The organism is Streptomyces sp. NPDC002499 (genome assembly GCF_053595415.1).
This window is the reverse complement of sequence record NZ_JBSFXO010000008.1, coordinates 171,417-228,178: the sequence shown is the minus strand read 5'-3', so window position 1 is coordinate 228,178 and position 56,762 is coordinate 171,417. Positions and strand designations below refer to the sequence as shown.

Here is a 56,762-nt window from a genome sequence, read left to right as displayed (position 1 = left end):
TGTGACACAACTGATGTAACACCAATGATGCTAAGAACAGGTTCCATCGAGCACAAGCCCCGAACGAGCAAGCGCTTAGACAATTATCCGCGCACGCTCCACCGATCCGGTACCGCTCCGCCCTCGGGAATCCGGTGCGGTTCAGCGCTCGTCCAGCTCCGATATCAGCCGCTTCGGCGCGATCGTGCGGTAGCTCTCCTCCACCCAGTCGCACAGCAGCTCCGCGGCCGGCGCGCCCTTCTCCGCCAACGGCACGCGCACCCAGCCCGCCTTGCCGAGGCCGTAGCCCGCGGGCTCGGCGCCCGGGGAGGTCAGGGCGTGGGCGTGCGCCTCCTCGTCCTTGAGCTTCACGGTGAGGCCCAGTGGATGGCTGCCGTCGTCGACGCCGAGGAAGACGAACACCTTCTTGTTGACCTTCGCGACGCTCTCGCCCCAGGGGAACTCCTCGACGGCACCCGGCAGCCCCAGGGCGAACTCGCGCACTTTCGCCCATTTCCTCAGGGCGTTCCTGTCCACCGCCACCGGCACACCTCCGGGCTCGTCGTCGGGCTCCGCACCCTTCACGCTAGCCTCGGCCACCGACAACGGCGCGTGCCGCGGACCGAGGGGTGTCATGAGCAGGCTGAACAGGACGGACCGTCCGTACGACATCGTTCTCTTCGGAGCCACCGGCTTCGTCGGAACGCTGACCGCGGAGTACCTCGCCGCGCACGCGCCCGAGGAGCTGCGCTGGGCGATCGCGGGCCGCGACGAGGGAAAACTGGAGCAGTTGCGCGAGCGACTGCCCGGCGGCGGGAAGGTCGGGGTGCTGCGCGCCGATGTCGCGGATCCGGCCTCGCTGCGTGAACTCGCCGAGCACGCGCGCGTGGTGGCGACGACGGTGGGTCCGTACGTGCTGCACGGTCAGGACCTGGTGGCCGCGTGCGCCGAGAGCGGCGCGGACTATCTCGACCTCAGCGGTGAGCCGGAGTTCGTGGACCTCACCTACGTCCGGCACGACGCACGCGCGCGGGAGACCGGTGCCCGGCTGGTGCACGCCTGCGGGTTCGACTCGGTGCCGCACGACCTGGGCGCGTACTTCACGGTCCGGCAGCTGCCGGAGGGGGTGCCGCTGACGGTCGACGGGTACGTGACGGCGGACGCCATGTTCTCGGGCGGCACGTTCGCCTCCGCGCTCAACCAGTTCGCGCGCTGGCGGCCGATGCTCACCGCCGAGCGGGACCGCAAGCGGCACGAGCCAAGGCTGGTGGGGCGCCGGGCGCTGGCACCGATGGGGGCGCCGCGGTTCGCGAAGGAGATCGGCGCGTGGGCGCTGCCGCTGCCGACGATCGACCCGCAGATCGTGCGCCGGTCGGCGCGGGTCCTGGAGCGCTACGGTCCCGACTTCCGCTACCGGCATTTCGCGGCCGCCCGGTATCTGCCCGTCGCGGTGGGCGGGATCGCGCTCACCGGCGGGATCTTCGCGGCCGCCCAACTGCCCGCTGCCCGGCGCTGGTTGTCCGACCGGTTCAAGCCCGGGGACGGGCCGGGTCCTGAGAAGCGGGCCAAGAGCTGGTTCACGGTGCGCTTCGTCGGCGAAGGAGGCGGCCGACGGGTGTTCACGGAGGTCGCGGGCGGCGACCCGGGGTACGGCGAGACGGCGAAGATGTTCGCCGAGTCCGCGCTGTCCCTGGCGTTCGACGACCTTCCGCCGACGGCCGGTCAGGTCACCACGGCGGTCGCGATGGGCGACGCGCTGACCGAGCGACTGCGCGCGGCGGGCCTCACCTTCCGGGTGGTGGCGAGCTGGTGACCGGGCGCAAGGGACGTGCGCCAAGGCGGTCGTTCCGGCCCTAGAGCGTCCAGCCCGCGACCGTGTAGATCATCCCGCCGATCCAGCCGATGCCCGCCAGCACGGCGAGGACCAGTGCGAGGTTCACGACCCGCTCGACGGGACGGTTCGGGTCGGCGAGGGGCTTCGGGTCGCGGCGGCTCGTCATCCGGCGGGTCGTCATGCGGTGCGTCGTCATGGCGCACAGCCTGCCGACAGGACGGGCGCGTCCACATCCGTACAGATACTCAGACCGGGTACTCAGTTCACGCCCGTCCCCTGCCCAACTCCCGCCACCTCAGCCGCCGTCCGTCGCCGCCCGCAGCGCACTTCGGCACAGGGCGTCCGCCCTGCGGGTCGTCTCCGGGAGGCGGAAGGCGGGGGTCAGGGCGAGTACGTGCGCGCAGGCGTCGTCGAGGCCCGTGCGGTGGCCGACGGACACGAAGACCGGCTTGACGGCGTCCCGGGTGCGCAGGGCGCGGCCGACCTCCTCGGTGCCCGCGAGGAGCGGGGACGTGCTCCCGCGCGGGGTGCCGGGTTCGTCGTACGCGAAGGTGAACGGGTTCTTGGCGACGCCGATCGTGGGGAGGCCGGTGAGTACGCCGAGGTGGCTGGCGAGGCCGAAGCGGCGCGGGTGGGCGCGGCCGTAGCCGTCGCAGACGACCAGTCCCGGCGGGCACGGCAGCGCGTCCAGGGCGGCCAGAACGGTGGGGATCTCGCGGAAGGCGAGCAGGCCGGGGACGTACGGGAAGGAGATCCGGCCGACCGCGGTGGCCTCCGCGACGACGTCCAGGGTGGCCGCGTCCAGGACGACGGCGGCCGCCACGACGACGTCCCGTTCGTCGTCGTAGGCCACGTCGACACCGGTCACCCGGCCGGTCCCGGGCGGCGGCCCGGGCTCGTCGAGCACCACCCGGGCGCGCAGTTCGTCCTGGACGGCGCGGGCCTGCTCCTCGGTCGCGGGCCAGCCCGCGGGAATGTGTACGGTCGTCATGGTGGGGACGAGCGTACGGTTCCCGGCGGGCCGACCGACGATCAGGTCAGCTCCTGCCGCCCAGGGCGCGCTGCAACTGGGCCTTGTTCATGTCCGAACGGCCTTTGACGCCCCGGCGTCTGGCCTCCGCGTAGAGCTGGTCGTACGTGGGCCCCTGGGCGCCCTTGTGCGAGCGCTGCCCGCCGCGCCGGCCGGAGGACATGTCCTCGGTCGAGACCCGGCTCGCGGTCTTGGACTCGCCGGAGCGGGCGCGTTCCTTGTTGACGGTGCGCGCGGCGATCTCCTCCGCGCGCCCCGTGCTCTCTCCTCGGTCCTCGGCGCTCTGCTTGATGTGCTCGTACTGGCGTTCCCGCTTGGGGCTCGAACCGCGTGGCATGGTCGTCACTCCTCTCGGCGTCGACGACCGGGTACCCCCGTTTCCCGCGGACGCGTCATCGCTCCAGGCGGGCCACCCTGCCCTGTTCGCCTGCGGCCCAGCAGGCCCGGTCGGCGGTGCAGTCCACGGTGTCGTACGAGCCGGTGTCGACGGTGTGCCAGGTGCGGCCGGCGTCGGTGGTGAGGTCGGTGCCGGTGGGGCCGACCGCGAGGGCGGTGGTGCGGCTGTGCGGGAGCCAGGCGGCGCCGGAGCGGTAGGCGGGCGGCGGCTGCGCGGCGGGGTGCCAGGTGCGGCCTGCGTCGGCGGTGCGGGCGGCGGCCTGCGGTGAGGTCTGGTCGGCGCGGTAGTCGCCGCCGACCGCGAGGCCGTGGGTGCGGTCGCGGAAGGCGAGCGCGAAGACGCCCTTGGCCGGGTCGCCCGCCGGGATCGGCGTGTCGGTGGCCGTCCAGTGCACTCCGCGGTCCGCCGAGTGCAGCACGCGCGCGTGGGCGCCGCCTCCGGTCGCCAGCCAGACGTCGGACGGGCCCGAGGAGACCAGGCACTGCCCGCTGGCGGCGAAGCCGGCCTCACCGGCCAGGGCGGCGGGCATGCCTGCGTTGGGGAGCACCTTCCAGGAGCGGCCGCCGTCGCCGGTCGACAGGATGCGGAACTTCCCGTCCACCGGGTCGCTCATGGCGAGGCCGTGGCGGCTGTCGAAGAAGGTCAGGCAGTCGTAGAAGGCGGCGGCGTCGGTGTTGCGGAAGGACTCCGTCCAGGTCCGCCCCGCGTCCTCGGTGCGGTAGACGCGGGACGCCTCGCCCTCGCCGATGGCCAGCACCACGGCGCGCCGCGCGTCGAACGCCTCGATGTCCCGGAACTGCAACTCGACCGTGCCCGGCGGCGAGACGTTCCGCCACTTCTTCCCACCGTCGGTGGTGCGCAGCACGGTGCCCCCGGTGCCGGCCACCCACGCGGTGTCGCGGTCGACGGCCGCGAGCCCCCGGAAGCGCACGTCAGACGCCCCGGTGTCCTTGAGTTCCCAGTGCGGCGTCCGGTGCTGCGGCTCGTGCGCCTGCGCCGGTACGGCGGTCAGGGCGGCCAGTGCCGCCGCGCTCACCGCCCCCGCGGCCACTGTGCGAACCGTATGTCTCATGCGTCGCGTCTTCCCCATGGGCCTCATGGCGGGCGAAGCTAGCCGACGGGAAGGGTGCCGTCCAGATGGCCGCGGTCGCTGCGGCACATGGTCCGGAGTCCGCCGCAAGGGGCCGTCCCGACCCGAGAGGCCGACTGTTTCACTTCCGTGAATGAAAGCGGTGACGGAGGTCACTAGCCATTTGTGTGCACTGAACGACCGATTCCGACGTCTCTTCCATTGGCCGGCTTCATCCGTCGACCCACCGTCCAGCCGTCACGAGGGAGCAAGGCGTTGATCACCGTCATCGAGCAGCCCGTGGAGGCCCGCCTCGTCGCGGCCGCTCCGCGCATGCCGAGCATCCCGGCCAAGCTGCACTACGACCGCCGCGATCCGTTCGCGATCCGTATGACCTTCCCGGCCCCGGCCACCCTGGAGGGCGTGGAGGTCTGCTGGACCTTCGCGCGCGAACTCCTCGCGGCCGGCCTGCACGGCGCCGAGGGCACCGGCGACGTCCGGGTGCGGCCGTACGGGTACGACCGCACCGTCCTGGAGTTCCACGCCCCCGAGGGCACCGCCGTGGTGCACGTCCACTCGGAGGAGATACGCCGGTTCCTCCAGGCCACCAGCGACCTAGTACCCGTGGGCTTCGAACACCTCCACCTCGACCTCGACCACGACCTGGCCGAGCTCATGCGGGACGCCTGCTAGGCGCTGCCCCGACCTAGCGCACGGCCCCCAGCAGGCGGTTGAGCTCGCCGTAGTCGAGCCCGTCCGTCAGCGTCTCGTACGTCCCCGTGTCCAGCAGCTCCCGCGCGGCACGGCGGACCAGGGCGTGCGCGGCCTGCGCGAGCCCGGAACCGGCGCTCACGCGCGCGACGCCGAGCGCGGCCAGTTCGGCGACCGGTGCCGCGCCGGGATGGACCATCACGTTCAGCGGCCCCTCGATCCCGTCGGCGAGGAGCTTGACCGTCCCCGGCTCGACGGCCCCGGGGACGAAGATCCCGTCGGCGCCCGCGGCGAGGAAGGCGGCGGCCCGCTCCAGGGTGACGTCCACCTCCCCGCCACCGCGCAGGAAGGTGTCGATACGGGCGTTCACGAACAGCGGCACGCCCGCCGAGTCGGCCGCCTCCCGCGCTGCGGCGATGCGCTCGGCCTGTTCCGCCACCGGCCGCAGCGGCCCCGTCCCGGCCTCGTACAGCGCGTCCTCGATGTTCACGCCGACCGCCCCGGCGGCGATCACCGCGCGGATCGTGTCGGCGACCCCGGCCGCGTCGCGCGCGTAGCCGCTCTCGATGTCCGCGCTGACGGGCACGTCCACCGCGGCGACGATGCGCGCGACGGCCGCCAGGGCCCCGTCGCGGTCCAGCCGGTCGCCGTCCGCCGCGCCGAGCGCCCAGGCGAGCCCGGCGCTGGTGGTCGCGACGGCGGCGGCACCGGCGTCCTCGACGATGCGGGCGCTCGCGGTGTCCCAGGCGTTGGGCAGGACGAGCGGGTCGCCCGGGACGTGCAGCGAGCGGAAGGCGAGAGCGCGGTCACGGAGGGGGTTCTCGGTCGTCATGCCGCCCAGCCAACCAGCCGCGGCGGGCCGGGGGCTGGCAGGAATCCGACATGTACGTGGCCCTCGGGAAGCCGGTCGAGGGAGCGCGGGGGCGGTCCCTACTCCCCCGCCGCCGCGGGCACCGGCGTGACCGCCGTACGCACCTCGTCGACCACCTTCCGCAGCCCGGGCACACCCGCCCCGGCGTGCGCGACCAGCTGCTCGACGCGCTCCGGGTCCTTGACCGGGGTGAGGGTGCCCAGCTCGGCCGCGGCGGCCAGGACGGCCGCGGTCGCGTCCCGCTCCGGGACCTCCGTGACGGGGACCGGCCCGTCCAGGACCGCCTGGGTCTCCTCGCGCAGCGCGGCCACGTCGGCGACCCGGTCGAGGCGGTGCTCCACGCCCGGGAAGACGCCGAGGACCCGCTTCCGTTCGGTGCGCAGATAGCCGTCGGCGGTCAGCTGCTCCCGCATCGCGTCCGCCGTCTCGCGCGCGTGGAGCGTGACCCACGCCCGCCAGCCGTGCGGCCGGGACTCACGGACCAGTTCCAGGAGCTCGTCGAGGGGGTCGTCCCCGGTCATGGCGTCCATGTCGACGGGCGTGACGATGTCGTCCTCGTCGACGAGGAGACCGCGCCTGGCCAGTTCGACCAGGGCACCGGCCCGGACCAGCGGGGCGGCGCCGGCGGCCTCGCCCGTCCCGGTGTCCCAGGCGACCAGGTAGAGCAGGGCGGGGAGCGAGAGCGAACCGTCGGACACGGGGGTCTCCTTCAGGGGGCGATCGAGGCTCACGTTAATTCGTTGACAGCGATCGGGCGCGTTCGTACCGTTGACGACGGTCCTGTTGCCGTCGATTGGAGAAGGACGTTGCTCGTCTGAGGTTCTGAGACACCGAGCCACCCACCCGTCTGTGGTGTGTGTGCCGCGTGCGACCTCGGCATTCGAGCCGTCCCGACGGAGCGGGGCTTTTTCATGGCCCCAGGGCTGTGTCCCGCTCCCTCCCTCCCCGTCGCCGCCTCCGGTGTCTCGATACGCGTTTGCCCATCACCGCATCAAGCAATCGCGAGGCGCCCTTATGTCTACGACCATGTCCATCGCCTGTACGTCCCTCTCCTTCGCCTGGCGCGACGGCACCCCCGTCTTCGAGGACCTCGACGTCGCCTTCGGCCCCGGCCGGACCGGGCTCGTCGGCGTCAACGGATCAGGAAAATCGACCCTGTTGAAGCTGATCGCCGGTGAACTCACGCCGGCCGAAGGCCTCGTGCGGGTCGCGGGCGAGGTCGGCCATCTCCCGCAGAACGTCACGCTCGACACCCGGCTGCGCGTCGACGAGGCCCTCGGCATCGCCGCCCGGCGGGCCGCGCTGCACGCGATCGAGGCGGGTGACGTGTCGGAGGAGCACTTCGAGACGGTCGGCGACGACTGGGACGTGGAGGAGCGCGCGCTCGCCACGCTCGGCGAACTCGGGCTCGGCCACATCGAGTTGGACCGCACGGTCGGCGAGCTCTCGGGCGGCGAGTCGGTGCTGCTGCGCCTGGCGGCCCTGCTGCTGCGCCGCCCGGACGTGCTGCTCCTGGACGAGCCGACCAACAACCTCGACCTGTATGCGCGCCGACGGCTGTACGCGGCCGTGTCGTCCTGGTCCGGGGTCATGGTCGTGGTCAGCCACGACCGTGAACTCCTCGACCTGGTCGACCAGATCGCCGATCTGCGGAGCGGCGAGGTCACCTGGTACGGCGGCAACTTCTCCGCGTACGAGGAGGCGTTGGCCACCGAACAGGAGGCGGCCGAGCGCATGGTGCGGGTCGCGGAGTCCGACCTGCGCAAACAGAAACGCGAACTGGCCGACGCCCAGATGAAGTTGGCCCGCCGCAAGCGGTACGGCCAGAAGATGTGGGACCAGAAGCGCGAGCCGAAGATCGTCATGGGGGCGCGCAAGCGGGCGGCACAGGAGTCCGCGGGCAAGCACCGCATCATGCACGAGGAGCGGCTGGCCGAGGCCAAGGAGCGGCTCGACGACGCGGTGGAGGCCGTGCGCGACGACGACGAGATCCGCGTCGACCTGCCGTACACGGCCGTACCGCAGGGCCGTGACGTCCTGACCCTGCTGGACCTGGAACTCGCCTACGGCGCGCGCGTGGCCGGCGGGCTCGATCTGCGCGGTCCCGAGCGGGTCGCGCTGATCGGGCGCAACGGCGCGGGCAAGACGACGTTGCTGCGCACGATCGCCGGGGAGCTGGCGCCGGTGTCGGGCGAAGCGCACGCGCACGTGCCGCTGCGCTTTCTGCCGCAGCGGCTCGATGTCCTGGACGGCGAGCTGTCGGTCGTCGAGAACGTGGCCCGGTTCGCGCCGGGCGCCACCAACAACCGGATCCGGGCCCGCCTGGCCCGCTTCCTGTTCCGGGGCGCCCGGGCCGACCAGAAGGCGGCGACGCTGTCCGGCGGCGAACGCTTCCGGGCGGCGCTGGCCGCGCTGATGCTGGCCGAGCCGGCCCCGCAGCTGCTCATGCTCGACGAGCCGACCAACAACCTCGACATGGCGAGCGTGCGGCAGCTGACGACCGCGCTGGAGTCGTACGAAGGGGCGCTGATCGTGGCCTCCCACGACCTGCCGTTCCTGGAGTCGATCGGCATCACGCGCTGGCTGCTCCTCGACGGCGAGCTGCGCGAGACGGAGCCGGCGGAGGTCGGATGAGCGCGTTGCAGGAGGGGCACAGCATGGCAAGGGGGGTTTTCTACGCACGGGAGGGCCCTGCATGATGGCCGGACCGGGCCCGCACCACGGGCCCGGTCCGCCGTCCGCCGTGAGGAAGTCCTGACGTGCCCAGCAAGAAGGCCCTCGTCCGCCGCCCGAGCCCGCGCCTCGCCGAAGGTCTGGTGACCCACATCGAGCGGGAGAAGATCGACGCCGACCTCGCGCTCGAGCAGTGGGAGACGTACGGGGAGACGCTGCGCGCGCACGGCTGGGACACGTTGGAGGTGGACCCGGCCGACGACTGCCCCGACTCGGTGTTCGTCGAGGACGCCGTCGTCATGTACAAGAACGTCGCGCTGATCGCCCGCTCCGGCGCCGAGTCCCGGCGCGAGGAGACCCTCGGGGTCGAGGAGGCCGTGGCCCGCCTCGGCTGCTCGGTCAACTGGATCTGGGACCCGGGCACGCTGGACGGCGGCGACGTCCTGAAGGTCGGTGACACGATCTACGTCGGCCGGGGCGGGCGGACCAACGCGGTCGGCGTCCAGCAGCTGCGGGCCGCCTTCGAACCGCTCGGGGCGCGGGTCGTCACCGTGCCGGTGAGCAAGGTGCTGCACCTGAAGTCGGCGGTCACGGCGCTGCCCGACGGGACGGTCGTCGGACACATCCCGCTGGTGGACCGCCCGTCCCTGTTCCCGCGCTTCCTGTCGGTCCCCGAGGAGTCGGGCGCGCACGTGGTGCTCCTGGGCGGCGACAAGCTGCTGATGGCGGCGAGCGCGCCGAAGACGGCGGAGCTGTTCGCCGACCTCGGCCACCAGCCGGTACTGGTGGACATCAGTGAGTTCGAGAAGCTCGAAGGCTGTGTGACGTGCCTCTCGGTCCGACTCCGCGAGCTGTACGCCTGATGGGTGATCGCTTCACCCGTACGGCCCTGGGACCTGCGGGTCCTGGACCTTTTTGGCATGCCCCCGAAAGACCGGGGAACACGGCCTGATCAGGGCTCTTTACACCCCACTTAACCTACGGCAACGTAACCTACGGATACGTAGCCTACGATGCCGTAGGTTCCGGCACCGCTCGCCGGACCCACCCGGCTCCGTCCCGCTCAGTTCCACCCGGTCCCGCCCGGTCCCGCTCTGTTCCGTCTTTGTTGCCCGTCCCCCTGGAGTTCCCGTGACGATCACCTCCCCGCACCTCGGCAGCCCTTCCGTCTGGACCGACGCCCGACTGCTGTACGCGCTGGAGGAAGTGGTCGAGAAGGAACTCAACCGGCACCTGAGCGTCACCAAGGACTGGATGCCGCACGAGTACGTGCCGTGGTCGGACGGCCGTAACTTCCCCGGCCTCTTCGAGGACGGCGAGGCCTGGGACAAGGGGCAGTCGAAGGTCACCGAGATCGGCCGCATCGCGCTGGTCGTGAACCTGCTGACCGAGGACAACCTGCCCAGCTACCACCACGAGATCGCCTCGCTCTTCGGCCGCGACGGCGCCTGGGGCACCTGGGTGCACCGCTGGACCGCCGAGGAGGGCCGCCACGGCATCGTGATGCGCGACTACCTGCTCGCCTCGCGCGCGGTGGACCCGGACAAGCTGGAAGCGCTGCGCATGGCCCACATGAGCGAGGGCTTCGAGTCGGACAACCGGCACTCGATGCTGCACTCGGTCGCCTACGTCGCCTTCCAGGAGCTGGCCACCCGCGTCTCGCACCGCAACACCGGCCACCAGTCCGGCGACCCGGTCTGCGACCGCATGCTGGCCCGCATCGCGACCGACGAGAACCTCCATATGGTCTTCTACCGCAACCTCCTGAAGGCGGCCTTCGACCTGGCCCCCGACCTGACCATGCAGGCCGTGCGGGACGTCGTGGTGAACTTCCGGATGCCCGGTCACGGGATGCCCGGCTTCGAGCGGTCCGCCGCGCAGATGGCGATCGGCGAGGTCTACAACCTGCGCATCCACCACGACGACGTGATCCAGCCGGTGCTGCGCTACCTGAAGGTCATGGACATCGACGGCCTGGGCCCCGAGGGGCAGCAGGCGCAGAACGAGCTCGGTCTGTTCATGGGCGGCCTGGACGCGGAGGCCGCGAAGTTCGACGAGAAGCTCGCCACCCGCAAGGCCCGCATGGCGGCGCGCGCCGCGGGCTGACACGGCACGCACGCGTGCACGCGGCCGGTACGGGAACGCCCGTGCCGGCCGCGTCGTCGTCCGCGGCCGGGCAGGGCGTGCGTCAGGTGCGGTCGGGCAGGCGGGCGTCAGGTGCGCTCAGACCGGGCGGGCGTCAGGTGCGGTTCCGCCTGAGTTCCAGTCGCTCCTTCTCCGACAGACCGCCCCAGACACCGAAGCGCTCGTCGTTCGCCAGGGCGTAGTCGAGACAGGCGGTGCGCATCTCGCACATGCCGCAGATGCGCTTCGCCTCACGTACCGAGCTGCCCGGCTCGGGGAAGAAGAACTCCGCCCCGGTCTGCGCGCAGAGCGCCTGGGCCTGCCAGCCGGGGTCGGCCGGGGTCATGGTGTCGATGTGCATGGCGAGATCGTGCCGCAACTCGAAAAACGTTCGATCAACGCGGGATCAACGCCATGCCCCAAGGCCTCCGGCCATCCGATGGTGACCCACGGCACACACCAGCGCACGGCGGCGCGCGGCACGGCGCGGCGTGATGTGAAATCCACGGAGTCGGCGCCGGTACGCCAGGTCCATACGCGTCCTTCACGCCGGTACGGCGGCGATTGTCAGTGGGCGGTGCAAGACTCGGCAGAGCAGAGAACGGGACCCTTCCGAGGAGGGCGCACATGCTCACCACCCGTTTCGTCAACGGCGCACCGAACTGGATCGATGTCGGCACATCCGACATCGACGGCGCCATCTCCTTCTACGGCGGTGTCTTCGGCTGGCGGTTCCAGTCGGCGGGACCCGAGGCCGGCGGCTACGGCTTCTTCCAGCTGGACGGAAAGACCGTGGCCGGCGGCATGCAGACCTCGCCCGAGCAGGGCCCGCCCTCCTGGACCGTCTACTTCCAGAGCGCGGACGCGGAGGCCACCGCGAAGGCCGCCGAGCAGTCTCACGGCGGCGTGCTCATGCCGCCGATGGACGTCATGGGCGAGGGCCACATGGCGATCCTCGCGGACAAGGCGAGCGTGCCGTTCGGCATCTGGCAGCCGGGCCGGCTCAAGGGCGTCGACGTGGCGAACGAGCCGGGCTCGCTGTCCTGGGTCGAGCTCTACACGCCGGACATCGCCGCGGCCGCCTGGTTCTACCACGAGACGCTCGGCCTGGAGACGGCCGCGGTGAACTTCCCGGGCGGCACGTACACGACGGTCAACCCGGCCGGAGCCGACGAGGACTCCATGTTCGGCGGCATCGTCCCGCTGGCCGACGACCCGAATGAGGACACCGCTTACTGGCTGCCGTACATCGAGGTCACGGACGTGGACGCCGTGGTCGCCAAGGCGCGGGAACTGGGCGGCGAGATCCGCGTCCCCGCCACGGACATCGAGGGCGTCGGCCGCGTCGCCAAGCTCGCCGACCCGTACGGGGCACGCTTCGCGGTGATCAGGAACGCGGAGCAGCAGGGCTGAGGAGCACGACCGGCTGAAGGGCGGGAGCCGACCGAGGGGCCGAGCCGAGCCGAGGGGACAGACCTACGCGGAGGCGCGCCGTACCAGTGTCGTCGGCAGGACGATGCCGGACGGCGCGCCCTCCGAGATCTCGACGGTCCCGGTGGTCCCGACCTCCCTGAGGCTGCCGGCCGTGTCGTCGCCCTCGCGGTGGTCGAGGCGGCGCAGCAGCAGACGGGCCATCAACCGGCCCATCTCCTCTATGTCCTGGCGGACCGTCGTGAGCGGCGGGTCGGTCTGCTCGGCCACCGGCCCCACGTCGTCGAAGCCGATCACGGCGACGTCCTGCGGCACTCGCCGCCCGCGTTCGCGCAGCACCCGCATCGCGCCGGCGGCGGTGAGGTCGTTGGCGGCGAACACGGCGTCCAGGTCGGGGCGCCGGTCGAGCAGTTCCCGCATCGCCTGCTCGCCGCCGGCCGGGGTGAAGTCGCTCTCGACGATCAGCCCCGGGTCGACGTCGGTCATGACGTCCCGGAACCCGTCGAGCCGGTCCGCCGCGGACGTCTGGTCCAGGGGCCCGGTGATGTGCGCGATGCGGGTGCGACCAAGACCGACGAGATGGCGTACGGCCGTACGGGCGCCGTCGCGGTTGTCGCAGTCGACGTACTCCGGGCCGCCCTTGCCGTCGCTCCAGCCGGGCCGGCCGCCGAACACGGTCGGCACACCGGCGTGCTGGAGCAGCCCCGGCAGCGGGTCGTCGAGGTGCAGCGAGAAGACGAGGGCGCCGTCGACATGGCCGCCGGCCAAGTACCGGCCCACGCGCGCATGATCGTCACGCCCCTCGATGAGCAACAGCACGAGTTGATTGTCGTGGGCGGTCAACTCCTTGCTGATACCGCGCAGTTGCAGGGCGAAGAAGGGGTCGGCGAAGACCCGGGTCTCCGGCTCGGCGATGACCACGGCGACGGCGTCGTGGCGCCGGGTCACCAGGCTGCGCGCGGCCTGGTTCGGCACGTACCCGAGCTCCTCGACCGCCTTGCGCACCCGCTCGACGAGCGGCTCCCTGACCCCGTCGCCACCGTTCACGACCCGGGACGCGGTGGCCCGCGAGACCCCGGCCCGCGCGGCCACGGCCTCCAGCGTGGGGCGTGGTGCGGTGTCGCTCACTTCGGGGCCTCCTCGGTGGTTGCGGATCAGGATAACGCCCGGTGGGGAACGGAGAGAGAGCGCTCTAGCATCACGAGAGAAGGGCGTTCACGGAGGACACGATTGACGCACCCGGACGGCACCGCCCTCGCCCGCCGCCGCGTGATCCGCCGCGGGCCGCCCCTCACGCCAGCAGATCCACCCGTCGCCCCACCCCGTCCCGCACCGCCCGCTCGTACGCCACCCAGGCCAGTGCCAGGTCCTGCCACGGCAGCCCCACCGGCGCGTACACGGACCGTGTCTCCTCGCTCGTCCGACCGGGACGCTCGCCCCGCAGCACCTCGCCGAGTGTCGCGTCGGCGGCCGTCGCCGGGAGGCCGGCTGCCGCCAACGCGCCCATGTCGGCGGCGAGTTCGCGGTCGTCGACGACGAGCAGGGCGTTGTCGAGCAGGTCGGCGGCGAGTTCCTGTTTGCCGGGTTCGTCCGCGCCGAGGCTGGTGAAGTGCTGGCCGGCGCGGGTGTCCGCGAGCCGTAGCAGTGGCTGTCTCGACCAGGTGGCCAGCAGCAGTGTGTCGGCGCTCGCCGCGGCCTCCGGCGCCGAGCCGACCGTCCGGCCTCCGTGCCGCGCGGCGAAGGCGGTGGCGCGCTCGTCGTCCGTGTCGTGGACGACGAGGTCCGGGTACGGCCGTCCCAGGGCCCGTAGTCCGCGGAGCATCAACTCCGCCTGCGCGCCCGCGCCGATCACCGCCACCGACTCACCCGGGCCAGCGAGGAGGTCGGTGCCCAGGGCAGCCGCCAGGCCCGTCCGCCAGGCGGTGACCGTGGCCGAGTCGAGCAGGGCGAGGAGTTCGCCGTCGGCCCCCGAGTGCAGGCAGATCACTCCGCGCAGCGCGGGCCGGGCGCTCGGGAACTTGGCGTTGACCTTCACCGTGTAGGCGTCGATGCCGGGCAGCAGTCCCGGGATCAGCGCGGTGGCCGTGCCCGGGAACGGCAGGTCCGTCCGCACCCGCTGCCCCACGACCGCGCCCGTCGGCACCCGGAAACCGGTCCGCAGCGCGTCGAGGCAGTCGTCGACCGCCAGGACGGCTTCCAGATCACTTCGCGTCAGTACAAGCGTCACCCGGCCATGATCCGTCAGTGCGCGTGCGCAGCGTGCGGGTCATGGGGGTCGTGCGGCTCGTAGCCGGGAATCGTGCCGTCCGTCTTCTTCACCAGGAACAGCCCCACCATCCCCATGTCGGAGTGGCTCTGGACATGGCAGTGGTACATCCACGCGCCCGCCCCGACGCCCTCCCCCGCGACCACCTGGAAGCCGAAGGAGTCCGCCGGGCCGACGATCTTGTTGTCGACGACCTGGCTGGGGTCGTCCGGGCCGGTCAGCAGACCCGTGCGGTTGTCCGCCCAGCGATGCCCGTGCATGTGGAAGGTGTGGTAGTACTCGCCGTGCGTGATCATCACGAACTCGACCCGGTCACCGACGGTGGCCTCGAAGTCGGGCCCGGAGTGGGCGGGTTGGTTGTTGATGCTCATGTCGTTGAAGACGATCGTGTACGTCCGGTCCGGCAGGACGTCTCCCTTGCGGCGCACGATCACCGGGCCGTAGAGGCCGTTGCGGATGCCGCTGGTGCCGTGCTCGGTGCCGACGACGTGGTCGTGGTAGTGCCAGTAACCGGCGCTGCCCGCCCGCCAGGTGCCGTCCGCGCGGCGGCCCGGCGCGTGGGTGCGCCAGGTGTAGGTGCGGGTGCCGCCGGGCTCGACGTCGCTGCGGTTCAACTTGGTGCCGTCGCTGGAGATTTCGTAGTCCAGGCCGTGCACGTGCAGGCTGGCGGCCACGTCCATGGTGTTCTCGAACTCGATGTGCAGGGTGTCGCCCTCGTTGAGTTCGATGAGCGGCCCGGGGATCGACGCCTTGCCCTTCTCCAGGCCGTAGCCCATCTGCCCGCCGGCAAGGCGCTCGGCGTACAGCTTGATGCGTTTGACCTCTCCCCCGGCCGGGGCGGTCTTCGCCGGAGCTGCGGCGCTCACGGCCTCCGGCGCGAGGGACAACGATGTCGCGACGGCCGCGCCGCCGAGCAGCACCCGTCTGTTGAACCCGCGTCTGTCCATGCGGAACTCCCCACCCTGGTAAGGAATTTGCGGAGGTGCACCTGTGATGAACCTGTGAGACGGTAGCGGCCCTTCCGCCGTTTTTCCACACTCAGGACAAAGTTCGTGGGATCCCGGTCATAGGTATTGGCGAGCCGAGCAAAGCCGTCTAGCTTCCTTGGCGTTGCCGCTGTGACCGAGGAGGTGCCCATGCACTTACGAGGGTTGAGCACAAGAGGCGTCAGAAGACGGGCCTGGGCGGCCACCGTGACCGCCGGGGTCGTCACCGCCGGACTGCTGTCGGGACCCGTCGCGAGCGCGCGGCCGGCCCCGGAACCGTCCCCGACAACGATGTCCGTCAAGTCGCCCCCGGGCGGCCCGAGTGTGCGGGTGCTGGTCTTCTACGGTTCCGCGGCGGCCGGGGACGAGTCCCCCGTCGTGAACGCCGGGATCGGCGCGATCGAGCAGATCGGCCTCACCGGACCCGCCGAGCAACGGTTCGAGACCGAGGCCTCGGACGACGCCTCGGTCTTCACCGACGAGGCCAGACTGGGCAGTTACAACGCGATCGTGTTCCTGACCGGGGGCGGGGATGTCCTCGATCCGGAGCAGGAGGCGGGACTTGAGGCCTACATGGAGGCGGGCGGCGGTTTCGTCGGCGTCCATGACGCGGCCCGCGCGGAGCCGTACTCGGACTGGTTCACCGGTCTGGTCGGCGCCCGTCCGGCCGCCTCCAGCCCAACCGCCGTACAGCGTGCCGTCGTTGAGGTCGGCGACCGGCAGCATCCGGCGACCAAGGATCTGCCGTTGCAGTGGAAGCGGCCGGACCAGTGGCCGAACTGGGTGAAGAACCCGTCGGGCGACGTGCACACCGTGGCCCGGGTGCGCGAGTCGACATACACGCCGGGTGCGAGTGCCAACGGCGCCGACCACCCGGTCAGTTGGTGCCGTGACTACGACGGCGGCCGCTCCTTCTACACCGCGATGGGCGGCACGGTGTCGTCGTACGACGAGACGGACTTCCGCGCCCACCTGCGCGGCGCGCTGCTGTGGACCACCCGGCTGGCGCGGGCCGACTGCAAGGCGACGATCAACGCCAACTACAAGGCCGAGCGGCTGACTCAGGCCAACCAGCCGGGCCAGAACGACCAGATCGGCGAGCCGCACGGCCTGGTCACCGCGCCCGACGGACGCGTGCTCTACATCGGCCGGGGCGGCGCCGACTCCTCCCAGCCCGTGATCACCGACTGGAACAACCCCGATGTCGGCAAGGGCAAGGGCCAGATCCACGTCTACGACCCGAAGACCAAGAAGGTCACGCTCGCGGGCGAGTTGACGGTCTTCGGCAACAAGGGCGGCGGCGACGAGCTGGTCAAGGTCGAGGAAGGCCTGCTCGGCATCGCACTCGACCCGCGCTTCGAGCAGAACGGGTGGGTGTACCTGCACTACACGCCCCATTCGCAGCTCAACCGCGACACACAGATCGCCGAGCGGCGGGTCTCCCGCTTCACGCTCGACCTCGCCACCAACAAGCTGGACCTGGGCAGCGAGAAGACGCTGCTCAAGTGGCCGGTGCAGGTGCACAGTTGCTGCCACGCGGGCGGCGGGATGGCCTGGGACTCCAAGGGCAACCTGTACATCGCGACCGGCGACAACAACTCCAGTGGTTTCAGCGACGGTTACTCCGGCAACAACCCGGTGCCGAGCTACAAGGGCGTGTCCTTCGCCGACGCGCGCCGCACCGCCGGCAACACCAACAACCTCAACGGCAAGATCCTGCGCATCCACCCGGAGTCCGACGGGACGTACACCCTCCCGGCGGGCAACCTCTTCACCGGCAAGGAGACCGACGAGGGCGGCGGCAAGACGCGCGGCGAGATCTACGTGATGGGCGTCCGCAACCCGGCGCGCATCTTCGTCGACCAGCAGACCGACACGCTCTACGCGGGCTGGGTCGGCCCGGACGCGGGCGCGCCGTCGACCACGTGGGGTCCGGCCAAGTACGACACCTTCGCCGTCATCACCAAGGCGAGCAACCGGGGTTGGCCGTACTGCATGGGCAACAAGCAGCCCTACCGGGACCGCAATCTGCCGGATCCGACGAAGCCGCTGGGCTGGTACGACTGCGCCCACCCGAAGAACGAGTCGCCGAACAACGACGGCTTGATCAACCTCCCGCCGGTCACCGGCAACAACATCTGGTACTCGCCCCAGGGCGGCGCACCGGACTACCCGCGCGACGCGAACGGCATTCCCTCCTACAAGCAGGCGGAGGCCAAGTACCTGCTGCCGTGGCTCAAGGGCGGCGGCCAGGCGGCCATGAACGGCCCGGTCTACCGGTACGACGCGGCGAGTGCGAGCGCGACCAAGTGGCCCTCGTACTGGGACGGCAAGTGGTTCGTCGGTGACTTCTACGACGCCGACCAGCCGCGCAACGCCGTGCTCACCGACCCGAAGACGCAGGGCGACGGCGGTCTGCCGGTGCACTCGGAGTCGCTGAAGAAGATCATCCCGATCGGCAACGACGGCATCAAGAACCTCATGGACTGGAAGTTCGGTCCGGACGGGGCGCTGTACGTCCTCGACTACGGGCGCGGCTTCTTCACCTCGGACGCCAAGTCGGCGCTGTGGCGGGTCACTTACACGGGCGGCGGACCGACACCGGCCGCGAACCAACTGGTGGGAGGAGGGCAGTGATGCGGCACCTTCTTCGGCGACGAAGAGTCTGGGCGGCCCTGTTGGCCGGCCTGCTGATGATGCTGGGCCTGCAGACGACGGCGGGCGCCCAACCCGAACGGGCCACGCAGGCGGCCGCGGCGCAGACGCTCACCTGGACCGCGGGCGACGACATCACCAAGTACGTCTCGGCGCCCACGACGGCGGTCGCGGGCACGGCGACGATCGTCTTCGAGAACAGTGTGGCGACCGGCAACACCATGGGAATGCCGCACACGTTGACGTTCGCGACGTCGGACCCGGAGTTCAACTCCGACGTCGAGCTGAACATCCTCGCCAACCCGAACGACGCGCAGGGCGGCCGGCACACCGCGGAGGTCACGCTCACACCGGGCCGCTACTTCTACCACTGCACGATTCCTGGCCATGGTCAGATGCAGGGCATCCTGGTGGTGACCGAGGGCACCGGCGAGGACACCACCGCGCCCGAGACCTCGGTCGACGTCACCGGAACGCGCAACGCGCAGGGCCAGTACGTCGGTTCGGCGAGCGTGGCGATCGCCGCGAGCGATCCGGGCGGTTCCGGTGTGGATCGGGTCGAGTACGCGATCGGCGACGACGGCGCCTGGCTGCCGTACACCACGCCGGTCGTGGTAAATCAGGTCGGCGATCACAAGGTCCGCTACCGGGCCTCGGACAAGGCGGGCAACGTGGCCGCCGAGAAGAGCGTCGCGTTCACGGTCGTCGCGCCGCCGACGGACGACACGACCCCGCCGGAGACCTCGGCGACGGTCAGCGGGGAGAAGAACCCCGAGGGGAACTACCTCGACATGGCCACGGTCACCGTCTCGGCCTCCGACACCGGGTCCGGCGTCAACACCATCGAGTACGCGGTGAACTCGGGTGCCTGGACGGCGTATTCGGGCCCTGTGATGGTGCATCAGCTCGGCACGCACACCGTGCGCTACCGGGCCACCGACAAGGCGGGCAACGCGGCGGCGGACAAGAGCGTCACGTTCACCGTGGTCGCGACACCCCCGAAGGACACGACCCCGCCGGTGACGGGCGTGACCGTCGGCGGGACGCGGAACTCCGACGGGGCGTACGTGGGCAACGCCAAGGTGACCGTGAGCGCGGCCGACGAGGGCGGCTCGGGGGTCGCGGGCATCGAGTACTCGCTCGACGCCGGACCCTATCTGGCGTACGGCGGGCCCGTGGTGGTCGACCGGACCGGCACCCACACGGTGGCGTACCGGGCGACCGACAAGGCGGGCAACACCTCACCGGCACGGAGCGTGAGCTTCACGGTGGTGGCCGGCGGCGGGGTGCCCGCGCCCAACTGCCCCGAGTTCGACGAGCGGTTGACGGTCATCGTCGGCACGGTCGACTCCGGCGTCCCCAACCGGGTCACCAACAACCGGTGCCGGATCAACGAGTTGATCGAGGACGAGAAGGAGTGGACCTCCCACGCGCTGTTCCTCAAGCACGTGAAGGCGGTCCTGGACAAGCTGTTCAGGGAAGGGGTCGTCGACGAGCGCGAGTACGACACGATCACGGAGGCCGCCCAGGAGTCCGGGATCGGCAAGCCCGGACAGACCGAGGGCTACCGGACGATCTTCGACGGCACGGCGGGTTCTCTCGCCAAGTGGGAGCAGGTCGGCGGCGGTTCGTTCGGCCTGAACTCCGACGGGTCGATCACGAGCGGCACCACGTCCGACGGCCTCGGCATGCTCTGGTACCCGCAGCGCAAGTACGGCGACTTCTCGCTGAAGCTCCAGTGGCGTGACGACGCGCCGGGCACGGGCAACGCCAACTCCGGTGTGTTCGTGCGGTTCCCCTGGGTCCACAACCACCCGGAGGAGTCCCGGCCCGAGTGGGCCGCCATCAAGTACGGGCACGAGGTGCAGGTGTTCGACCGGCCCGACGGCGACCTGTACAAGACGGGCTCCATCTACGGCTTCGACCGGGTGGGCCTCGCCGGTGCCGGCGTCACCCAGAAGGGCACCTGGAACGACTACGAGATCCGCGTGGTCGACCAGCACTACTCGGTCTACCGCAACGGTGTCCTGATCAACGAGTTCGACAACATCGGCGGCCAGGACTTCTTCCCGGCGCGCTCGGACGACCCGGGCACGGACGGGCGGCGGTTCGCGTCCGGCTACATCGGGCTCCAGGTACACAGCGTCACGGACGTGGTCTCGTACCGGGACATCCGGATCAAGGAGCTGCCCTAGCAGACATGTCCGTAGCAACCTCGGGAGGCGCCCCGGCCGGGACTACTCGGCCGGCGGCGCCTCTTTCTTCGCCCGGCTCGGCTGCACCCGCTTCGGCTCGCCCGGCATCTTCGGATACTCCGGCGGATAGGGCAGGTCGCCGAGCCCGTGGTCGTGTTCGTCCCGCCGGGCGAGTTCGAGGAGGGCGTCGAGGGAGAAGCGGTGGTCGTCCATGTCCGCGTGCACGTCGCCGAGTTGGGCGAAGCGCGCGGGCATGGTGGCGATGTCGAAGTCCTGCGGGTGCGCGGTGCCGACCTCGTCCCAGGTCAGGGGCGCCGAGACGGGGGCGTGCGGGCGGGGCCGTACCGAATAGGCGGAGGCGATGGTGCGGTCGCGCGCCGTCTGGTTGTAGTCGACGAAGATGCGCTCGCCGCGCTCCTCCTTCCACCACTTGATGGTCACCTGGTCCGGCATCCGGCGCTCCAGCTCCCGGCCGACGGCGATGGCGGCACGCCGGACCTCGGTGAAGGTCCAGTTGGGCTCGATCGGCACGAAGACGTGCAGGCCGCGTCCGCCGGAGGTCTTGGGGAAGCCCTTGAGACCGCCGAACTCGTCGAGCACGGCGCGCAGTTCGTGGGCGGCGCGGACGGCGTCGTCGAAGTCGGTGCCGGGCTGCGGGTCGAGGTCGATGCGGAGTTCGTCGGGGTGATCGACGTCGTCACGGCGGACCGGCCAGGGGTGGAAGGTGAGCGTGCCGTACTGGGCGGCCCACAGGACGGCGGCCTCCTCGGTCGGGCACATCTCGTCGGCGCTGCGACCGCTGGGGAAGGTGATGTGGGCGGTCGGGATCCAGTCGGGCATGTTCTTGGGCGCCCGCTTCTGGAAGAAGTTCTCGCCGGTCACGCCGTCGGGATAGCGCTCAAGGGTGGTGGGGCGGTCGCGCAGGGCGCGCAGGATGCCGGGACCGACGGCGATGTAGTAGTTCGCCAGGTCCAGCTTGGTGAATCCGCGCTCGGGAAAGAAGATCTTGCTCGGGCTGGACAGCCGGACGGCCCGGCCGCCCGCCTCCAGTTCCACCGCTTCGGCCATGCGGCCACGGTAGGCGCACCTCGGGTCCCACGCACACCGGGCGGCAGCCGTCGTATGAGAGCAGAATCGGAGCCATGGACCTGCCGGTGATGCCACCCGTGAAGCCGATGCTCGCCAAGTCGGTGGCGAGGATCCCGCCGGACATGCAGTACGAGGCGAAGTGGGACGGGTTCCGGGCGATCGTGTTCCGGGACGGGGCCGACGTCGAGCTCGGGAGTCGTACCGGCAAGCCGTTGACCAGGTACTTTCCCGAGCTGGTGGCGGCGCTCGCGGAGCGGTTGCCGCGGCGGTGCGTGCTGGACGGGGAGATCGTCATCGCCCGGGACGGGCGGCTCGACTTCGACGCGCTCACCGAGCGGATCCACCCGGCGGACTCCCGGGTGCGGACCCTCGCCGAGCGGACCCCGGCGTCCTTCGTGGCCTTCGACCTGCTGGCACTGGCGGACGACTCGCTGCTGGACGTGCCGCTCGCGGACCGGCGGGCACTGCTCACCATGGCGCTGGCGGGGGTGTCGCCGCCCGTGCACGTGGCGCCGGCGACCACCGACATCGAGGTGGCGCGGCGCTGGTTCGAGCAGTACGAGGGGGCGGGTCTGGACGGCGTCATCGCCAAGCCGCTCACCCTGCACTACCTCCAGGACGAACGCGCCATGTTCAAGATCAAGCACGAGCGCACGGCGGACGTCGTCGTCGCGGGCTACCGCCTGCACAAGAGCGGCCCGATCGTGGGCTCGCTGCTGCTCGGCCTGTACGACGACCAGGGCACCCTCCAGCACGTGGGCGTGTCGGCCGCGTTCCCGATGAAGCGGCGCGCGGAGCTGATCGACGAGCTGGAGCCGCTGCGCATGACGGACGTCGAGGGCCACCCGTGGGCGGCCTGGTCGCAGGAGTCGGCACACGAGACGGCCCGCCTGCCCGGCGCCCCCAGCCGCTGGTCCGGCAAGAAGGACCTCTCCTGGGTCCCGCTCCGCCCCGAGTGGGTTGCCGAGGTCGCCTACGACCACATGGAGAACGGCGCCCGCTTCCGCCACACGGCCCGCTTCCGCCGCTGGCGCCCGGACCGCACCCCCGAGAGCTGCACGTACGCGCAGCTGGAGGAGCCGGTGGGGTACGACCTGGCGGAGATCTTCGGGCCGCAGGACTGAGGCGGTCGGGGCCGTGCGCACGACAGAACCCTCACGGCTGCGGGACGAGCTCCGACATCACGGCGAGCGGCAGCGACGGATTGGCGGCCGCCGCTTCCACCACCTGCCAGTCGGTGTCGGCGAGCAGTTCCACGATGACCGGCACAGGGAGTGCCGGATGACCTGCGGCTGTCCGTCTCGCCTGTGCGTCCGCCAGGCAGGCGAGCAGAGCCCGGGCCGTCGCGTTCCGGTGCCGTGCGATCTCGCGGAACGCCTTCCGCACCGGTGGTTCGTGCCGGGTCAGGTCCTCCAGCAGTGCCGGACTCGCGTCCGGGTTGGTCGCCACCTTGGCCAGGACCCGGACTCCGTGCCGGTCGACCATGGCGCGCAACTGTGCCTCAGTGAGGCCCGGGTGCGGGGCGATGGACTTGACGACCTTCGCGTCGGGGTCGGCGGCCAGCGCGTCCCGGACCTCGGGGCGCAGATCGCGTCGTTGGGCCACGAGCATGCGCGCGGCCGGGTTCGCCGACCGGGCCAACTCCCGAACCTCGGCGAGAGACGCGGCGGCGATCCGCGGCAGCAGCGTGGGGCCGATCCTGGTGACACCGGCCAGGTGGACGAGCACGTCGATCGGCACGTGCTCGTTGTGCGCGAGGCTGCGCCGCACATCGTGGCCACGGTCGTCGGCCAGTACGCGGATCAGGTCGTCGTCGATCGCGGGATTCCCGGCGAGGTCGGCCCGGACACCGGGTGTGGGGTCCGCGGCCAGTCGCCGGTACACCTCTTGGGGCAGGTCGGAGCGGGCCGCGAGCGTCCAGCGCAGGAGCATCGACGGGTGGTCCGCGAAACCGACGACGGCTTGGGTGGGCGTCGCCGGGTTGCGCAGCGCCGCTTCCCGCACGTCGTGCACGGCGGACTCGTGGGAGCCGTCGCAGGAGGCGCCCGACAGCAGATCGCAGTCGGTCCGCGAGCAGTGCGCGTCGTGCACGAACGGCGTCGTCTCGCGGTCGCAGACCAGGCACCGCCGCGCGGGCGGCAGGCCCTCGCCGGTGACGAGGGCCGCCAGTACGTCCGGGGGCGTCGATTCATTGGCCGCCACCGCGCGCCGGACCTCGGCGTGCGGATGCTCGGCCAGCTTGGCGGCCGCTTCCCTCGTGGTCCACAGCGCGAGTTCCGCGACCACGCGTACGTCCGAGTCCGCGGCGAGCGCCTCCACCACATCGGCCGGCAGGTCGGAGCAGGCAGCCAGCTTCTCCCTGCGCTCCCGGTCCGGATCCGCCGCGAAGAGGCGCGCCCAGTCCGGGTCCCCTGCGCCCTCGTCGAGCAGGGCGAGGGTGGCGAGCGGCCGGGCCACGGGATCCACGTCCGCGGCGGTCAGTCGGCCCTCGTACGCAAGCCGCACACCGCTCTCCTCGACGCGCGAGAGCAAGGCGACCGCCTGCGCACGACTGAGGTCCGCCCGGCCGGCGAGGTCCACGGCGATGTCGGCGTCCGCGACCGCGATCAGCCGGTCGACCAGTTCGGGCGGCAGTGCCGCATTGGCGGCGAGCCCGCACAGGACATGGTTCACGGAGGGCATCCTGCCTGCGCCGTGATCGATCCGCTCAGGATTTTCGAGCTGATCACAGCCGGGGACACGGCCCCCGGCACCCACCAAGGACGACGCTCTACAGCCGATCGGCCCATTCGACGCGCGCAATGGTCATCGAGGGGGTAAGCGCAGCTATGAACTTATAAGCGCACAATCGATGACACAGGATGTGGTGCCACGGTGGGCAAGGGACGCACGGCGCGCACACGACGCGCCTCGACGACGGTGGCGCTGTTGGCCGCCACGGTGACGGCAGCGCTCGCGGCCGGCTGCACGGGCACGCACAACCCGGTGGACGACGGTCGCGGACAGCTGCGGACGCCGGTCCCGACCCCCAGCAGGAGCGGCGGCGACGACACCGAGAAGAGCGCCGGCTCCGTACTCGCCGTGAAGATCGACAACGTACGCGCCGCCCGCCCGCAGACCGGACTGCGTGCCGCGGACGTCGTCTACGCCGAGCAGGTCGAGGGCGGGCTGAGCAGACTGATGGCGGTGTACGCGACCCAGCTGCCGAAGTCGATCGGGCCGGTGCGCAGCGCGCGGGAGTCGGATCTGGAGCTGCTGCGTCAGTACGACGATCCGACGCTCGCCTTCTCCGGAGCGCAGGGCAAGCTGCTGCCGCTGATCGACAAGGCACCCCTGCGGGCGGTGCCGCCGGGCGACGGGGACGAGGGCGCCTACTACCGGGGCACCGACAAGGCCGCCCCGCACAACCTCTATCTGCACCCCTCCAAGCTGATGCCCTCCGCCCCCGGTGCCGACGCGCTGACGAACGGCTTCACCTTCGGCGCGGCGCCCTCCGGCGGCACGAAGGAGACCTCGCGGACCGTCCGCTACCCGTCCGCCTCCTTCACCTTCTCCTGGTCCGCGAAGAGCGACCGCTGGCTGGTGTCCATGGACGGGACGCCGACGGTGACCACCGACGGCAGGCGGGTGGCGCCGGCGACCGTCGTCGTGCAGTACGTGAAGGTCCGCAAGTCCCGCTTCCACGACGTCCTCGGCAACAACACGCCGTACACCGAGACGGTGGGCTCCGGGACGGCGCAGGTGCTGCGCGGCGGACGGGCGTACGACGTCGACTGGAAGCGCGAGAAGGCCGCGGACGGCACGGAGTTCACGACGAAGGACGGCTCCCCGGTGAACTTCGCCAAGGGGCAGGTGTGGGTGGTGTTCGCGAAGGCGTCCTGACGGGCGGCCGGATCGGAGCGGACCCCCTCGCACCGGACCGGCCCCGGCGCTCAGCGCTGCGTCACGAGGGGTTCCGCCGGGTTGCGGAGCCCCTCGGCCGCGTCGGCGACCCGCTGGATGAGGTCGCAGAAGACCGTCTGTTCCGCGGCGGACAGGGGCGAGAGGAAGACGCGGTTCATCCGGGCCGTGCGCACGCTCAGCTTGCGGTGGGTGCGCTCGCCCTCGTCGGTGAGACGGAGCAGGGACCGGCGGCCGTCCTGCGGGTCGCGCACCTTGTCGAGCAGCCCGCGGCGGCCGAGCCGGCTGATCACCTCGGCGATCGTGGACCGGTCCAGCCCCACCCGCTCCCCCACCGTGCGCTGGTCCAGGCCCGGCTCCTCGACGAGCGCGTTGAGGACCGCGAACTGCGGCGAGGTGATCTCCTCCGAGACCATCGTGTTCCACAGCAGGTAGTGCGCCTGCTGGAGCCGCCGGGCCAGATGCCCGGGGTGGGTGGTGAGGTCCAGCGCGGCCATGTCCGCCCCCGAGGTCGAATTGGTTGGTGCACTGACGATACTCGCGTATCTCCGGGTTGTCTCCATGAATGCGCCGCCCCTGACCTCGCACTTCTCCCAGCTCTTGACGTCACACGCGTCGAGTGGCAGCGTGAAGGAAACTTCACCAGGATGCTCAGTGCTCTGATGAATAGTGCGCTCACGGACAGGGCCCTGATGAACTCCGGACGAGATGGAGCTTCGCGGATGGACAAGGTGGTCCCCACAGCCTCCGAGGCGGTGGCCGATGTGCCGGACGGCGCGACGCTCGCGGTCGGCGGCTTCGGCCTGAGCGGCGTGCCGAACGTGCTCATCCAGGCCCTGTACGAGCGCGAGGTCACCGGTCTCGGCGTGGTCTCCAACAACTGCGGCGCGATGGAGTCGGGCCTCGCGGTCCTCCTCGCGGCGGGCCGGATCGCCCGGGTGACGGGCTCGTACATCGGCGCCAACAAGGAGTTCGCGCGCCAGTACCTGGCCGGCGAGCTGGAGGTGGAGCTGATCCCGCAGGGCACGCTCGCCGAGCGGCTGCGGGCCGGCGGCGCCGGGATCCCCGCGTTCTACACCCCGGCGGGCGTCGGCACCCAGGTCGCCGAGGGCGGACTGCCCTGGCGCTACGACGGTACGGGCGGGATCGCGCTCGCCTCGCCGCCGAAGGAGGTACGGGACTTCGACGGCACGGAGTACGTGCTGGAGAGGGGCATCCGCACCGACTTCGCGCTCGTGCGGGCGGCGCAGGGCGACCGGCACGGCAACCTGGTCTTCAACAAGTCCACGCGCAACTTCAACCCCCTCGCCGCGATGGCCGGCCGGATCACGATCGCCGAGGTCGAGGAGCTGGTCGAGCCCGGCGAGATCGACCCGGACGCGGTGCACCTGCCGGGGATCTTCGTGCAGCGGGTGGTGGCGCTCACCCCCGAGCAGGCCGCCGACAAGCGGATCGAGCAGCGGACGGTGAGCAGCTGATGGCCTGGACACGCGAAGAGATGGCGGCCCGCGCGGCGCGCGAGCTCTCCGACGGGCAGTACGTCAATCTCGGCATCGGCCTGCCGACGCTGATCCCGAACTACCTCCCGCCCGGCGTCGAGGTGGTCCTGGAGTCCGAGAACGGCATCCTGGGCACCGGCCCCTACCCGACCGAGGACCAGGTCGACCCGGATCTGATCAACGCCGGCAAGGAGACCGTCACGGTCCTGCCGGGCGCCTCCTTCTTCGACTCGGCGCTGTCGTTCTCGATGATCCGGGGCGGGCACATCGACGTGGCCGTGCTCGGCGCCATGCAGGTGTCGGCCGGCGGCGACCTGGCGAACTGGGCCATCCCCGGCAAGCTGATCACCGGGATCGGCGGGGCGATGGACCTGGTCCACGGCGCCCGCTACGTCATCGTCGTCATGACCCACACCGCCAAGGACGGCTCGCCGAAGATCCTCACGGAGTGCGCGCTGCCGCTCACAGGCAAGGCGTGTGTGAACCGAGTCATCACCGACCTGGGCGTGATCGACGTGACCGAGGACGGCCTGGTCCTCGTCGAGACCGCGCCCGGTGTCGGTGTGGACGAGGTCATCGCCAAGACCGACGCGAAACTGACCGTCCCGGAGGTTCTGCTGTGAACTCGGTTTACATCGTCGACGCCGTCCGCACCCCGATCGGCCGTTACAGCGGCGGCCTCGCGAGCGTCCGCCCGGACGACCTCGCCGCCCACGCCATCCGCGAACTCCTCGCCCGTACGCCCGACCTGGACCCGGCCCGCATCGAGGACGTCTACTTCGGCAACGCCAACGGCGCCGGTGAGGAGAACCGCAACGTCGCCCGCATGGCAGGGCTGCTGGCCGGCCTCCCCACCTCCGTGCCGGGCGTGACCGTCAACCGCCTGTGCGCCTCCGGCCTCGAAGCCGTCATCCAGGCGGCCCGCGCCATCGCGGTGGGCGACGCCTCCATCGCCGTGGCGGGTGGCGTGGAGTCGATGACCCGCGCGCCGTACGTGCTGCCCAAGTCGGAGCGGCCCTTCCCCGCAGGGCACACCGAGCTGTACTCGACCACGCTGGGCTGGCGTATGGTCAACCCGAGGATGAACCCGGAGTGGACCATCCCGCTGGGCGAGTCGGCCGAACTCATCGCCGACAAGCACAAGATCAGCCGCGAGCAGCAGGACGAGTTCGCGCTCGCCAGCCATCAGAAGGCGGCCAAGGCGCAGGCCGAGGGCCTCTTCGACGCCGAGATCACGCCCGTTCCGGTCCCGCAGCGCAAGGGCGACCCGGTCTCCTTCGCCGCCGACGAGTCCGTACGGGCCGACGCGTCCCTGGCGGCCATGGCCCGGCTCAAGCCGTCCTTCCGCGAAGAGGGCGGCACGGTCACCGCGGGCAACGCGTCGCCGCTCAACGACGGTGCGGCGGCGCTGCTGTTGGTGGACGAGGAGGGCCTCAAGGCCACCGGTCGCGAGCCGCTCGCCCGGGTGACCGCCACCGGTGTGAACGCACTCGACCCGCAGTACTTCGGACTCGCCCCGGTCGAGGCCGTGAACCGCGCACTCGCCAAGGCGGGCAAGGGATTTGACGACCTGTCAGTCCTGGAGCTCAACGAGGCCTTCGCCGCCCAGGTGCTCGGATGCGTCGCCGAATGGCCCGAGTTCGATTCCGCGATCCTCAACCCCCAGGGCGGCGCCATCGCGCTGGGCCACCCGCTGGGCGCCTCCGGTGCCCGCCTCGCCGGTACCGTCGCCCACCAACTCGCCCGCAAGGGCACGGGAGTCGGTGTCGCCACACTCTGCATCGGCGTGGGTCAGGGACTGGCCCTCGTCCTCGAACGCCAGTAACAGGATCACCAGGGAACCCCCATGACTCTCACCCAGCAGGACATCGACCAGGAGATCGCGGCCGAGCACGCCGCCTACGAGAAGCGCGTCGCCGACGGCGCCCCCGTGGAGCACCATCCGCGCCGCGGCTACGCGCCGTACCGCTCCTCCGTACTGCGGCATCCGAAACAGCCGCCGGTCGCCATCGACGTCAGCCAGGACCCGGAGCTGGTGGAGCTGCACTCCCCCGCCTTCGGCGACCGCGACATAACCGAGATCGACAACGACCTGACCCGGCACCACCGGGGCGAGCCGATCGGCGAGCGGATCACGGTGTCCGGACGGCTCCTGGACCGCGAAGGGCGGCCCGTCCGGGGCCAGTTGATCGAGATCTGGCAGGCCAACTCGGCGGGCCGCTACGCGCACCAGCGCGAGCAGCACGACGCCCCGCTGGACCCGAACTTCACCGGCGTCGGCCGCACGATCTCCGACGCCGACGGCGCGTACCGCTTCACCACGATCCAGCCGGGGCCCTACCCCTGGCGCAACCACGTCAACGCCTGGCGCCCGGCACACATCCACTTCTCGATGTTCGGCACGGCGTTCACGCAGCGGCTGGTGACGCAGATGTACTTCCCCAGCGACCCGCTCTTCCCCTACGACCCGATCATCCAGTCGGTCACCGACGACGCGGCACGCGAGCGGCTGGTCGCGACGTACGACCACAGCCTGTCGGTGCCGGAGTTCTCGATGGGCTACCACTGGGACATCGTGCTGGACGGCCCGCACGCCACCTGGATCGAAGAAGGACGCTGACCCGCCATGACGAAGATCGACACGAGCCGTCCGGACTCCGTCCTGCCCACCCCCTCGCACACGGTCGGCCCCTTCTACGGCTACGCGCTGCCCTTCCCCGGCGGCGGTGACATCGCGCCCGTCGGCCACCCCGACACGATCACGATCCAGGGACACGTCTACGACGGCGAGGGCACCCCGCTGCCGGACGCGCTCGTGGAGCTGTGGGGTGCCGGCCCCGACGGGAACGTGCCGACCGCCAACGGCTCGATCCGGCGCGACGCGGCGACCGGGGGCTATCTGGGCCGCAACGGCGTGGAGTTCACGGGCTGGGGGCGGATCCAGACCGACGCGGATGGCCACTGGTGCGCGCGGACACTGCGGCCGGGGGCGCGCGGGCGGAGTGCGCCGTACGTCAGTGTGTGCGTGTTCGCGCGCGGGCTACTGGTGCACCTGTACACCCGGATCTATCTGCCGGGCGACGAGGCCGCGCTGGCCGCCGACCCGCTGCTGTCCCGGCTGCCGGACGAGCGACGCGACACGCTGATCGCCACGGACGGGGGCGACGGCACATACCGTTTCGACATCCGCCTTCAGGGCGAAGGCGAAACGGTCTTCCTGGAGTTCCAGTGACTTCTGTCGATCCCGACACCGGCCTGCTCGCCCCCGGGTGGGCAGGCTCCCCGGCCGCCTCGGCGACCGGCGACACCGCGTACCTGCGGGCGCTGCTCGACGCCGAGGCCGCCCTGACCCGGGCCCAGGCCTCGCTGGGCCTCGCCCCGGCCGCGGCGGCCGACGCGGTGACGGCGGCGGCCGTCGCCGACCGCTTCGACACGCGCTCCCTCGCCGGGCGCGCCCGGTCCGGCGGCAACCCGGTCATCCCGCTGGTCGCGGACCTGACGAAGGCGGTCGGCGCGGAGTACGGGCCCTACGTCCACCGGGGCGCGACCAGCCAGGACATCCTGGACACGGCGACGATGCTGGTCGCGAAGCGCACCCTGGACCTGGTCCTGGCCGACCTCGGCCGCACCGAGCGGGCCCTTGCCCGGCTGGCCGCCGACCACCGGGACACCCCGATGCCGGGGCGCACCCTCACCCAGCACGCCGTCCCGACGACGTTCGGGCTGAAGGCGGCCGGCTGGCGGTCCCTGGTCCTGGACGCGCGGGACCGGATCGAGACGGTACGCGCCGCACTGCCCGCCCAACTCGGCGGCGCGGCGGGGACGTTGGCCGCCTTCACGGCGTACGGCAGCCAGGACCCGTCGGCCCTCGTGGCGGCGTTCGCCCGTGAACTTGGCCTGCGCGAGCCGGCCCTCCCCTGGCACACCCTCCGCACACCGATCGCCGATCTCGCCGGGTGTCTGGCCTTCGCGGCCGGGGCGCTGGGCAAGGCGGCGACGGACGTGCTCACGCTCGCCCGGACGGAGCTCGCCGAGGTCACGGAGGGCAGCGGTGGCGGTTCGTCCGCCATGCCGCACAAGGCCAATCCCGTACGGTCCACGCTCATCGTCGCCGCGGCCCGGCGGGCGCCGCAGCTCGCCGCGACCCTGTACGGGTCGCTGGTCGCCGAGGACGAGCGGCCCGCCGGGGCCTGGCATGCCGAGTGGGAGCCGCTGCGCGACCTGCTCCGGCTGGTCGGCGGGGCCGCGCGGGACGCCGCCGAACTGGCCGAGGGACTGCGGGTCGACGCGGCGGCCATGCGTGAACACCTCGCGCTGACCCACGGGTTGATCGTCTCGGAACGGCTCTCCGCCGAGCTGGCCCCCGTGCTCGGCCGGGCCCGCGCCAAGACCCTGCTCACGGAGCTGGCCGCACGGACCTACAGCGACGGCCGCCCGCTCGCCGAACTCCTCGCGGCGGAACCCGAGTTGAAGGACGTCGACCTCGACGAGCTCACCGACCCTGCCCGCTACACCGGCTCCGCCGGAGCCCTCACCGACCGTGCCCTGGAGCGACGTTGACCGATCTGCTGCTCAACCACCGTGCCGAGGGGCCCGCTTCCGCTCCTCCGCTGCTGCTCGGGCCCTCGCTGGGCACCTCGTACGCCCTGTGGGACAAGGTCGCGCCCGAGTTGTCGGTCACCCGTCGTGTGGTGCGCTGGGACCTGCCGGGGCACGGCGGGTCGGCGGCCGGGCTGATCGGGGCCGGCGCGACCGTCGGTGACCTGGCCGACCTGGTGCTCGCGCTCGCCGACTCGCTGGGCATCGAGCGGTTCGCGTACGCGGGGGTGTCGTTGGGCGGGGCGGTCGGGCTGCAACTGGCCGTGGACCACCCGGAGCGTGTCGAGTCGCTGGCGGTGATCTGCTCCTCGGCCCACTTCAACGGCTCCAAGGCGTGGGAGGAGCGGGCCGAGCGGGTCCGTCGCGAAGGGATGGCGTGGCTGGTCGAGAGCGCGAACGCTCGCTGGTTCGCAGGGGACTTCACCGTGCCGCGGCTCGTCCAGGACCACGCGGACGCCGACCCCGAGGGCTATGCCGCGTGCTGTGACGCGCTGGCCGCCTTCGACCTGCGCGACCGGCTCGGCGAGATCTCCGCGCGGACTCTGGCGATCGCCGGCCGCGACGATCCCGCGACCCCGCCGGCGCAGCTGCGGGAGATCGCGGACGCGGTGCCGGGCGCCGCGCTGGTGGAGATCCCGGGGGCCTCGCACCTGGCGCCCGCGCAGTGCCCCGAGGCCGTCCTCACGACGCTGCGGGCGCATCTGGACGGCGGTGCCGAGCGGGGCATGGAGGTGCGGCGCGAGGTGCTCGGGGACGCGCACGTGGACCGGGCGCAGGCGCGGCAGACGCCGTTCACCGCCCGCTTCCAGGACTTCATCTCGCGCTACGCGTGGGGCGAGATCTGGACCGACCCGACGCTGACCCGCCGCGAGCGAAGCATGATCACGCTGACCGCGCTGGTCGCGCACGGGCACTACGACGAGCTGGCCATGCATGTGCGGGCGGCCCGGCGCAACGGGCTCACCCCGGAGGAGATCGGGGCGGTGCTGCTCCAGACGGCCGTGTACTGCGGGGTCCCCGCGGCGAACTCGGCGTTCGCGACCGCGCAGCGGGTGCTGGCGGAGGAGGACGACTGACGGTGCCGAAGGTGTCCCTGGTGGTCGTAGCCCCAGAAGTGCCTCGCACAGGGGCCCGAAGCGTGCCTACTGTGGGGCTATGTCCACCCTTCTGATCACCGGTGCCACCTCCGGTCTCGGCCGCCACCTCGCCTTCGAGCTGGTCCGTGCCGGACACCTCGTCCTCGCCCACGGCCGCGACCCGGGCCGTACCGAGCGGCTGGTGGAGGAGTTGCGCACCGAGGGCGACGCCGAGGGGTTCGTCGCCGATCTGGCCTCGCTGGCCCAGGTGCGCGAGCTGGGCGAGCAGGTCGCCGCCGCGCATCCCGAACTGAACGTGCTGATCAACAACGCCGGAGTGGGCGGCGGTGCACCCGACTCCGGCCGGGAGCTGAGCGTCGACGGCCATGAACTCCGCCTCGCCGTCAACTACTTGGCGCCGGTCGCGCTCACCCGCACCCTGCTGCCGGTGCTGCGCGCCGACCCGCCGGCCCGGATCGTCAACGTCGGCTCGGCGGGACAGGAGCCCCTCGACCCCGACGACCCCGAGTTCACGCGCGGCTACGGCGGCTTCGCGGCGTACTGCCGCAGCAAGTTCGCGCTGGCCGCGTACACCTTCACACTCGCCGAGGAACTGGCCGGCACGGGCGTCTCGGTGAACGTGCTGCACCCGGCGACCTTCATGGACACGGCGATGGTCCGGGAGGGCGGAGTGACGCCCTGGAACACCGTCGCCGACGGGGCGCCCGGCGTACTGGCCCTGGCGACCCGGGAGTCGGGCACCGGCGGCTACTTCGACGGCACCCGTCCTGCGCGGGCGCACGAGGAGACGTACGACCCCGCGGTGCGGAAGCGGCTGGCGGCGGTGACCGATCAACTGCTGGCGCTCTGAGGCACATACGCCGACGCCTGCTGCTCACCTCAGTCCGCGGCCCGTGTCCAGCACCTCCCGTGCCTTCGTCGCCAGGCCGTCGGCGCCGCACGAACGCGCCAGCGTGAGGCCCCGGTTGAGCTCGGCGACCGAGCGGGCGGCAATGCCGTACTCGACGCGGGCCGCCGCGTGTTCGTACTGGCAGGGCGAGGCCTCCAGGTAGGCGACGGCCTGGGCGGCCAGGCGTACCGCGCGCTGGCCGGTCTCCAGGGCGGCGGCGCAGCGCAGGGCCTCGCCGATGGCCGTGTCGGTGCCGAAGCGCTCGGCCCGGCGGCGGACGTCGCTGACCAACTGGGCGGCGCGGACCGGGTCTTCGGTGGCGAGCGCGGGCGCGAGGGCGACGGCCCAGGGCACGAGCACCGGGTTGTGGTGGCCGCGGGCGGTCGCGGCCTTCTCGGCCTGCTCCAGTTCGTTGATCCCGTCCTTGGTACGGCCTACGGCGAGCAGCAGCCGGCCGCGCACCGAGCGCGGGTCGGGCAGCACGATGGTCGAGGGGTACGGCGGTGCGAAGCCGTACTGCTCGGCGATCGACCAGGCCTCGTCGACATGGCCGCGGGCGAGCAGCACGTCGACCAGGTTGCAGGTCGCCGACCAGTACAGGGGCAGTCCGCGGCCGACGCGCTCGGCGAGCCGCAGCGATTCGCGCAGGGAGGACTCGGCCTCCCGCAGCCGGCCGCGCCTGCGGTGTCCGAGACCGACGTAGGCGTGCGCCAGGGAGAGGTGGCCGCCGCTCCAGCCGGCCGACTCGTAGGCGCGCAGGGCCTCGTTGTAGAGGGACTCGGCGCGGTCGAGGCGGTCGCTGTAGGCGTAGGCGCCGGCGAGCATCATCAGCAGTTCGATGCCCCACTCGGTGTCGGTCCAGCCGAGGCCGGGTGCGAGGCGGCCGTTGACGAGGGCGCGGTCGCACAGCTCGACGACCTCCTCCGCGTTCTCACCGTGGGTCATCGCGTCGAAGCCGCGCAGGATGAGCAGGGCGCGCTCGGAGTTGTCGCGGCCGGTGCAGGTCGCGACGAGTGCGGCGAGCTGCTCGGAGCGGCCGGGTGAGCTGGTCTCGCCGGCGTGGATGCCCTCCCACATGAAGTGCACGGCCTGGAGCCGCAGTCGGGCGGGGCCGTCCTCGTGCCGGGCGGTCTCCGCCTCGACCGTGCGGACGGCCTCGTCCAACTGGTCGTTGTGGAGCAGGGCTTGGGAGAGGCGGTAGACGGCCTCCACCCGGGTGTCGCTGTCGAGGCCGGGCATCGCGAGGGCCGTCTGGAGGTGCGAGATGGTCCGGGCGGGCGCGGTGAGCAGGGTGGCGCAGCCGAGTTCGTAGAGCACGGAGGCGTGGACCGTGGCGACGGGCGGTTCCACCAGGGCGCGTTCCAGGCAGCGGCGGGCCGCGTCGGGGGCGCCGACGGCGAGGTGTTCGCGGGCGGCCTCGCGCAGTTGCTCGACGAGTTCCTCGTCGCTGTCGGGGTGCACCTGGAGGAGATGGCGCGAGGCCATGGCGGCGCCGAAGCCGTAGTCGGTGACGACCTTGGCGGCGATGCCGTGCATGGCGGTGCACAGGGCGTCGGGGATGGAGTTGTAGACGGCCGTGGCGATCAGCGGGTGGACGAACTCCAGGTCGCCGTCGCCCACTTGGTGGCCGGCCGGGTCGGGTTCGGTGAGGATGCGGGCGGAGCGCAGGAGGTCGGCGCAGCGCGAGGCGTTCTCGTACTCCAGGGTGGCGAGCCTGGCGACCAGGCCGACGGAGATGCCGGTGCCGAGGATGGCGGCCGCCCAGGCGAACCGGGTGGCGTCGATGCCGAGTTCCTCCAGGCGGGCGACGAGTCCGCCGCCGCGGGCGGAGCGGTTGAGGGCGCGCAGTTCGGCGGCGGCGCCCTCGGTCGGTTCCAGGTCGCTGTCCTGCACCTTGGCGAGGAGTTCGACGGTCTCGTACGGGTTGCCGCCGGTGACGGCCCAGACCTCGCGGCAGAACGGGGCGTCCGCGTGCGGGCCCAGGGTGGCGCGGGTGAGTCCGGCGGTGGCCTGCGGGGTCAGGGCGCTGAGGTCGTCGAGGGGGCGGCCCGCGGCGGCGACCGTGTCGAGGTGGCGGGCGCTCTCGCCGGAGACCTCACCGGGGCGGTGGGCCACGACGAGCAGTACGGAGAGGTCGTCGAGGCGCTCGGCGAAGGCGGCGAGCCAGCGCAGGGTCTCCTGGTCGGCCCAGTGGGCGTCGTCGATGAGCAGCACGAGGGGCCAGTCGCGCCGGGCCAGCCGGCGCACCGCGGCGACCAGTCCGTCGCACACGCCCTGCGGGTCGGCCTGGCGCTCGCCCGGCTCCGCGATGCCGAGGGCGGGTCCCGCGATGTCGAACCAGTCGCCCAGGTACTCGCGGGCCTCCTCCGGCATCAGCGACAGCAGCGCGGGCTGGAGCAGTTGCCGTACGACGTTGAAGGGGACCGACCGCAGGGTCTCGCCGCCGCGGGCCGCCCATACGGTGCAGCCGCGCCGCTCGGCGATGCGGCGGGTCTCCGCGAGCAGGGCGGTCTTGCCGATGCCGGCCTCGCCGCGGACCACCAGGAGGCTGCCCGCGCTCACGTTGTCGGCCTTCAGGGTGTCGAGCGCGCGCTCGACCGCCGCGACTTCTTCCTCGCGCTCCCAGAGGGGGTCCGAGGCGGCCTCCGTGGGCCCTACCTCCGTCATCCCGCTACCTCCCCAAGTCGCCCGAACGACGTACAGCCCTTGAGCGTAGCCGCACGAATGCCGAAGTGGAGGCGGGTCCGGGCAGCTCTTGCCGTGACGGGTGACAGCGAGTTCGCGCGGTCGACGCACGGGCACGGTGACCTGCCTGTGTTGAAGTGACAGACAGTCAAAGGCGTTCAAATGACGTTGATTTTCGGACAACGCCCCACGGCGAGGGGCTCGGCTGCGCTACGGGCACTGGCGGCGGGGTCGGTGGGCAACTTCGTCGAGTGGTACGAGTTCGGGGTCTACGGCTACTTCGCGACCGTCATCGCGGCGCAGTTCTTCACCCCGGCGGGCGGCGGTGAAGCGGAGGCGCTGGTGCGGACGTACGCGTCGTTCGCGCTGGCCTTCTTCTTCCGGCCCGTCGGCGCGGCCGTGTTCGGGCGCCTCGGCGACCGGATCGGCCGCCGTCCGGTGCTGATCCTGGTGATCGTGCTGATGACGGGCGCGACCACGCTGATCGGCGCGCTGCCGACGTACGCGACCGCGGGCGCCCTGGCACCGTGGCTGCTGACGTTCCTGCGAGTGGTCCAAGGGCTGTCCGCGGGCGGGGAGTTCGGGGGTGCGGTGGCGGTGATGACAGAGTTCGCGCCGCCGGGCCGGCGCGGGCTGTACGGGGCGTGGCAGTCGTTCACGGTGGCGCTCGGACTGCTGGCCGGTGCGGGTGTGGCGGCGGTACTGGGCTGTCTGCTGACGGAGGCTCAACTGCACGACTGGGGCTGGCGATTGCCGTTCCTGCTGACGTTGCCGATGGGGCTCGCGGCGCTCCGGCTCAGGCTGCGGCTGGACGAGACGCCCGCGTTCGTCCGAGAGGCGGCGGCCGTGCGACCGCGACCGCGAGAGGTGGCCTGCGCGATCGCGCTGGGCGCGGGGCGGGTCATGGGCTGGGCGGCGGCCGGATACACCTTCCTGGTCGTCCTGCCGTCCTATCTGCAGAGCACGCTCGACGCCTCCTTCCAGCAGGCGCTGCTCGCCACCGCGCTGGCCAACCTGGGGTTCGCGGCCACGATCCTGCCCGCGGGCGCGCTCAGCGACCGGATCGGCCGGCGGGCGGTGATGCTGACGGGCGCGCTGCTCGTGGTGGCCCTCGCGCTGCCGCTGCTCAACCTCCTTCAGAACACGACGACTTCGTACGCGGTGAAGGGGACGGCACTGTTCGGCGCGGGCGCGGTGGTGGGCCTGATGGCAGGGCCGGGCCCGGCGATGCTCGCCGAACTCTTCCCGACGACCGTGCGCCATACGGGCCTGGGACTCGCCTACGCCCTGTCGAATGCCGTGTTCTCGGGCTGCGCCGGGCTCATCATCACGGAAACCGTGGAGCGGACGGGGAACGTCGACATTCCTGGGTACTACGCGGCAGCGACCTGTGCGGTGAGCGTGCTGGCACTGGCCAGGACGCCCAGGAACGGCCAGGGCTCCCAGAAGAAAGGCGAGTTGAGCGGATGCGGGTGATCGGCCTGATGTCGGGCACGTCCTACGACGCCATCGACGCGGCGGCGGCCGAGCTGAGCCTCGACGCCGACAGCCTCGTACTGAAGCCGCTCGGGATGGTGAGCCAGCCGTACGACGAGGAACTGCGGGAGACGCTCGCGGCCGCCCTGCCACCGGGAACCTGCTCACTGGCCGAGGTGTGCCGCCTCGACACCCGGATCGGGCAGGCCTTCGCGGCGACGGCCGTCCGGGCGGATCACGAACTGTGCGACGGAGGTGCCGAGTTGGTGGCCTCGCACGGGCAGACGGTCTTCCACTGGGTCGAGGACGCCACCGTCCACGGCACGCTCCAGCTCGGGCAGCCGGCCTGGATCGCCGAGGCGACCGGGCTGCCGGTGGTCGCCGATTTCCGGCCCCGGGACATCGCCGCGGGCGGTCAGGGCGCGCCCCTGGTCAGCCTGTTCGACCTCCTGTGGCTGCGCGGCCGCCCCGGCACGCCCGTCGCCCTCAACATCGGCGGCATCGCCAACCTCACCGCGCCCGACGGCACCGCCTTCGACACCGGTCCCGGGTGCGCGCTGATCGACGCGGCGGCGAGCGGGTTCAGCGGCGGACGGTTCGCGTACGACGTCGACGGGGCGGTGGCCGCCCGCGGCAGGGTGCACGAGCCGCTGTTGCGCCGGCTGCTCGCGGAGCCGTACTACGGACTGCCCGCGCCGAAGACGACGGGCAAGGAGCTGTTCCACCTCGGGTATCTGCGGGACGCGCTGGCCGGGTTCGGGACGCTGCGGGCTGAGGACGTCGTCGCCACGCTGACCCGTCTGACGGCCGAGACGGTCGCGACAGCGGTGCTTTCGGTGGCGGCCACCGAGGTGATCGCCTCCGGCGGCGGCATCCGCAATCCGACGCTCATGCGGATGCTGGCCCGGCTGCTGCCCGGGGTGGCGGTGCGCACCTCCGACGAACTGGGCCTCCCGTCGGACGCGAAGGAGGCGTACGCCTTCGCCGTCCTCGGTTTCCTTACCGCGCACGGCCTGCCGGGCACCGATCCGGTCAGCACAGGGGCGCGGCACGCGAGCGTGCTCGGGTCGATCACGCCGGGAGGGGAGGGGTGGCGACTGCCGACGGCGGGGGCGCGGGCGCCGGTGCGGCTGGTGGTGGTCTGAGGCGGGGACAGCAGCCAGGTCTCCCGGATTGATGTCCGGAAGCCGGGGTCCTCTCATCCCGCTTTCACTGACGCCTCATACGGTGGGGTCATGACGCAGGTGACTCCTCCCGGGTGGTATCCCGATCCCGGGCAGACAAGTGAGGGTCCCGCCGCCGAGCGCTGGTGGGACGGCAAGGCATGGACGGACCAGACCCGCCCCGCGGGCTCGGCCGCCGAATGGGGTCCCACGGCGCAGGCGCCGACGGCCGAGGGGTATCCGGTGCATCCCGGCTACCCGGCCTATCCGGCGTACCCCGGTCAGCCGCCGGCGGCCCCGCGGCGCGGGTTGCGCACGGGTATAGCCGTCGCGGTCGCCGTGGCCGTACTCGCCGCCATAGGCGTGGGCGTGTGGGCGCTGACCGACGACGGCGGCTCGGGCGGTGGTACCGCGCAGCAGCCACCGGGCACGGCCGGCGGGCAGAACGGGGGCGGTGGTCAGGGCGGTCCCTTCGGCGGCAACGGAGGGTCAGGCGGTACCGGTGGGTCCGGCGGTGGCACTCCCTCGCCCGCCCCGAGCCAGTCCGAGGCGCCGAAGATCGAGAGCGGCTCGGTGACCGACTCGATCAGCGGGATCAGCATCCCGATCCCGAAGGACTGGTTCGGGCAGCAGATCACGGTGGGCGCGCAGGTGACGTCCAACGACTCCTACAAGTGCCCCGGCGACACCTCGCAGTCCTGCACCAAGGGCGGCGCCTACTCGGCACCCGCCCAGGCGCTGGGCACCGCGGGGACCACGGCCGAGGCGGTCGCCAAGGCCGACATCTCGACGAACGCGGACGAGTCGTACGGCGGCAAGACCTACGGCTCGATCACCTCGCACGACGTGCTGGCCTCCAAGGCCGTCACGGTGGCGGGGCAGAAGGGCTATCTGGTCCGCTGGAAGGCGGTCACCAGCAAGGGCGCCGACGGTTACGTCGAGTCGCTCGCCTTCCCGGCGCCCGCCAACCCGAAGCTGATCGTCGTGATCCGTTTCGGCGTCGACGTCGGCGAGAAGCAGAGCGTCATCGACGACATCACCAAGGGCATCAAGGTGTCCACCGGCAGCGGCGACGGCCAGACCGTCTGAACCGCCCCGGACGTGGATCGGCCGGGCAGGGCCCCCTCCGCTCAAGAGAGGCCCCGCCCGGCCGGGGTTACGCGCCGCCCCCGTCCCCACGGTGCGGCGCGCGCAGGCCACCGTCCAGTCATCCCGTGGACGGCGACCCGGTTCTCAGGTGAGGCCGAGTGTCGGTAGGACGGCGGCCTCCACGAAGCGGACGAGATACTCGGGGTCGGCGTCCTCGCCCTCCAGGACGGGTCGGGCCCGCATCACACCGAACATCTGCGCCGGCACGTACGGCAGCGCCGGATGGTCGGCCGAGACCTCGCCGCGCTCCACACCGCGCCGCAGGATGCACTGGAGCGCGCAGATCTCGGGGTCGACGAGCGCCTCGCGCAGCGCCTTCTGAAGATCCGGGTCCTGGGTGATGGCGTGGCCGAGCGCCGACAGGAGCTTGGTGTCCTTGTGCCCCCACTGCGCGGAGGCCCGCGCGACCTGGCGCAGGTCCTCGGCGAGCGAGCCGGTGTCGATGCCCTCGAAGCGCACCTTGCGGCCCGAGCGCAGCGCCGCCGCCACGAACTGGGGCTTGGTCCGCCACTGGCGGTAGAGCGTCGACTTGCTGCAGCGCGTGCTCGCGGCGACGCCCTCCATGGTCACGGAGTCGTACCCGCATTCGCGGACCTGTTCGAGCACGGTGTCGAAGAACTCCTGCTCACGCTCCCGCGTGAGCTTGGAGCGGCGCGAGGCGGCGACCGTCTCCGGTTCGTCCGCGGCCTGCGACGTCATCGGCTCTTCTCCTCGCTCTGGTCTCGCGGTCCCCCGTCCGAGGGCCGGTTATTCCAGTGTGCAGCACTTTCTTGGTGTGAAGAACATCTATCGATACGCCAGTGTACCGGTACACATCCGTATCGGTACACTGTCGTATCGGTACGGCGACGTATCGATGAGTTCCGGCCTCGGCCGGAGTCTCATACCGCACCACCACACGCACCAGCGAAAGGGCCGGGGGATGAATGCCCGCACCGAGCCTGCAGAAGGGGAGACCGACGCGATAGCGCGGCCTCCGGTCGTCCGTGAGCTCCTGCTCGTCGCAGGACTCTTCCTCGTCTACAAGTTCGGCCGGCAGCTGGCCACGGGCCACACCGGTGAGGCTCTCCACAACGCGACCCGCGTGTGGGACCTGGAACGGACGCTCCATCTCCCCGGTGAGGGCTCGGTGCAGTCCCTGCTGCTGCACGGCGACGACCTGGCCCAGATCGCGAACACCTACTACGCGACCGTGCACTTCCCGGCCACCGCGGCCTTCCTGGTCTGGCTCTACCTGCGGCGCCCCGCGCACTACGTGTGGGCCCGCCGGGTCCTGGCCACGGTCACCTCGGCCGCCCTGGTGCTCCCCTTCGTCTTCCCGCTGGCGCCGCCGCGGATGCTGGCCGCCACGGGCCTCGTCGACACCGCGCGCGTGTACGGACCCTCGGTCTACGGCCCGCCCTCCTCCGACCACCTGTCGAACCAGTTCGCGGCGATGCCCTCGCTGCACTTCGGCTGGGCCCTGATGGTGGCCGTCGGCCTGATCGCCGCCACCCGCTCGCGCTGGCGCTGGCTGTGGCTGCTGCACCCGCTGGTCACCCTGATGGTGATCGTGGGGACGGCGAACCACTACTGGCTCGACGCGATCGTGGCCACCGCCATGCTCGGTGCCGCGCTCGCCCTGATCCACCGGCCGCCGCGCACGGCGCCGATCGCCAACCGCGACGGGGAGAGCACGGACAAGACGGGGAAGACGAGCAAGACACAGAAGCCCGTACCGGCCGAAGGGCCCGCCGGCTCGTCGACCGACGACAACGTCCTGGTCGGAGCGGGCCGATGAGCGCCACCGCCGTCGCCGTCGTCCTGTCCCTCTTCTCCGCCGTCGCCTACGCGGCCGCCGCGGTCGCCCAGGAGCGGCTGGCCTCCCGCCATCCCGGCTCGGGCCTGCTGCGCCTGCTGGGCTCGACCGCCTGGTGGTGGTCGGTGCTGCTCAACGCGTCCGCCGCGCTGCTGCACGTGGTGGCCCTCAAGTACGGTCCGCTGACCGTGGTCCAGCCGCTCGGCGCGCTCACGCTCGTCGCCGCGGTGCCGATGGGCGCGCGGATCGCCGGCCGCAAGGTCAGTTCCGTGGAGTGGCGGGGTACGGCCCTCACGCTGCTCGGTCTGTCCGCGATCCTCGTGACCGCGTCCGGACAGGCGCCGGAGACGGTGCTGAGCGTGCCCGAGGCGGTGGGGGTCGCGGGTGTCACGGCGACGCTCATCGGCATGCTGGCGTGGCCGGGTGCCCGGCCCGGGCTGCGACACGCGAGCGCGTCCGGCTTCGCCTCCGGTGTCGCCTCGGCGCTCACCCAGACCGTGACGGTGGCCGCCACTGACCGCTCGGGCCCGCTGCTGAGCTGGCAGGTGATCGGGGTGGCGCTGCTGGTCGCGGCCTTCGCGACGGGCGGGCTGTTGCTGTCGCAGACCGCCTACCGGGGCGGCCTCGGCGCACCGCTGGCCGTGGTGACGCTGGCCAATCCGGTGGCCGCCGCGGCGATCGGACTCGCGCTGCTCGGCGAGCGGTTGCAGGGCGGGGCGGCCGGTGTGCTGCTGGCCCTCGCGGGCGCGGGACTGGCGTCCTGGGGTGTCGTCCTGCTCACCCGGGCGACGCCCGACGCGGTCGCCGCCGACAGGTTCGCGGACGTCTATCCGGTGTCGACCGTCGACGACGAGCACCCGGTGGCTGCCGTCCTCGCCCTGAAGCCCGAAACGGCGTCCCAGGAACCGGCGTTGGTGCCCCGCCAGCCGGAGCAGGGACACCTGACCTCGCTCTGAACGCCGTACGGCGTGGGTCCTCTGCGACTCCGGGCCGTACGGCGAGAGCGTCAGTCGACGGCGCTGTCGTCCTGCTTCAGGGCCGTGTCCACGGTGAGCGCCGCCGCGACGACGAGGCTCAACAGGGGCTCGGACAGCTGGTGGTGGATCTCCAGGGCGCAGTGGTCCGCGGCCGTGAACGGCGTCCGGGCCAGGCCCTCCCAGGTCTTGGTGATCCGGGCGACCTCACGGTCGTAGTCGTCCACGACCGAGAAGTTCCAGGCCTGCCGGTTCTCCGCCCTGATCGCGCCGATCAGCTGGTAGTCGGGCGTGAGGATCGCGAAGTCGATCCCCTCGGCCTCCTCCTGCTGGACGATCTCGCCGACGGGCGTCCCGTCCGGACGGGTCACGGTGACCTGCGGCCTGCGGAGCTTCGCCGGCCGGGACAGCAGCAACTGCGGCTGTCCCGCGGCGTCCCGGATCTCCAGCCGGTGGGTGAGGAACCGGTCGAGGCCGGAACCGAAGCGGAGCGCCTTCTTCAGCGTGCTCCGTACCGCCTCGGTGACCGAACCGATCCCCGTGCCGTGCTGATCCATGACCTGGTACTCGTTGGCCGGCTCGATCTCCCCGACCTGCTCAACCGGTTCGGCCTTCAGGCCGACCACCAGGACCGGCTCCGTGAAGAGCGCGCCGCCGGGGCCGCTGGGCGCGACCCCGGCCTGCTGAGGCAGCTGCCGGGCGGCCGGTGGCTGCGCATCGTCCGGGACGTTCGGATCAGTGGTCACCGGCGCACAGTACCCCGCGCCCTTCTCACCTCGTGATGATCGCCGGGTCGCTCACGCCGGGGCGGCCGTTCTCCACGTGTCCGGCGAAGCGGCGCAGGAACGCCGTGTCCGTCTCGGACGTGACCGTCAGGTCGTACCACCGCTTGCTCGCCGCGAGGTCGACGGTGTGGTGCACGGTGGCGCCGGGGCGCACGCTGAACGTCCGCGGGCGGCAGCCGTATCCGCCGGACAGCTTCAACTTGGCCGTGCGGGAGCCCTTGTTGGTGAAGGTCAGCTCGACGTCGTCGCCGGTGTGCCGGGCGGTGACCTCGGGGCCCGCGGTCTTGTTCGACCCCTTGAAGGCGCGCAGGAAGCCGTTGGGGCCGTGCACGGTGAGGTCGTACGACCCGTTCGAGTACGCCGAGTTCCAGGTGTCGGAGACGGTCTTGCCGGCCTCGGTGGTGTAGCTCCAGGGGCCGTCGGTGCGGTTGCCGGAGGTGACCAGGAAGGCGGCACCGGCCTTGGCGCCGGAGGCGAAGGTCAACGTGAACTTGCCGGCCGCCGAATCCACCGAACCGTCCACGCGCGGGGCGTACTTGAGCGGGCGGGCCGGGCGCAGTCCGCGCTCCTGCTTGGGCAGGGTGCCACTGGCGGGCGGGGTCGGCACGTAGTCCGGGTGGCGGACCTTGTCCGGCGGCTCGTAGCCGTCGGTGTCGGGCAGGGCGACCGGCCTGGTGTCCTTGTCCGAGAAGTCGAAGGCCCCGGTCAGGTCACCGCAGACGGCCCGGCGCCAGGGCGAGATGTTGGGCTCGTGGACGCCGAAGCGGCGCTCCATGAACCGGATGATCGAGGTGTGGTCGAGCGTCTCGGAGCAGACGAAGCCGCCCTTGCTCCAGGGCGAGACGACCAGCATCGGCACGCGCTGACCGAGTCCGTAGGGGCCGGCCGGGTGGCCGCTGTCGCCGGCGAACAGGTCGAGCGTGGGGTCGATCGTCGACTTGCCCTGCGCGGCGGAGCCGGCCGGGAACGGCGGGACCAGGTGGTCGAAGAAGCCGTCGTTCTCGTCGTAGGTGATGAACAGCGCGGTCTTGCCCCACACCTTGGGGTCGGCGGTGAGCGCGTCCAGGACCTGCGAGACGTACCAGGCACCGTAGTTCGCGGGCCAGTTGGGGTGCTCGGTGAAGGCCTCGGGGGCGACGATCCAGGAGATCTTCGGCAGCTTGCCGCCCTTGACGTCGGCCTTCAGCTGGTCGAAGAAGCCCTCGCCCTTGGTGGCGTCGGTGCCGGTGCGGGCCTTGTCGTAGAGCGGGTCGCCCGGCGCGGCGTTGCGGTACTGGTTGAAGTACAGCAGCGAGTTGTCGCCGTAGTTGCCGCGGTAGGCGTCGTTGATCCAGCCCCAGCCGCCGGCCGCGTCGAGTCCGTCGCCGACGTCCTGGTAGATCTTCCAGGAGACGCCGGCCTGCTCCAGGCGCTCGGGGTAGGTGGTCCAGCTGTAGCCGACCTCGTCGTTGCCGAGGACCGGGCCGCCGCCCTTGCCGTCGTTGCCCGTGTAACCCGTCCACATGTAGTAGCGGTTGGGGTCCGTCGAGCCGATGAACGAGCAGTGGTAGGCGTCGCAGATGGTGAAGGAGTCGGCGAGCGCGTAGTGGAACGGGATGTCGTCCCGGTTGAGGTACGCCATCGTCGTGGAGCCCTTGGACGGCACCCACTTGTCGTACTTGCCCGCGTTGAAGGCGGCGTGGCCGTCGTTCCAGCCGTGCGGGAGGTCCTGGATGAAGGCGAGGCCCAGGTCGTCGGCGTCGGGGTGGAAGGGCAGGATCTCCTTGCCACTCGCGTCCTTCTGGTGCCACACGGACGTGCCGTTCGGCCAGGTCACCGGGCGCGGGTCGCCGAAGCCCCGGACGCCCCTGAGCGAGCCGAAGTAGTGGTCGAACGAGCGGTTCTCCTGCATCAGGACGACGATGTGCTCGACGTCCTCGATGGACCCCGTGCGGTGGTTCGCGGGCAGCGCGGCGGCGCGCTCGATGCTGCTGGAGAGCGCGGTGAAGGCCGTGGTGGCGCCCGCGAGTTGGAGGAATCTGCGCCGGTTGACTTCGGGCATGGGGGACTGCCTCTCCTCTTGACGGTGCGACGTGCCGGTGCGCCTTGCCGGAACATGACGGGTTCCGCGCGCTGCGAGTTTTGCAAGGGCGCCGAACGTCAGGGAAGGGTCGGGTGTCGCCGATGTGAAACTCGGCGGTACGTGAGGTGTGTTGGCAAAGAACGTCCCATGGTGACAACAGTGGGATATTCGCCAATCACGCCCGGCCACCGCCGAGCAGGACCGAACTCGGCCGACCACGAAGCGCCACGTGACGACGCGTTTACACCGCCTTCACAGGACATGCACTTCCGGCCGACCTGAGCGTTCGCTGTGCTTCGCGGGGCAGACGGGGCGCGAGGCCTCTGCCTAGCCTCCCGAGCCATGAGATCCACTCTGCCGAGACGCCTCGGTCTCACCGCCGTACTCGCCCTCGCCCTCGCCGTGTTCGGCCTGACTCCCAGTGCGAGCGCGGCCCCGGCGGCCCAGGCCGACGTCACGTTCGCCACCGACAGCGCGACCACCACGCCCGGTGGCACGGTGAACCTGTCGATGACGCTCACCAACAACCACACCTACGACGTCTGGTTCGTCTACCAGACGATCGACCCGACGTGGCTGACCACCCAGCGCCCCGACCTGAAGTACAGCTTCACCGGGTGCACGCTGGCCACGGCCACCGGCTCCACCCCGTGCTCGGGCACCGGCCCCGCGAACCTCGGCACCAACTACGGCGCGACCATCCCGCCCGGTCAGAGCCGTACGGTGACCCTGACGCTGCAGATCGCCGCCGACTCCGGCTGCAACGGCAACATCGGCTTCTACTCGTACTACTACATCGAGTTCAGCGACAGCACGAACATCAGCGGCGGCCCGGCCTACACGCCCGAGACCCGGGTGCTCTGCGCCTGACGGCCCCGTACATCCGACGACCTCGCACGGCGGCGGGCCCGCGTCGGCCGGCCGCCGCCCGTATCGCGAGACCCGGGTGGTCCAAATCCGGACTAGATCGGAAAGGACGCGGCGCGGCTCGATCGACCGGTCGACCGATCACCGGAGTGGGCCGTTCGGCTCCGATGATCGATCCCGGACCAGCGGACAGGGCCTCGATGCGCTTCCGCGGGCTACCGGACTCCCGTTCTGCGGGCGCCTGTTCGGCCGCCGCGGCGACCGAATGGACGCCTCACTTTTCCGTCACGTTTCGCAGCATGACCACAAAAGCTATACAGGGGCACCACTATGTGACGCGACTGATGCGTGACGACTGGCGTCTGAGGGGGGCGTGGCGTCGCGCATGGGGGCGCGCCCGCTCCGACGGGAGCAAGTGGGCCGCCCCTGCCCGGGGAGGGAACAACACCGCATGAAGCGGACCATACGCACGACCGCGCTCACTGTGGGCGCCCTCATGGCCTCGTTCGCCCTGCCGGCGGCCACGGCCCACGCCGACGCGGTCACGCCCCGCGTCGATCTGCGGGTCCTGATCGTGAGCGACGGAGGCCCGTCCACCGACGCCGTCGCGGCCGAACTGGACACCGAGGGAACGCCGTACACCGAGATAGACCTGCGGGACTCCGCGAGACCCGTGATCGACGCGGACTTCCTCGCGGACACGGTGGACGGCGTTCCGCGCGCCAAGTTCCAGGCCGTGGTCCTGCCCAACGACAACCCGTTCGCGGCCGGTTCGGCCGAGATGACGGCGCTGGCCGCCTACGAGCAGACCTACGCGATCCCGCAGGTCGACGCCTACACCTACGCGCGTCCGGAGGCCGGGCTCAACTACCCGGTCAACGGCGGCTATTCGGGCAGCCTGGACGGTGTCTCCGCGCAGGTCACCACCGCCGGCGCGGCCGGGCCGTTCGGCTACCTGGACGGGCCCGTGCCCTTCGAGGACAACTCCCCGACCGTGGGCGAGAGTTACGCCTATCTGTCGACGCCCGTCGCGGGCGCGGACTTCACCTCCTACGTCGACGCCCCGATCCCCGGCGGGACGACGCGGGGCTCGCTGGTGGGCGAGTACCGGCACGACGGGCGCCGGGAGCTGGTCGTCACGTTCGTCTACAACCAGTACCAGGAACAGTTCCGGCTGCTGGCGCGCGGCATCGTGGAGTGGATGACCGGCGGCGTGCATCTCGGCGCCTCCCGCAACTACTTCGCGGTCCACGTGGACGACGTGTTCGCGGCCGACGACCGCTGGGACTCCACCCTCAACTGCACGCCCGGCGACATCGACTGCCCGCCCGGCCAGGGCGTGGAGAACCCGATCCGGATGACCGCGGCCGACGTCGACCACGCGGCCGACTGGCAGACCGAGCACGGCATCACCCTCGACATGGTCTACAACGGCGTCGGCAGCGTGAACCAGCGCGAGGACAACGACGGCGTCGACGCGCTCGCCGACGAGTTCGTCACCGACCGCGACAGCTTCCGCTGGGTCAACCACACCTACTCGCACCCGTTCCTGGGCTGTGTGCAGGACGTGACCGTGGTGCCGTGGAAGTGCGCCACCAACGCCGACGGCAGCACCCAGTGGGTCGGCCAGAACGAGATCTCCGACGAGATCGCGACCAACCGCGCCTGGGGTCAGTCGGTCGGACTCCCGCTGGACACGCAGGAGTTGGTGACCGGCGAGCACTCGGGTCTGCGGATCCTGCCGCAGCAGCCGGTGGACAACCCCAACCTGGCGCCCGCGCTGACCGCCAACGGCGTGAAGTGGCTCGCCTCCGACAACTCCCGTGACCCGGTGCAGCGTCAGGTCGGTCCGGCGACGACGGTCTCGCGCTACCCGATGAACATCTTCTACAACGCGGGGCGCACCGCCGAGCAGGTCGACGAGTACAACTGGATCTACACCGGCCGGGCCCAGGGCGGCAGCGGCATCTGCGAGGACAACCCGGCGACCTCGACCTGTCTGGCCGCGCCGCTGTCCACCTCCACCGGGTACGCCGACTACATCGTGCCGCTGGAGACCAGGACCGCGCTCGGGCACGTGCTCTCCAACGACCCCAAGCCGCACTTCATCCACCAGTCGAACCTGACCGAGGACCGCATCGCCTACCCGGTGCTGGACGGTGTCCTGGACGGCTACAACGGGCTGTTCGCGGACAACACCCCGGTGGTGAACCTGCGGATGAAGGACATCGGCACCGAGTTGCAGCGACGCGCGGCCCGGGACGCGGCGCTCGACGCCGGTCAGATCACCGCGTACCGCATCGGCGACACGGTGACCGTCCAGGCGCCGGACGGGGTTCCCGTGAGCGCGACCCTGCCCACCGGCACCACGCAGGACGGTACGGCGTTCGGCTCCGCGTACGCGGGTGAGGTCTCCGGCTGGACCACCTCGACGGGAGCGCCGCTCGCCCTCGCCCTGCCCTCGTCCACCCCCTCCCTCACCGCGACCGCCGACGCGGCGGACCCGGCGACCACCTCCACCACTCCCCCGACCAAGGTGCCCGCCGGTGTGACCGAGCAGGTTCCCTACGTCCCGGAGAACTGAGCGCGGCACGCCCTACGGTCCCGGTCGCACCCTCGCGGCCGGGGCCGGAACGACCGCCACCGACCTCGGCCGTGGAGCCCATCCATGCACGTTCACGACGGCGCGCGACGCTCCGGCTCAACGCGCGTCACCCTGCTCACCGAAGGCACCTACCCGCACAGTCACGGCGGGGTGAGCGTCTGGTGCGACCAGCTCGTCACCGGCATGCCCGACCTCGACTTCGAGGTCGTCGCCGTGACCGGCACCGGACGCGAACCCCTGGTGTGGGACATCCCGGACCACGTCTCGCGCGTGGTCTCCGTCCCCATGTGGGGACCCGCGCCCGAGGGCCGGCTGCCGCGCGGCAGAAGCCGCAACCAACTCGCCCACGCCTACGAGCAGTTCCTGACGGCGCTGCTCGACCTCCGGGCCGAGCACGGCTTCGCCGACGCGCTGTACACGATGGCGCGGGCCGCGGCGGACGGCACGCTGAGCCCGTTCCTGCGCGGCGACCGGGCGATCGGTGTACTGACGGCGGTGTGGAACCGTCCGGGCCTGGCCGTACGAGAGGCCCGGCCGAGCCTGCACGACGCGATCACCGCGACCACCCTGCTGGAGCACGCGCTGCGGCCGCTGTCCGCGCCGCTGCCCGAGGACGGGGTGGCGCACGCGGTCAGCGGCGGGGTCGCCGCGCTGCCGGGGCTCGCCGCGCTCGAACGGCACGGCGTACCCCTGCTGTTGACCGAGCACGGCGTCTATCTGCGCGAGCGCTACCTCGGCTATCGCACCGCCCCCTACCGCTGGCCCGTGAAGGCCGTCGTGCTGGGATTCTTCCGGCTGCTGGCCGAGGAGACCTACCGGCGGGCGGCCCTGATCACCCCGGGCAACCGCTACAACCGGCTGTGGGAGGAAGAAGGCGGCGCGGACCCCGGTTCGATCCGCACCGTGTACAACGGCGTGGACCCGGGCGCCTTCCCGATGGCCGGTCCGGAGCCGGAACGGCCGACCCTGAGCTGGGCCGGCCGGGTCGACCCGATCAAGGACCTGGAGACCCTCATCCGCGCCTTCGCGCTGGTCCGGGGTCGACTCCCGGACGCCGAGCTGCGGTTGTTCGGCGGCACCCCGCGGGGCGGCGAGGCCTACCGGGAGCGGTGCGAGGCGCTGGCCGCCGAGTTGGGGCACGGCGACGCGGTCACGTTCGAGGGCCGGGTCGAGGACATCAAGGACGCCTACGCGGCGGGGAACGTCGTGATGCTCTCCAGCATCAGCGAGGGCTTTCCGTTCACCCTGATAGAGGCCATGTCGTGCGGGCGGGCGACCGTCTCGACGGACGTCGGCGGGGTGCGGGAGGCCGTCGGGGACACCGGCCTGGTCGTGCCGCCGCGCGACCCGGCACGGATGGCCGCCGCCGCCCTGGAGCTGCTGGCCGACCGCGAACGCCGCCGCACGATGGGCGAGGCGGCCCGGCTGCGGGTCATCGAGCAGTTCACACTGCGCCAGACCGTCGACACCTTCCGCTCGATCTACCTGGAGCTGTCGGCACTGGGCCGGATGTGGACGCCGGACACCACCGTGGAACTCGCCGAAGCCGGCGAGGGCGGCCCGGTGTCGTCGAGGACCGGGAGCATGGCCGGATGAGCGGGCCGATGGCGCTCGAACCGGACGGCTCGGCAGGGGACACGCTCTCCCTCCGGCTGGCCGAGGACCGCTCACGCCGCAGGCGGCTGTCCGACGACCGCACCCTGGCGCTGCGCCAGCCGCACTGGGGCGCGGACCACGCCGCGGTCGACGAGCTCGCCGCCGAACTGGCCGACCGCATAGGACCGGCCGTGCACGCCTACGAGGTCGCCGCGCTGCTGGAGTCGGAGGGCCTGACCTCGGAGGTCATCAAGGAGCGGTACGGCCATCCGAGCCTGTTCTCCCTGGCCGCCGCCCTCTACGAACGGGTGCCGCGCACCTTCCCGGAGCCCGCTCGGCCGGCCGATCCCTGGCGCCCGGACCATGTGCGCTGCGCCCTGCGCGGGGCCCTGTTCGCCCTGCCGGGGCTCGCCTACGTGCTCACCGCGCCGCTGTGGCACGCCGAACGCGCGATCTCCGTACTCGTCGTGGCCGGGCTGATCTCCTGGGCCTGGGGCCAGGCGCTGGGCCACCGGGCCTTCCTGCGCATGACCGCGGGGCGGCGGGAGGCGGGCCGCACCCTGCTCAAGGGCGCCCCGCTGGGTGCCGCGGTGGCGACGGCGGCGGGCTCGCTGGTCGCCGGCTCAGGCCCCGCGGCACTGGCCGCGGGGGCACAGTCGGTGTATCTCGCGGCGGCGGGCGCGCTGTTGGTGCTCGGCGGGGAACGGCTGCTGCTGGCCGCGCTCACGCCGATGATCGCCGGCGCGGCGGTGCTGCCGTGGTGGGAGCCGGGGAACCTGCTGCGGGCCGGGCTGCCGCTGCTGCCCCTGCTGGGCGCGGTGGCCACGGCCGCCTGGGCCCTGCGCGCCGCCCTCGCCACCACCCCGGCGCCGGGCAACTCCCGTCCCCCGCTGCGCCGTTCACTGCCCTACGGCCTGTTCGGACTGGCCGCCGGGTCGCTGGTGCTGCTGACCGGGCAGGACCAGCCGTACGCCGTGATCGTGCTGACCGTGAGCATGGGTCCTGCCGAATGGCTGCTGTACCGCTACCGCGGACTGTCGGTGGCGGCGCTGCGGGCGACGGCCACACCGACCGCCTTTCAGCTGCGCTCGGCGGGCATCCTCGCCCTCTGCCTGTGCGCCTACCTGCTGCCCCTGCTCCCGGCGGCCCTGCTCACCGACTCCGACCCGGCCCCGCTGCTGCTGCTCGCGGCGGCTTTGTGGACGGCCCTGCTGCTCCAGGCGTTCGGCGCGGCCTGGCCGCCGGCCGGGGTCTGTCTCGTCGCCGCAGCGGCGGCGGGCGCGCTCACTCTCAGGGACTCGCTCCCGGTCGTCGAGGCGCTGTCCCTCTGTTGCGGCGTCGCCGCCTTCTGTCTCACGGCGTGCGTACTGCGCCTGCTGGGACGCCCCGCTCCGCACGCCTGACCGCCTGGACCCGGTCCCCGTCCGGACGTGCACCACCCCGTTGTCGCGACACCCCCCACAGGAAGCACAACCGACCGGAAGGAAGCACGAGTTGACCACCGCACCACTCGCCGCAGTCACCGGAGCCGAGGGTTTCATCGGCTCCCACCTCACCGAGGCGCTGGTCGCCTCCGGGCACCGGGTGAGGGCCATGGCGCAGTACAACTCCTTCTCCTCCTACGGCTGGCTGGAGACCCTCCACCCCGACGTCCTCGACCAGGTCGACATCGTCCTCGGCGACGTCCGCGACCCGGGCTCGGTCCGCGGTCTGCTCGAAGGCGCCGACACCGCCTACCACTTGGCCGCGCTGATCGCGATCCCGTACTCCTACCAGGCACCGCACAGCTACGTGGACACCAACGTCACCGGCACCCTCAACGTGCTGGAGGCGGTCCGCGCGCTGGGCACGCCCCGGCTGGTGCACACCTCCACCAGCGAGACCTACGGGACCGCGCAGACCGTGCCGATCACCGAGGACCACCCCATCAACACCCAGTCCCCGTACGCCGCTTCGAAGGCGGGCGGGGACCGGCTGGCCGACAGCTACCACGCCAGCTTCAACACCCCGGTGGTGACCCTGCGGCCCTTCAACACCTTCGGGCCGCGCCAGTCGATGCGGGCGGTCATCCCGACCGTCATCGGCCAAGTGGCCGCCGGGGAACGGACGATCACCCTCGGGGACCTGCGTCCCACCCGGGACTTCACCTACGTCAAGGACACCGCGCAGGCGTTCCTCACGGTCGGCACCGTGCCCGCCGAGCAGGTCGTGGGCCGCACCTTCAACGCCGGCACCGGCGGGGAGATCTCCATCGGCGACCTGGTCTCGCTGATCGGCAAGGTGATGGACACCGACCTCGACGTGCGCGAGGACACCGCGCGCATCCGGCCGGCCAACTCCGAGGTGATGCGGCTGGTCGCCGACGCGAGCCGGCTCACCGCCGCGACCGGCTGGCAGCCCGCGCACTCCCTGGAGGAAGGCCTCGCGGGAACCGTGGAGTTCTTCCGCGACCCGGCCAACCTCGCCCGGTACAAGACCGGCATCTACAACATCTGACCCGACCGGTACGTCCAGAAGGAGGAGTCCCATGCACGCAGTGATCCTGGCCGGAGGCAAGGGCGTCCGGCTGCGGCCCTACACCACGGCACTGCCCAAGCCGCTCGTGCCGATCGGCGACCAGCACGCCATACTGGAGATCGTGCTGCGCCAGCTCGCCGGGGCGGGGTTCACCCGCTGCACCATCGCCATCGGCCACCTCGGCGAGATCATCCGCGCCTATGTGGGCGACGGCAGCCAGTGGGGCATGTCCATCGACTACGCCACCGAGGAGAGCCCGCTGGGCACCATGGGCCCGCTGCTCACCATGCTCGACCGGCTGCCGGAGAAGTTCCTCGTCATGAACGGCGACATCCTGACCGACCTCGACTACGCGGACGTCCTGCGCCGACACCGCGACTCGGACGCGCCGTTGACCATCGCGACGTACTCCCGCAAGGTGCACATCGACTTCGGGGTGCTGACCACCGACGAGGGCCGGGTGGTCGCCTTCACCGAGAAGCCGAGCATGGACTACCGCGTCTCCATGGGCGTGTACGGCCTGTCCCGGTCCACGCTCGCCGGCTACACCGCCGGACTGCCGCTGGGCTTCGACGAGTTGGTCCTCGACCTGCTCAAGACACAGAACCCGCCGCACGCCTACGACTTCGAGGGGTACTGGCTGGACATCGGACGCCCGGACGACTACGACCGGGCCAACGCCGAGTTCACCTCCCGCAAGTCGCTGTTGCTCAAGGGAGCCTGACCTTTCCATGCGCATTCTCGTCCTGGGCTTCACCGGCTATCTGGGCGGCCATGTCGCCGGGCACCTGCGCACCCTCACGGGTGTCCGGGTGCTCGGCGGCGGCCGCTCCCCCGCCGCGGAGTTCGGCATCGACCTCGCCACCGCCCGCGCGGACGACCTGGCGCGGGCACTTTCCGACGCGGCACCCGACGCCGTGATCAACTGCGCGGGCACCACCGGGGGCGACGCCGTGACCCTCGCCGAGGTCAACTCCCGCGGCCCCGCGGTCCTTTGCGCGGCGCTGCGCAAGGCGGCGCCTACGGCCCGGCTGATCCACCTGGGCTCGGCCGCCGAGTACGGCCCCGGCGAACCGGACGTGAAGGTGACCGAATCGGCGGCCACCCGCCCGGTCGCCGTGTACGGCGCCACCAAGCTGGCCGGCACGGTCGCGGTCACCACCTCCGGGCTCGACGCGGTGGTGCTGCGGGTCGGCAACCCGGTGGGCGCCGGCGCCCCGGCGGCCGGACTGCCCGGCCGGGTCGCCGGTCTGCTGCGCGCGGCCGGCCACGACCCCGGGGCGGTGATCCGGCTCGGCGACCTGTCGGCGTACCGCGACTTCGTCGACGCGCGCGACGTGGCACGGGCCGCGGCGCTCGCGGTGTCGTCCCCCCGCGCCCTGCCGGGCATCTTCAACATCGGCGGCGGACAGGCCACTCCCGTAAGGGACTTGGTGCACACGCTGGCCCGCGTCTCCGGGTTCCGGGGACGGATCGAGGAGAACGGCGGCGGCTCCGCCCGCTCGGGAGAGGTCTCGTGGCAGTGTTCCGACATCACGGCCGCCGAAGAGGCGCTCGGCTGGCGGCCGTCGTACCCCCTCGACGACTCACTCACCGCACTGTGGACGGCGACGGCGGGCCCGGAAGGCGACCGGACGCCGTGAGCCTGCTCGTTCCCCTGTACGTCCATCCCGCCGAGGATCCCGGCGCCTGGCACCGGCTGATCGGGGCGGTGGCCGGCACCTACGCGGTGGTGATCAACCCGGCGAACGGGCCCGGACCGGCACCCGACCCCGCGTTCGCCGCGGCGGCCGGGGCGCTGCGCGCGGCCGGTGCCCGGCTCCTGGCGTACGTCGACACCGACTACGGCGCCCGCAACCCGGCCGAGATGACGGACGACGTCCTCCGGTACCGCGAGTGGTACCGGACCGACGGCTGCTTCCTCGACCAGGTGACGGCCTCGCCGGACGAACTGCCCGCCTGCAGACGCCTGGTGAGGTCCCTGCGCAAGCTCGGCACCTCGCCGGTCGTCCTCAATCCCGGCATCCACCCGGCGCCCGGGTACGCCCGGCTCGCCGACCTCGTCGTCACCTTCGAGGGCCACTGGTCGACGTACGTCTCGACGTTCAGCCGGCCCGCATGGACGTCCCGGCATCCGCCCGAGCGGTTCTGTCACCTCGTCTACGGTGTGCCCGAGGCGCTGGTGCCGCTCGCCGTGCGCACCGCGGGCGAACGCGGGGCGGGCGTGGCCGGACCGGTGACGGGTGAACTTCCCAACCCCTGGGCGCAGTTGACACCCGCACTGAAGGAGACGGAGTGATGAGGCGTACCGCCCTGGCATGCGGCTTACTGACGGCGGCCCTGGTCCTCAGCGCGTGTTCGGGCGCGGGCGACGACGACCGGGCCGACGGCGGCGACCGTACGGCGTCGAGCGCCCCGGACCGCTCCACCGGGACGACTCCCGCCACGCCGAAGCGCTGGCAGCCCACCCCGGGCGTCGCCTGGCAGTGGCAGCTCGACGGCGAGGTCACCCCGTCCGTCGACGTGCCCGTCTACGACATCGACGGCTTCGAGAACACGGCGGCGGACGTGGCCCGGCTGCACCGCGCCGGCCGCAAGGTCATCTGCTACATCAACGTCGGCGCCTGGGAGAACTACCGCCCCGACAAAGGCGAGTTCCCCACGTCGGTGCTCGGTGCCGGCAACGGCTGGGCGGGCGAGCGCTGGCTGGACATCCGTCGGCTCGACGTGCTGCGGCCGATCATGGAACAGCGTTTTGACATGTGCCGCGACAAGGGATTCGACGCCGTGGAACCGGACTTGGTGGAGGGCTACGCCAACAAGACGGGCTTCCCGCTGACCGCCGCCGACCAACTCGCGTACAACCGCATGATCGCGGACATCGCGCACGCCCGCGGCATGGCCGTCGGCCTCAAGAACGACCTGCCGCAGATCCCCCAACTCCTGCGCCACTTCGACTTCGCGGTCAACGAGGAGTGCGCCCAGTACGACGAGTGCGGCCGGCTCCGCCCGTTCACCGCGGCGGACAAGGCCGTGTTCCACGTCGAGTACGAGGTGCCCAACAGCGAGTTCTGCGCCGAGTCCCGCAAGCTGAAGCTGTCGTCCATGAGCAAGAAACTGGACCTCGGGGTGTGGCGCCGGCCCTGCTGAACACCAACTGGAGGCAGGTCAGTTGGCGGCGGTCGGCGTCGATGTGCCCGAGCGGCGGTCCGGGCGTACGGAGAACGCCTTGTCTCCCGCCACGGCCACGATCGCGTCCTTCACCAGCACCAGGCTCGGGATCCGGTCCTCCGCGGAGGTCCCCAGGTCGTCGACCTTGTCGGTGGTCCAGGCGACGGCGCCCGTCTTGCGGTCGAGCGCGAGCAACCGGCCGTACCGGTTGGCGAAGTAGAGATCGTCGTACGTCGTCGACCGGACCGGCGCCGACAGATTCTCGATCTGCGTCCCCTGCTGCCACAGTCGGGCGCCGTCGGCCACCCTGTTCGCGGTGATCGTCCCGTCGGGGCGGACGAAGTAGACGGCGCCGTCGACGAGGGTGGCCGTGCCGCGCGGGGTGCCCGCCAGCGGGATCCGGACGGCCGTGCCGCTGTCCGGGTCCACCCGCAACAGGCTCTTGTACGCCTCGTCCCGCCCGTCGTTCGACTCCCACTCCGCCTGCTGGGGCAGCAGGAACAGCGGCTTCCCGTCGACGGCGCCGAGCGGTGACGCGGCGAGGGGCAGCCGCTGGAGTTCGTGCGCCGTGCCGTCGGCCGGGTCCAGGCGCAGGAGGCCGGCCCGGCCCGCGGTCGGGT

General features: G+C 71.7%; 51 protein-coding genes (1 of these 51 only partly in view). 32 read left to right on the top strand and 19 right to left on the bottom strand.

Going from position 1 to position 56,762, the window contains the following annotated elements; all coding sequences use genetic code 11:
- Positions 1 to 141: 141 nt before the first annotated feature.
- Entirely contained in the window at positions 142 to 522 is a 381-nt protein-coding gene (locus tag ACWD5F_RS23880) for an MmcQ/YjbR family DNA-binding protein (protein ID WP_451257100.1), read from the bottom strand.
- Positions 523 to 613: 91 nt separating this feature from the next.
- On the opposite strand from ACWD5F_RS23880, the gene ACWD5F_RS23875 reads away from it, so the two are divergent.
- Complete coding sequence (locus tag ACWD5F_RS23875) at positions 614 to 1,792, top strand: saccharopine dehydrogenase family protein (RefSeq protein ID WP_451257099.1); 1,179 nt, start codon at positions 614 to 616, stop codon at positions 1,790 to 1,792.
- Positions 1,793 to 1,832: 40 nt separating this feature from the next.
- Here ACWD5F_RS23875 and mmpA read toward each other — a convergent pair whose 3' ends face one another.
- From mmpA to ACWD5F_RS23855, 4 genes are all read right to left on the bottom strand, one after another.
- On the bottom strand, positions 1,833 to 1,979 hold the full coding sequence (gene mmpA, locus ACWD5F_RS23870; RefSeq protein WP_401712917.1) for a morphogenic membrane protein MmpA: 147 nt from the start codon (positions 1,977 to 1,979) through the stop codon (positions 1,833 to 1,835).
- A 129-nt stretch (positions 1,980 to 2,108) separates the two neighbouring features.
- Entirely contained in the window at positions 2,109 to 2,804 is a 696-nt protein-coding gene (locus ACWD5F_RS23865) for an endonuclease V (RefSeq protein ID WP_451257097.1), read from the bottom strand.
- Between the two features lie 46 nt (positions 2,805 to 2,850).
- A complete protein-coding gene (locus tag ACWD5F_RS23860; protein ID WP_451257095.1) occupies positions 2,851 to 3,180 on the bottom strand; it encodes a plasmid stabilization protein in 330 nt (109 codons plus the stop codon).
- Between the two features lie 55 nt (positions 3,181 to 3,235).
- Positions 3,236 to 4,312, bottom strand: a complete 1,077-nt coding sequence (locus ACWD5F_RS23855; protein ID WP_451257093.1) for a WD40/YVTN/BNR-like repeat-containing protein — start codon at positions 4,310 to 4,312, stop codon at positions 3,236 to 3,238.
- Between the two features lie 273 nt (positions 4,313 to 4,585).
- Between ACWD5F_RS23855 and ACWD5F_RS23850 the strand changes: the two genes are divergently transcribed.
- The gene (locus ACWD5F_RS23850) at positions 4,586 to 5,002 is read left to right on the top strand and encodes a spore wall synthesis regulator SsgD (RefSeq protein WP_401712339.1); all 417 of its coding nucleotides are present in this window, start codon (positions 4,586 to 4,588) and stop codon (positions 5,000 to 5,002) included.
- Positions 5,003 to 5,015: 13 nt separating this feature from the next.
- On the opposite strand, the gene ACWD5F_RS23845 is transcribed toward ACWD5F_RS23850, so the two are convergent.
- Complete coding sequence (locus tag ACWD5F_RS23845; protein ID WP_451257090.1) at positions 5,016 to 5,852, bottom strand: isocitrate lyase/PEP mutase family protein; 837 nt, start codon at positions 5,850 to 5,852, stop codon at positions 5,016 to 5,018.
- Between the two features lie 98 nt (positions 5,853 to 5,950).
- Positions 5,951 to 6,589 (bottom strand): GOLPH3/VPS74 family protein, encoded by a 639-nt coding sequence (locus tag ACWD5F_RS23840; RefSeq protein WP_451257089.1) that lies wholly within the window; start codon positions 6,587 to 6,589, stop codon positions 5,951 to 5,953.
- Between the two features lie 316 nt (positions 6,590 to 6,905).
- Between ACWD5F_RS23840 and ACWD5F_RS23835 the strand changes: the two genes are divergently transcribed.
- From ACWD5F_RS23835 to ACWD5F_RS23825, 3 genes are all read left to right on the top strand, one after another.
- Complete coding sequence (locus ACWD5F_RS23835; protein ID WP_451257087.1) at positions 6,906 to 8,525, top strand: ABC-F family ATP-binding cassette domain-containing protein; 1,620 nt, start codon at positions 6,906 to 6,908, stop codon at positions 8,523 to 8,525.
- A gap of 125 nt (positions 8,526 to 8,650) precedes the next feature.
- Complete coding sequence (gene ddaH / locus ACWD5F_RS23830; RefSeq protein WP_401712351.1) at positions 8,651 to 9,427, top strand: dimethylargininase; 777 nt, start codon at positions 8,651 to 8,653, stop codon at positions 9,425 to 9,427.
- Between the two features lie 268 nt (positions 9,428 to 9,695).
- Positions 9,696 to 10,670, top strand: a complete 975-nt coding sequence (locus ACWD5F_RS23825) for an acyl-ACP desaturase (protein WP_401712354.1) — start codon at positions 9,696 to 9,698, stop codon at positions 10,668 to 10,670.
- 133 nt (positions 10,671 to 10,803) lie between these two features.
- Here the strand turns inward: ACWD5F_RS23825 and ACWD5F_RS23820 are convergent, their stop codons facing one another.
- A complete protein-coding gene (locus ACWD5F_RS23820) occupies positions 10,804 to 11,049 on the bottom strand; it encodes a WhiB family transcriptional regulator (protein ID WP_124001983.1) in 246 nt (81 codons plus the stop codon).
- Between the two features lie 266 nt (positions 11,050 to 11,315).
- Between ACWD5F_RS23820 and ACWD5F_RS23815 the strand changes: the two genes are divergently transcribed.
- Positions 11,316 to 12,101 carry a VOC family protein gene (locus tag ACWD5F_RS23815; RefSeq protein ID WP_451257084.1) on the top strand — a complete coding sequence of 262 codons (786 nt, stop codon included), beginning with the start codon at positions 11,316 to 11,318 and terminating at the stop codon, positions 12,099 to 12,101.
- Positions 12,102 to 12,164: 63 nt separating this feature from the next.
- Here the strand turns inward: ACWD5F_RS23815 and ACWD5F_RS23810 are convergent, their stop codons facing one another.
- The 3 genes from ACWD5F_RS23810 to ACWD5F_RS23800 all read right to left on the bottom strand — a co-directional run bounded on the left by ACWD5F_RS23810 (position 12,165) and on the right by ACWD5F_RS23800 (position 15,332).
- Positions 12,165 to 13,247: a LacI family DNA-binding transcriptional regulator gene (locus tag ACWD5F_RS23810; protein ID WP_401712360.1), complete on the bottom strand. Its 1,083-nt coding sequence runs from the start codon at positions 13,245 to 13,247 to the stop codon at positions 12,165 to 12,167.
- 163 nt (positions 13,248 to 13,410) lie between these two features.
- Positions 13,411 to 14,346, bottom strand: a complete 936-nt coding sequence (locus tag ACWD5F_RS23805) for an ornithine cyclodeaminase family protein (protein WP_451257082.1) — start codon at positions 14,344 to 14,346, stop codon at positions 13,411 to 13,413.
- Positions 14,347 to 14,360: 14 nt separating this feature from the next.
- Positions 14,361 to 15,332, bottom strand: a complete 972-nt coding sequence (locus tag ACWD5F_RS23800) for a multicopper oxidase domain-containing protein (RefSeq protein ID WP_451257080.1) — start codon at positions 15,330 to 15,332, stop codon at positions 14,361 to 14,363.
- 189 nt (positions 15,333 to 15,521) lie between these two features.
- Between ACWD5F_RS23800 and ACWD5F_RS23795 the strand changes: the two genes are divergently transcribed.
- Positions 15,522 to 18,008, top strand: coding sequence for a ThuA domain-containing protein (locus ACWD5F_RS23795; RefSeq protein WP_451257079.1), 2,487 nt, complete (start codon positions 15,522 to 15,524; stop codon positions 18,006 to 18,008).
- Positions 18,008 to 20,221 (top strand): OmpL47-type beta-barrel domain-containing protein, encoded by a 2,214-nt coding sequence (locus ACWD5F_RS23790; protein WP_451257077.1) that lies wholly within the window; start codon positions 18,008 to 18,010, stop codon positions 20,219 to 20,221. Before ACWD5F_RS23795 ends, ACWD5F_RS23790 begins: the two co-directional genes overlap by 1 nt.
- 42 nt (positions 20,222 to 20,263) lie before the next feature.
- Here the strand turns inward: ACWD5F_RS23790 and ligD are convergent, their stop codons facing one another.
- On the bottom strand, positions 20,264 to 21,289 hold the full coding sequence (gene ligD, locus ACWD5F_RS23785; protein ID WP_451257075.1) for a non-homologous end-joining DNA ligase: 1,026 nt from the start codon (positions 21,287 to 21,289) through the stop codon (positions 20,264 to 20,266).
- A gap of 74 nt (positions 21,290 to 21,363) precedes the next feature.
- Between ligD and ACWD5F_RS23780 the strand changes: the two genes are divergently transcribed.
- Positions 21,364 to 22,434: an ATP-dependent DNA ligase gene (locus ACWD5F_RS23780; RefSeq protein WP_451257073.1), complete on the top strand. Its 1,071-nt coding sequence runs from the start codon at positions 21,364 to 21,366 to the stop codon at positions 22,432 to 22,434.
- 31 nt (positions 22,435 to 22,465) lie between these two features.
- On the opposite strand, the gene ACWD5F_RS23775 is transcribed toward ACWD5F_RS23780, so the two are convergent.
- The gene (locus tag ACWD5F_RS23775; protein ID WP_451257071.1) at positions 22,466 to 23,983 is read right to left on the bottom strand and encodes a hypothetical protein; all 1,518 of its coding nucleotides are present in this window, start codon (positions 23,981 to 23,983) and stop codon (positions 22,466 to 22,468) included.
- Positions 23,984 to 24,184: 201 nt separating this feature from the next.
- On the opposite strand from ACWD5F_RS23775, the gene ACWD5F_RS23770 reads away from it, so the two are divergent.
- Positions 24,185 to 25,192: a DUF3048 domain-containing protein gene (locus ACWD5F_RS23770; protein WP_451257070.1), complete on the top strand. Its 1,008-nt coding sequence runs from the start codon at positions 24,185 to 24,187 to the stop codon at positions 25,190 to 25,192.
- 50 nt (positions 25,193 to 25,242) lie between these two features.
- On the opposite strand, the gene ACWD5F_RS23765 is transcribed toward ACWD5F_RS23770, so the two are convergent.
- The gene (locus tag ACWD5F_RS23765) at positions 25,243 to 25,707 is read right to left on the bottom strand and encodes a MarR family winged helix-turn-helix transcriptional regulator (protein ID WP_401712384.1); all 465 of its coding nucleotides are present in this window, start codon (positions 25,705 to 25,707) and stop codon (positions 25,243 to 25,245) included.
- A gap of 225 nt (positions 25,708 to 25,932) precedes the next feature.
- Here ACWD5F_RS23765 and ACWD5F_RS23760 point away from each other — a divergent pair, with 225 nt between their 5' ends.
- From ACWD5F_RS23760 to ACWD5F_RS23725, 8 genes are all read left to right on the top strand, one after another.
- Complete coding sequence (locus ACWD5F_RS23760; protein ID WP_451257067.1) at positions 25,933 to 26,688, top strand: CoA transferase subunit A; 756 nt, start codon at positions 25,933 to 25,935, stop codon at positions 26,686 to 26,688.
- The gene (locus tag ACWD5F_RS23755; RefSeq protein WP_401712390.1) at positions 26,688 to 27,332 is read left to right on the top strand and encodes a CoA transferase subunit B; all 645 of its coding nucleotides are present in this window, start codon (positions 26,688 to 26,690) and stop codon (positions 27,330 to 27,332) included. Before ACWD5F_RS23760 ends, ACWD5F_RS23755 begins: the two co-directional genes overlap by 1 nt.
- Positions 27,329 to 28,534, top strand: coding sequence for a thiolase family protein (locus ACWD5F_RS23750; RefSeq protein ID WP_451257065.1), 1,206 nt, complete (start codon positions 27,329 to 27,331; stop codon positions 28,532 to 28,534). Before ACWD5F_RS23755 ends, ACWD5F_RS23750 begins: the two co-directional genes overlap by 4 nt.
- A gap of 21 nt (positions 28,535 to 28,555) precedes the next feature.
- Complete coding sequence (gene pcaH / locus ACWD5F_RS23745) at positions 28,556 to 29,329, top strand: protocatechuate 3,4-dioxygenase subunit beta (protein ID WP_401712395.1); 774 nt, start codon at positions 28,556 to 28,558, stop codon at positions 29,327 to 29,329.
- Positions 29,330 to 29,335: 6 nt separating this feature from the next.
- Entirely contained in the window at positions 29,336 to 29,941 is a 606-nt protein-coding gene (pcaG, locus tag ACWD5F_RS23740; RefSeq protein ID WP_451257063.1) for a protocatechuate 3,4-dioxygenase subunit alpha, read from the top strand.
- A complete protein-coding gene (gene pcaB / locus ACWD5F_RS23735) occupies positions 29,938 to 31,269 on the top strand; it encodes a 3-carboxy-cis,cis-muconate cycloisomerase (protein ID WP_451257061.1) in 1,332 nt (443 codons plus the stop codon). The genes pcaG and pcaB overlap by 4 nt, the downstream gene beginning before the upstream one ends.
- Positions 31,266 to 32,384 carry a bifunctional 3-oxoadipate enol-lactonase/4-carboxymuconolactone decarboxylase PcaDC gene (gene pcaDC / locus ACWD5F_RS23730; protein ID WP_451257059.1) on the top strand — a complete coding sequence of 373 codons (1,119 nt, stop codon included), beginning with the start codon at positions 31,266 to 31,268 and terminating at the stop codon, positions 32,382 to 32,384. The genes pcaB and pcaDC overlap by 4 nt, the downstream gene beginning before the upstream one ends.
- Positions 32,385 to 32,463: 79 nt before the next feature.
- Positions 32,464 to 33,255 carry an SDR family NAD(P)-dependent oxidoreductase gene (locus ACWD5F_RS23725; protein ID WP_451257057.1) on the top strand — a complete coding sequence of 264 codons (792 nt, stop codon included), beginning with the start codon at positions 32,464 to 32,466 and terminating at the stop codon, positions 33,253 to 33,255.
- A 24-nt stretch (positions 33,256 to 33,279) separates the two neighbouring features.
- Here ACWD5F_RS23725 and ACWD5F_RS23720 read toward each other — a convergent pair whose 3' ends face one another.
- Positions 33,280 to 35,961 (bottom strand): ATP-binding protein, encoded by a 2,682-nt coding sequence (locus ACWD5F_RS23720; protein ID WP_451257055.1) that lies wholly within the window; start codon positions 35,959 to 35,961, stop codon positions 33,280 to 33,282.
- A gap of 180 nt (positions 35,962 to 36,141) precedes the next feature.
- Between ACWD5F_RS23720 and ACWD5F_RS23715 the strand changes: the two genes are divergently transcribed.
- The 3 genes from ACWD5F_RS23715 to ACWD5F_RS23705 all read left to right on the top strand — a co-directional run bounded on the left by ACWD5F_RS23715 (position 36,142) and on the right by ACWD5F_RS23705 (position 39,707).
- The gene (locus tag ACWD5F_RS23715; protein WP_451257053.1) at positions 36,142 to 37,455 is read left to right on the top strand and encodes an MFS transporter; all 1,314 of its coding nucleotides are present in this window, start codon (positions 36,142 to 36,144) and stop codon (positions 37,453 to 37,455) included.
- Positions 37,446 to 38,600: an anhydro-N-acetylmuramic acid kinase gene (locus ACWD5F_RS23710; RefSeq protein ID WP_451257051.1), complete on the top strand. Its 1,155-nt coding sequence runs from the start codon at positions 37,446 to 37,448 to the stop codon at positions 38,598 to 38,600. The genes ACWD5F_RS23715 and ACWD5F_RS23710 overlap by 10 nt, the downstream gene beginning before the upstream one ends.
- 90 nt (positions 38,601 to 38,690) lie before the next feature.
- Positions 38,691 to 39,707 carry a DUF2510 domain-containing protein gene (locus ACWD5F_RS23705; protein ID WP_401712419.1) on the top strand — a complete coding sequence of 339 codons (1,017 nt, stop codon included), beginning with the start codon at positions 38,691 to 38,693 and terminating at the stop codon, positions 39,705 to 39,707.
- Between the two features lie 144 nt (positions 39,708 to 39,851).
- Here the strand turns inward: ACWD5F_RS23705 and ACWD5F_RS23700 are convergent, their stop codons facing one another.
- Positions 39,852 to 40,466 carry a TetR/AcrR family transcriptional regulator C-terminal ligand-binding domain-containing protein gene (locus tag ACWD5F_RS23700; protein ID WP_451257049.1) on the bottom strand — a complete coding sequence of 205 codons (615 nt, stop codon included), beginning with the start codon at positions 40,464 to 40,466 and terminating at the stop codon, positions 39,852 to 39,854.
- Positions 40,467 to 40,689: 223 nt separating this feature from the next.
- Here ACWD5F_RS23700 and ACWD5F_RS23695 point away from each other — a divergent pair, with 223 nt between their 5' ends.
- Both ACWD5F_RS23695 and ACWD5F_RS23690 read left to right on the top strand, forming a co-directional pair.
- Entirely contained in the window at positions 40,690 to 41,547 is an 858-nt protein-coding gene (locus ACWD5F_RS23695; protein WP_451257047.1) for a phosphatase PAP2 family protein, read from the top strand.
- On the top strand, positions 41,544 to 42,521 hold the full coding sequence (locus ACWD5F_RS23690) for a hypothetical protein (protein WP_451257045.1): 978 nt from the start codon (positions 41,544 to 41,546) through the stop codon (positions 42,519 to 42,521). The genes ACWD5F_RS23695 and ACWD5F_RS23690 overlap by 4 nt, the downstream gene beginning before the upstream one ends.
- 50 nt (positions 42,522 to 42,571) lie before the next feature.
- On the opposite strand, the gene ACWD5F_RS23685 is transcribed toward ACWD5F_RS23690, so the two are convergent.
- Both ACWD5F_RS23685 and ACWD5F_RS23680 read right to left on the bottom strand, forming a co-directional pair.
- Positions 42,572 to 43,285, bottom strand: coding sequence for a phospholipid scramblase-related protein (locus ACWD5F_RS23685; RefSeq protein WP_451257043.1), 714 nt, complete (start codon positions 43,283 to 43,285; stop codon positions 42,572 to 42,574).
- 25 nt (positions 43,286 to 43,310) lie between these two features.
- Positions 43,311 to 45,365, bottom strand: coding sequence for a phosphocholine-specific phospholipase C (locus ACWD5F_RS23680; protein WP_451257041.1), 2,055 nt, complete (start codon positions 45,363 to 45,365; stop codon positions 43,311 to 43,313).
- A gap of 363 nt (positions 45,366 to 45,728) precedes the next feature.
- Between ACWD5F_RS23680 and ACWD5F_RS23675 the strand changes: the two genes are divergently transcribed.
- From ACWD5F_RS23675 to ACWD5F_RS23635, 9 genes are all read left to right on the top strand, one after another.
- Positions 45,729 to 46,256: a hypothetical protein gene (locus ACWD5F_RS23675; protein ID WP_401712437.1), complete on the top strand. Its 528-nt coding sequence runs from the start codon at positions 45,729 to 45,731 to the stop codon at positions 46,254 to 46,256.
- 448 nt (positions 46,257 to 46,704) lie between these two features.
- Positions 46,705 to 48,837, top strand: coding sequence for a hypothetical protein (locus tag ACWD5F_RS23670; protein ID WP_451257039.1), 2,133 nt, complete (start codon positions 46,705 to 46,707; stop codon positions 48,835 to 48,837).
- Between the two features lie 84 nt (positions 48,838 to 48,921).
- The gene (pelF, locus tag ACWD5F_RS23665; RefSeq protein ID WP_451257037.1) at positions 48,922 to 50,454 is read left to right on the top strand and encodes a GT4 family glycosyltransferase PelF; all 1,533 of its coding nucleotides are present in this window, start codon (positions 48,922 to 48,924) and stop codon (positions 50,452 to 50,454) included.
- Positions 50,451 to 51,857 carry a hypothetical protein gene (locus tag ACWD5F_RS23660; protein WP_451257035.1) on the top strand — a complete coding sequence of 469 codons (1,407 nt, stop codon included), beginning with the start codon at positions 50,451 to 50,453 and terminating at the stop codon, positions 51,855 to 51,857. Before pelF ends, ACWD5F_RS23660 begins: the two co-directional genes overlap by 4 nt.
- Positions 51,858 to 51,948: 91 nt before the next feature.
- Entirely contained in the window at positions 51,949 to 52,950 is a 1,002-nt protein-coding gene (locus ACWD5F_RS23655) for a GDP-mannose 4,6-dehydratase (RefSeq protein ID WP_451257033.1), read from the top strand.
- A gap of 31 nt (positions 52,951 to 52,981) precedes the next feature.
- On the top strand, positions 52,982 to 53,695 hold the full coding sequence (locus tag ACWD5F_RS23650) for a nucleotidyltransferase family protein (RefSeq protein WP_451257031.1): 714 nt from the start codon (positions 52,982 to 52,984) through the stop codon (positions 53,693 to 53,695).
- Between the two features lie 7 nt (positions 53,696 to 53,702).
- Positions 53,703 to 54,614, top strand: a complete 912-nt coding sequence (locus tag ACWD5F_RS23645; RefSeq protein WP_451257030.1) for an NAD-dependent epimerase/dehydratase family protein — start codon at positions 53,703 to 53,705, stop codon at positions 54,612 to 54,614.
- Entirely contained in the window at positions 54,611 to 55,270 is a 660-nt protein-coding gene (locus ACWD5F_RS23640) for a spherulation-specific family 4 protein (protein ID WP_451257028.1), read from the top strand. Before ACWD5F_RS23645 ends, ACWD5F_RS23640 begins: the two co-directional genes overlap by 4 nt.
- Entirely contained in the window at positions 55,270 to 56,121 is an 852-nt protein-coding gene (locus ACWD5F_RS23635; protein WP_451257026.1) for an endo alpha-1,4 polygalactosaminidase, read from the top strand. Before ACWD5F_RS23640 ends, ACWD5F_RS23635 begins: the two co-directional genes overlap by 1 nt.
- Before the next feature lie 18 nt (positions 56,122 to 56,139).
- Here the strand turns inward: ACWD5F_RS23635 and ACWD5F_RS23630 are convergent, their stop codons facing one another.
- Positions 56,140 to 56,762: the final stretch of a protein kinase domain-containing protein gene (locus ACWD5F_RS23630; protein WP_451257024.1), read on the bottom strand. It continues 1,579 nt past the right edge of the window; only the last 623 of its 2,202 coding nucleotides appear in the window; its start codon lies beyond the right edge, outside the window; its stop codon occupies positions 56,140 to 56,142.

Coding starts and splice junctions, on each gene's coding strand:
- ACWD5F_RS23875 (WP_451257099.1), top strand. CDS start 614: ATGAGCAGGCTGAACAGGACGGACCGTCCGTACGACATCGTTCTCTTC.
- mmpA (WP_401712917.1), bottom strand. CDS start 1,979: ATGACGAGCCGCCGCGACCCGAAGCCCCTCGCCGACCCGAACCGTCCC.
- ACWD5F_RS23865 (WP_451257097.1), bottom strand. CDS start 2,804: ATGACGACCGTACACATTCCCGCGGGCTGGCCCGCGACCGAGGAGCAG.
- ACWD5F_RS23860 (WP_451257095.1), bottom strand. CDS start 3,180: ATGCCACGCGGTTCGAGCCCCAAGCGGGAACGCCAGTACGAGCACATC.
- ACWD5F_RS23855 (WP_451257093.1), bottom strand. CDS start 4,312: ATGAGACATACGGTTCGCACAGTGGCCGCGGGGGCGGTGAGCGCGGCG.
- ACWD5F_RS23845 (WP_451257090.1), bottom strand. CDS start 5,852: ATGACGACCGAGAACCCCCTCCGTGACCGCGCTCTCGCCTTCCGCTCG.
- ACWD5F_RS23835 (WP_451257087.1), top strand. CDS start 6,906: ATGTCTACGACCATGTCCATCGCCTGTACGTCCCTCTCCTTCGCCTGG.
- ACWD5F_RS23820 (WP_124001983.1), bottom strand. CDS start 11,049: ATGCACATCGACACCATGACCCCGGCCGACCCCGGCTGGCAGGCCCAG.
- ACWD5F_RS23815 (WP_451257084.1), top strand. CDS start 11,316: ATGCTCACCACCCGTTTCGTCAACGGCGCACCGAACTGGATCGATGTC.
- ACWD5F_RS23800 (WP_451257080.1), bottom strand. CDS start 15,332: ATGGACAGACGCGGGTTCAACAGACGGGTGCTGCTCGGCGGCGCGGCC.
- ACWD5F_RS23795 (WP_451257079.1), top strand. CDS start 15,522: ATGCACTTACGAGGGTTGAGCACAAGAGGCGTCAGAAGACGGGCCTGG.
- ACWD5F_RS23790 (WP_451257077.1), top strand. CDS start 18,008: ATGCGGCACCTTCTTCGGCGACGAAGAGTCTGGGCGGCCCTGTTGGCC.
- ligD (WP_451257075.1), bottom strand. CDS start 21,289: ATGGCCGAAGCGGTGGAACTGGAGGCGGGCGGCCGGGCCGTCCGGCTG.
- ACWD5F_RS23780 (WP_451257073.1), top strand. CDS start 21,364: ATGGACCTGCCGGTGATGCCACCCGTGAAGCCGATGCTCGCCAAGTCG.
- ACWD5F_RS23765 (WP_401712384.1), bottom strand. CDS start 25,707: ATGGCCGCGCTGGACCTCACCACCCACCCCGGGCATCTGGCCCGGCGG.
- ACWD5F_RS23760 (WP_451257067.1), top strand. CDS start 25,933: ATGGACAAGGTGGTCCCCACAGCCTCCGAGGCGGTGGCCGATGTGCCG.
- ACWD5F_RS23755 (WP_401712390.1), top strand. CDS start 26,688: ATGGCCTGGACACGCGAAGAGATGGCGGCCCGCGCGGCGCGCGAGCTC.
- pcaH (WP_401712395.1), top strand. CDS start 28,556: ATGACTCTCACCCAGCAGGACATCGACCAGGAGATCGCGGCCGAGCAC.
- pcaG (WP_451257063.1), top strand. CDS start 29,336: ATGACGAAGATCGACACGAGCCGTCCGGACTCCGTCCTGCCCACCCCC.
- ACWD5F_RS23725 (WP_451257057.1), top strand. CDS start 32,464: ATGTCCACCCTTCTGATCACCGGTGCCACCTCCGGTCTCGGCCGCCAC.
- ACWD5F_RS23720 (WP_451257055.1), bottom strand. CDS start 35,961: ATGACGGAGGTAGGGCCCACGGAGGCCGCCTCGGACCCCCTCTGGGAG.
- ACWD5F_RS23715 (WP_451257053.1), top strand. CDS start 36,142: ATGACGTTGATTTTCGGACAACGCCCCACGGCGAGGGGCTCGGCTGCG.
- ACWD5F_RS23710 (WP_451257051.1), top strand. CDS start 37,446: ATGCGGGTGATCGGCCTGATGTCGGGCACGTCCTACGACGCCATCGAC.
- ACWD5F_RS23705 (WP_401712419.1), top strand. CDS start 38,691: ATGACGCAGGTGACTCCTCCCGGGTGGTATCCCGATCCCGGGCAGACA.
- ACWD5F_RS23700 (WP_451257049.1), bottom strand. CDS start 40,466: ATGACGTCGCAGGCCGCGGACGAACCGGAGACGGTCGCCGCCTCGCGC.
- ACWD5F_RS23695 (WP_451257047.1), top strand. CDS start 40,690: ATGAATGCCCGCACCGAGCCTGCAGAAGGGGAGACCGACGCGATAGCG.
- ACWD5F_RS23690 (WP_451257045.1), top strand. CDS start 41,544: ATGAGCGCCACCGCCGTCGCCGTCGTCCTGTCCCTCTTCTCCGCCGTC.
- ACWD5F_RS23680 (WP_451257041.1), bottom strand. CDS start 45,365: ATGCCCGAAGTCAACCGGCGCAGATTCCTCCAACTCGCGGGCGCCACC.
- ACWD5F_RS23675 (WP_401712437.1), top strand. CDS start 45,729: ATGAGATCCACTCTGCCGAGACGCCTCGGTCTCACCGCCGTACTCGCC.
- ACWD5F_RS23670 (WP_451257039.1), top strand. CDS start 46,705: ATGAAGCGGACCATACGCACGACCGCGCTCACTGTGGGCGCCCTCATG.
- pelF (WP_451257037.1), top strand. CDS start 48,922: ATGCACGTTCACGACGGCGCGCGACGCTCCGGCTCAACGCGCGTCACC.
- ACWD5F_RS23660 (WP_451257035.1), top strand. CDS start 50,451: ATGAGCGGGCCGATGGCGCTCGAACCGGACGGCTCGGCAGGGGACACG.
- ACWD5F_RS23650 (WP_451257031.1), top strand. CDS start 52,982: ATGCACGCAGTGATCCTGGCCGGAGGCAAGGGCGTCCGGCTGCGGCCC.
- ACWD5F_RS23645 (WP_451257030.1), top strand. CDS start 53,703: ATGCGCATTCTCGTCCTGGGCTTCACCGGCTATCTGGGCGGCCATGTC.
- ACWD5F_RS23635 (WP_451257026.1), top strand. CDS start 55,270: ATGAGGCGTACCGCCCTGGCATGCGGCTTACTGACGGCGGCCCTGGTC.